At 73.0% G+C, this 56,606-nt stretch carries 47 protein-coding genes and 3 pseudogenes (1 of these 50 running past the window's edge); 28 read left to right on the top strand and 22 right to left on the bottom strand.

Annotated features, from left to right (window positions below):
* From JHAT_RS20870 to JHAT_RS20885, 4 genes and pseudogenes are all read right to left on the bottom strand, one after another.
* On the bottom strand, window positions 1-1,888 hold a 1,888-nt coding region (locus JHAT_RS20870), incomplete at its 3' end, for a DUF5682 family protein (RefSeq protein WP_077799764.1).
* Window positions 1,885-2,981, bottom strand: a pseudogene (locus JHAT_RS20875) (AAA family ATPase). The pseudogene JHAT_RS20875 and the gene JHAT_RS20870, both read right to left, overlap by 4 nt.
* Before the next feature lie 8 nt (window positions 2,982-2,989).
* Window positions 2,990-6,307: a DUF4132 domain-containing protein gene (locus tag JHAT_RS20880; protein ID WP_077799765.1), complete on the bottom strand. Its 3,318-nt coding sequence runs from the start codon at window positions 6,305-6,307 to the stop codon at window positions 2,990-2,992.
* Window positions 6,308-7,058: 751 nt separating this feature from the next.
* Window positions 7,059-7,481 (bottom strand): secondary thiamine-phosphate synthase enzyme YjbQ, encoded by a 423-nt coding sequence (locus tag JHAT_RS20885; protein ID WP_077799766.1) that lies wholly within the window; start codon window positions 7,479-7,481, stop codon window positions 7,059-7,061.
* 131 nt (window positions 7,482-7,612) lie between these two features.
* Here JHAT_RS20885 and JHAT_RS20890 point away from each other — a divergent pair, with 131 nt between their 5' ends.
* On the top strand, window positions 7,613-8,692 hold the full coding sequence (locus JHAT_RS20890; RefSeq protein WP_077799767.1) for an NAD(P)-binding domain-containing protein: 1,080 nt from the start codon (window positions 7,613-7,615) through the stop codon (window positions 8,690-8,692).
* 12 nt (window positions 8,693-8,704) lie between these two features.
* On the opposite strand, the gene mltG is transcribed toward JHAT_RS20890, so the two are convergent.
* Together mltG and JHAT_RS20900 are read right to left on the bottom strand one after the other, a co-directional pair.
* Window positions 8,705-9,523, bottom strand: a complete 819-nt coding sequence (gene mltG, locus JHAT_RS20895) for an endolytic transglycosylase MltG (RefSeq protein WP_253195563.1) — start codon at window positions 9,521-9,523, stop codon at window positions 8,705-8,707.
* A gap of 205 nt (window positions 9,524-9,728) precedes the next feature.
* Window positions 9,729-11,531: an ABC transporter ATP-binding protein gene (locus JHAT_RS20900; RefSeq protein ID WP_077799769.1), complete on the bottom strand. Its 1,803-nt coding sequence runs from the start codon at window positions 11,529-11,531 to the stop codon at window positions 9,729-9,731.
* A gap of 122 nt (window positions 11,532-11,653) precedes the next feature.
* Between JHAT_RS20900 and JHAT_RS20905 the strand changes: the two genes are divergently transcribed.
* Complete coding sequence (locus tag JHAT_RS20905) at window positions 11,654-12,157, top strand: MarR family winged helix-turn-helix transcriptional regulator (protein WP_077799770.1); 504 nt, start codon at window positions 11,654-11,656, stop codon at window positions 12,155-12,157.
* 23 nt (window positions 12,158-12,180) lie between these two features.
* On the opposite strand, the gene JHAT_RS20910 is transcribed toward JHAT_RS20905, so the two are convergent.
* A complete protein-coding gene (locus JHAT_RS20910; RefSeq protein WP_077799771.1) occupies window positions 12,181-12,939 on the bottom strand; it encodes a L,D-transpeptidase family protein in 759 nt (252 codons plus the stop codon).
* A gap of 218 nt (window positions 12,940-13,157) precedes the next feature.
* Here JHAT_RS20910 and JHAT_RS20915 point away from each other — a divergent pair, with 218 nt between their 5' ends.
* The 4 genes from JHAT_RS20915 to JHAT_RS20930 all read left to right on the top strand — a co-directional run bounded on the left by JHAT_RS20915 (window position 13,158) and on the right by JHAT_RS20930 (window position 17,975).
* Window positions 13,158-15,014: an ABC transporter ATP-binding protein gene (locus JHAT_RS20915; RefSeq protein WP_077799772.1), complete on the top strand. Its 1,857-nt coding sequence runs from the start codon at window positions 13,158-13,160 to the stop codon at window positions 15,012-15,014.
* On the top strand, window positions 15,011-16,792 hold the full coding sequence (locus JHAT_RS20920; protein ID WP_077799773.1) for an ABC transporter ATP-binding protein: 1,782 nt from the start codon (window positions 15,011-15,013) through the stop codon (window positions 16,790-16,792). Before JHAT_RS20915 ends, JHAT_RS20920 begins: the two co-directional genes overlap by 4 nt.
* A 373-nt stretch (window positions 16,793-17,165) precedes the next feature.
* Window positions 17,166-17,636 carry a DUF5709 domain-containing protein gene (locus JHAT_RS20925; RefSeq protein ID WP_077799774.1) on the top strand — a complete coding sequence of 157 codons (471 nt, stop codon included), beginning with the start codon at window positions 17,166-17,168 and terminating at the stop codon, window positions 17,634-17,636.
* A gap of 63 nt (window positions 17,637-17,699) precedes the next feature.
* Window positions 17,700-17,975 (top strand): type B 50S ribosomal protein L31, encoded by a 276-nt coding sequence (locus JHAT_RS20930; protein WP_077799775.1) that lies wholly within the window; start codon window positions 17,700-17,702, stop codon window positions 17,973-17,975.
* Window positions 17,976-18,061: 86 nt separating this feature from the next.
* Here the strand turns inward: JHAT_RS20930 and JHAT_RS20935 are convergent, their stop codons facing one another.
* On the bottom strand, window positions 18,062-18,856 hold the full coding sequence (locus JHAT_RS20935) for a metal-dependent hydrolase (RefSeq protein WP_077799776.1): 795 nt from the start codon (window positions 18,854-18,856) through the stop codon (window positions 18,062-18,064).
* A 157-nt stretch (window positions 18,857-19,013) separates the two neighbouring features.
* Between JHAT_RS20935 and JHAT_RS20940 the strand changes: the two genes are divergently transcribed.
* A complete protein-coding gene (locus tag JHAT_RS20940; protein WP_077799777.1) occupies window positions 19,014-21,527 on the top strand; it encodes an RNA helicase in 2,514 nt (837 codons plus the stop codon).
* Window positions 21,528-21,546: 19 nt separating this feature from the next.
* Window positions 21,547-22,413: an acyl-CoA thioesterase II gene (locus tag JHAT_RS20945; RefSeq protein ID WP_077799778.1), complete on the top strand. Its 867-nt coding sequence runs from the start codon at window positions 21,547-21,549 to the stop codon at window positions 22,411-22,413.
* A gap of 1 nt (window position 22,414) precedes the next feature.
* Here JHAT_RS20945 and JHAT_RS20950 read toward each other — a convergent pair whose 3' ends face one another.
* Both JHAT_RS20950 and JHAT_RS20955 read right to left on the bottom strand, forming a co-directional pair.
* Window positions 22,415-23,428, bottom strand: coding sequence for a DUF6397 family protein (locus tag JHAT_RS20950; protein WP_077799779.1), 1,014 nt, complete (start codon window positions 23,426-23,428; stop codon window positions 22,415-22,417).
* 138 nt (window positions 23,429-23,566) lie between these two features.
* Window positions 23,567-23,980: a roadblock/LC7 domain-containing protein gene (locus tag JHAT_RS20955; RefSeq protein WP_077799780.1), complete on the bottom strand. Its 414-nt coding sequence runs from the start codon at window positions 23,978-23,980 to the stop codon at window positions 23,567-23,569.
* A 106-nt stretch (window positions 23,981-24,086) separates the two neighbouring features.
* On the opposite strand from JHAT_RS20955, the gene JHAT_RS20960 reads away from it, so the two are divergent.
* On the top strand, window positions 24,087-24,515 hold the full coding sequence (locus tag JHAT_RS20960; protein ID WP_077799781.1) for a PPOX class F420-dependent oxidoreductase: 429 nt from the start codon (window positions 24,087-24,089) through the stop codon (window positions 24,513-24,515).
* 160 nt (window positions 24,516-24,675) lie between these two features.
* On the opposite strand, the pseudogene JHAT_RS20965 reads toward JHAT_RS20960, so the two are convergent.
* A pseudogene (locus JHAT_RS20965) lies at window positions 24,676-24,828 on the bottom strand (roadblock/LC7 domain-containing protein); the annotation flags it as partial.
* A gap of 658 nt (window positions 24,829-25,486) precedes the next feature.
* On the opposite strand from JHAT_RS20965, the gene JHAT_RS20975 reads away from it, so the two are divergent.
* Window positions 25,487-26,086, top strand: a complete 600-nt coding sequence (locus tag JHAT_RS20975; RefSeq protein WP_077799782.1) for a class I SAM-dependent methyltransferase — start codon at window positions 25,487-25,489, stop codon at window positions 26,084-26,086.
* 20 nt (window positions 26,087-26,106) lie between these two features.
* Here the strand turns inward: JHAT_RS20975 and JHAT_RS20980 are convergent, their stop codons facing one another.
* The gene (locus JHAT_RS20980) at window positions 26,107-26,862 is read right to left on the bottom strand and encodes an alpha/beta fold hydrolase (protein WP_077799783.1); all 756 of its coding nucleotides are present in this window, start codon (window positions 26,860-26,862) and stop codon (window positions 26,107-26,109) included.
* Between the two features lie 175 nt (window positions 26,863-27,037).
* Between JHAT_RS20980 and JHAT_RS20985 the strand changes: the two genes are divergently transcribed.
* Window positions 27,038-27,562, top strand: a complete 525-nt coding sequence (locus JHAT_RS20985; RefSeq protein ID WP_077799784.1) for a PadR family transcriptional regulator — start codon at window positions 27,038-27,040, stop codon at window positions 27,560-27,562.
* Here JHAT_RS20985 and JHAT_RS20990 read toward each other — a convergent pair.
* The gene (locus JHAT_RS20990; RefSeq protein WP_171990994.1) at window positions 27,548-28,444 is read right to left on the bottom strand and encodes an oxygenase MpaB family protein; all 897 of its coding nucleotides are present in this window, start codon (window positions 28,442-28,444) and stop codon (window positions 27,548-27,550) included. The genes JHAT_RS20985 and JHAT_RS20990 overlap by 15 nt on opposite strands.
* Window positions 28,445-28,540: 96 nt before the next feature.
* Here JHAT_RS20990 and JHAT_RS20995 point away from each other — a divergent pair, with 96 nt between their 5' ends.
* The 3 genes from JHAT_RS20995 (at window position 28,541) to JHAT_RS21005 (ending at window position 31,444) form a co-directional block, all read left to right on the top strand.
* Complete coding sequence (locus tag JHAT_RS20995; RefSeq protein WP_077799786.1) at window positions 28,541-28,837, top strand: hypothetical protein; 297 nt, start codon at window positions 28,541-28,543, stop codon at window positions 28,835-28,837.
* 139 nt (window positions 28,838-28,976) lie between these two features.
* Window positions 28,977-29,864: a hypothetical protein gene (locus JHAT_RS21000; RefSeq protein ID WP_077799787.1), complete on the top strand. Its 888-nt coding sequence runs from the start codon at window positions 28,977-28,979 to the stop codon at window positions 29,862-29,864.
* Between the two features lie 191 nt (window positions 29,865-30,055).
* Window positions 30,056-31,444 (top strand): tannase/feruloyl esterase family alpha/beta hydrolase, encoded by a 1,389-nt coding sequence (locus tag JHAT_RS21005; protein WP_077799788.1) that lies wholly within the window; start codon window positions 30,056-30,058, stop codon window positions 31,442-31,444.
* 4 nt (window positions 31,445-31,448) lie between these two features.
* Here JHAT_RS21005 and JHAT_RS21010 read toward each other — a convergent pair whose 3' ends face one another.
* Complete coding sequence (locus tag JHAT_RS21010; protein ID WP_077799789.1) at window positions 31,449-31,631, bottom strand: hypothetical protein; 183 nt, start codon at window positions 31,629-31,631, stop codon at window positions 31,449-31,451.
* Window positions 31,632-31,950: 319 nt separating this feature from the next.
* Between JHAT_RS21010 and JHAT_RS21015 the strand changes: the two genes are divergently transcribed.
* Complete coding sequence (locus tag JHAT_RS21015) at window positions 31,951-34,758, top strand: DEAD/DEAH box helicase (RefSeq protein ID WP_077799790.1); 2,808 nt, start codon at window positions 31,951-31,953, stop codon at window positions 34,756-34,758.
* On the top strand, window positions 34,755-36,059 hold the full coding sequence (locus JHAT_RS21020; protein WP_077799791.1) for an SWF or SNF family helicase: 1,305 nt from the start codon (window positions 34,755-34,757) through the stop codon (window positions 36,057-36,059). Before JHAT_RS21015 ends, JHAT_RS21020 begins: the two co-directional genes overlap by 4 nt.
* A 242-nt stretch (window positions 36,060-36,301) precedes the next feature.
* On the opposite strand, the gene xylA is transcribed toward JHAT_RS21020, so the two are convergent.
* On the bottom strand, window positions 36,302-37,465 hold the full coding sequence (gene xylA, locus JHAT_RS21025; protein WP_077799792.1) for a xylose isomerase: 1,164 nt from the start codon (window positions 37,463-37,465) through the stop codon (window positions 36,302-36,304).
* Window positions 37,466-37,662: 197 nt separating this feature from the next.
* Between xylA and xylB the strand changes: the two genes are divergently transcribed.
* From xylB to JHAT_RS33970, 6 genes are all read left to right on the top strand, one after another.
* On the top strand, window positions 37,663-39,108 hold the full coding sequence (gene xylB / locus JHAT_RS21030; protein ID WP_077799793.1) for a xylulokinase: 1,446 nt from the start codon (window positions 37,663-37,665) through the stop codon (window positions 39,106-39,108).
* 144 nt (window positions 39,109-39,252) lie between these two features.
* Window positions 39,253-40,464, top strand: coding sequence for an ROK family transcriptional regulator (locus JHAT_RS21035; RefSeq protein ID WP_077799794.1), 1,212 nt, complete (start codon window positions 39,253-39,255; stop codon window positions 40,462-40,464).
* Between the two features lie 395 nt (window positions 40,465-40,859).
* The gene (locus JHAT_RS21040) at window positions 40,860-41,468 is read left to right on the top strand and encodes an N-acetylmuramoyl-L-alanine amidase (RefSeq protein WP_077799795.1); all 609 of its coding nucleotides are present in this window, start codon (window positions 40,860-40,862) and stop codon (window positions 41,466-41,468) included.
* Between the two features lie 108 nt (window positions 41,469-41,576).
* Window positions 41,577-42,836, top strand: a complete 1,260-nt coding sequence (locus JHAT_RS21045; protein ID WP_077799796.1) for a helix-turn-helix domain-containing protein — start codon at window positions 41,577-41,579, stop codon at window positions 42,834-42,836.
* A gap of 131 nt (window positions 42,837-42,967) precedes the next feature.
* Window positions 42,968-44,491, top strand: coding sequence for an aldehyde dehydrogenase family protein (locus JHAT_RS21050; RefSeq protein ID WP_077799797.1), 1,524 nt, complete (start codon window positions 42,968-42,970; stop codon window positions 44,489-44,491).
* Between the two features lie 42 nt (window positions 44,492-44,533).
* Complete coding sequence (locus JHAT_RS33970; protein ID WP_107481976.1) at window positions 44,534-44,770, top strand: hypothetical protein; 237 nt, start codon at window positions 44,534-44,536, stop codon at window positions 44,768-44,770.
* Here JHAT_RS33970 and JHAT_RS21060 read toward each other — a convergent pair.
* On the bottom strand, window positions 44,767-45,645 hold the full coding sequence (locus tag JHAT_RS21060) for a GNAT family N-acetyltransferase (protein WP_077799798.1): 879 nt from the start codon (window positions 45,643-45,645) through the stop codon (window positions 44,767-44,769). The two genes, JHAT_RS33970 and JHAT_RS21060, sit on opposite strands and share 4 nt — an antisense overlap.
* A 159-nt stretch (window positions 45,646-45,804) precedes the next feature.
* Window positions 45,805-46,179 (bottom strand): annotated as a pseudogene (locus tag JHAT_RS21065) (transposase); the annotation flags it as partial.
* Between JHAT_RS21065 and JHAT_RS35765 the strand changes: the two are divergent.
* The 3 genes from JHAT_RS35765 to JHAT_RS21075 all read left to right on the top strand — a co-directional run bounded on the left by JHAT_RS35765 (window position 46,157) and on the right by JHAT_RS21075 (window position 48,795).
* Entirely contained in the window at window positions 46,157-46,279 is a 123-nt protein-coding gene (locus JHAT_RS35765) for a hypothetical protein (protein WP_290439809.1), read from the top strand. The pseudogene JHAT_RS21065 and the gene JHAT_RS35765 overlap by 23 nt on opposite strands.
* A 202-nt stretch (window positions 46,280-46,481) precedes the next feature.
* Window positions 46,482-47,288 carry a hypothetical protein gene (locus tag JHAT_RS21070; protein WP_171990992.1) on the top strand — a complete coding sequence of 269 codons (807 nt, stop codon included), beginning with the start codon at window positions 46,482-46,484 and terminating at the stop codon, window positions 47,286-47,288.
* Between the two features lie 286 nt (window positions 47,289-47,574).
* The gene (locus JHAT_RS21075; RefSeq protein WP_077799799.1) at window positions 47,575-48,795 is read left to right on the top strand and encodes a metallophosphoesterase; all 1,221 of its coding nucleotides are present in this window, start codon (window positions 47,575-47,577) and stop codon (window positions 48,793-48,795) included.
* A gap of 199 nt (window positions 48,796-48,994) precedes the next feature.
* Here the strand turns inward: JHAT_RS21075 and JHAT_RS21080 are convergent, their stop codons facing one another.
* Window positions 48,995-50,554, bottom strand: a complete 1,560-nt coding sequence (locus tag JHAT_RS21080) for an APC family permease (RefSeq protein ID WP_077799800.1) — start codon at window positions 50,552-50,554, stop codon at window positions 48,995-48,997.
* A 678-nt stretch (window positions 50,555-51,232) separates the two neighbouring features.
* Between JHAT_RS21080 and JHAT_RS21090 the strand changes: the two genes are divergently transcribed.
* Complete coding sequence (locus JHAT_RS21090) at window positions 51,233-51,736, top strand: MarR family winged helix-turn-helix transcriptional regulator (protein ID WP_077799801.1); 504 nt, start codon at window positions 51,233-51,235, stop codon at window positions 51,734-51,736.
* Between the two features lie 56 nt (window positions 51,737-51,792).
* On the opposite strand, the gene JHAT_RS21095 is transcribed toward JHAT_RS21090, so the two are convergent.
* From JHAT_RS21095 to JHAT_RS21110, 4 genes are all read right to left on the bottom strand, one after another.
* A complete protein-coding gene (locus tag JHAT_RS21095) occupies window positions 51,793-52,236 on the bottom strand; it encodes an ATP-binding protein (protein ID WP_077799802.1) in 444 nt (147 codons plus the stop codon).
* A complete protein-coding gene (locus tag JHAT_RS21100) occupies window positions 52,236-52,655 on the bottom strand; it encodes an STAS domain-containing protein (protein WP_077799803.1) in 420 nt (139 codons plus the stop codon). Before JHAT_RS21100 ends, JHAT_RS21095 begins: the two co-directional genes overlap by 1 nt.
* Complete coding sequence (locus JHAT_RS21105; protein WP_077799804.1) at window positions 52,652-53,548, bottom strand: STAS domain-containing protein; 897 nt, start codon at window positions 53,546-53,548, stop codon at window positions 52,652-52,654. The genes JHAT_RS21100 and JHAT_RS21105 overlap by 4 nt, the downstream gene beginning before the upstream one ends.
* Window positions 53,549-53,676: 128 nt before the next feature.
* The gene (locus tag JHAT_RS21110; RefSeq protein WP_077799805.1) at window positions 53,677-54,849 is read right to left on the bottom strand and encodes a PP2C family protein-serine/threonine phosphatase; all 1,173 of its coding nucleotides are present in this window, start codon (window positions 54,847-54,849) and stop codon (window positions 53,677-53,679) included.
* A 184-nt stretch (window positions 54,850-55,033) separates the two neighbouring features.
* Between JHAT_RS21110 and JHAT_RS21115 the strand changes: the two genes are divergently transcribed.
* Entirely contained in the window at window positions 55,034-55,471 is a 438-nt protein-coding gene (locus JHAT_RS21115; protein WP_077799806.1) for a MarR family winged helix-turn-helix transcriptional regulator, read from the top strand.
* A gap of 343 nt (window positions 55,472-55,814) precedes the next feature.
* A protein-coding gene (locus JHAT_RS21120) for an LppX_LprAFG lipoprotein (protein WP_077799807.1) crosses the window boundary here: on the top strand, window positions 55,815-56,606 show its 5' portion. It continues 72 nt past the right edge of the window; the window shows 792 of its 864 coding nt (coding positions 1-792); its start codon is at window positions 55,815-55,817; its stop codon lies off the right edge, out of view.

The following is a 56,606-nucleotide window of genomic DNA, read 5'->3' on the forward strand; positions in this document are numbered from 1 at the left end:
GGTCGGCGGGGGCGTGCCGGTCGCGGGCGATGCGGGCGGCGGTCGCGGCGGCGGTTTCCGGGGTGAGAGCAAGGGCGGGTGCGGCATGGAGGAGGGCGTCGCGGGCCGCGGTCAGGGCGCGCAGACGGGGGACGTCGACGCCGGGCGGGCCGCCGTGGAGTCCCTCCACCAGGTGGAGGAGCCGGTCGACGGCGTGGGCGAGGACGGTGCCGAGCAGCGGGTCACGGGCGGTACCGAAGACGCGGTCGTGGCGCCAGAGGCCCAGGACCACGGCGAGGGCCCGCCCGAGGGGTCCGGGGTCGGCGGTGGTGCGGATCCGGTGGGCGAGGCCGTCCAGGAGGTCGCGGGAAAGGGTTCCGGCTCCGCAGAGGACGGCGTCGAAGAGGAGGTCGGCGGTGGTCCCGGCGTCGGCGGCCGTACCGGTGTCGCGGAGGCGGCGGGCGAGGAGGGCTGCGGCGGCCTCGTCGGGGCGGGCTCCGTAGGCGCCGGCCTCGGTCAGTGCGGCGTCGCGGCCGGTGCGGGGGCGGGGTTCCCAGGTTTCGTGGTCGCGGGGGTCGGCTCCGTGGTCGGGGCCGGTGAGGCGGGTGTGGCCGGGGATGCCGAGGATGCGCAACTGGTGGAGGAAACGGCTGCGTTCGAGCCCTCGGGGGGTGGTGAGGTCGAGGTCGAGGGTGCGGTCGCCGTCGAGGCCGAGGCGGATCTCCTCGGCAGTCACGTGGTGGACCAGGGGTGGCAGCGGGGTGTCGGGGTGGAGGCGGCCGGTGCGGTCGCCGGTGCAGGCGACGACCGTTTCGACGACGGCGGGGTGGGCGCCGGGCCTCAGGGGGCCGTCGGTGTTCCAGGGGAGCGGCTGGTCGAGGTCGTCGGTGATCAGTGCGGCGGCGAGGCCGTCCAGGACGTCGACGCGGGCGGGGCGGGGGTGTCCGCGGAGGGCGGCGAGGCCCTCGGTGAGGGTGTGGGCGGAGATCAGGGCGGCGGTGGAGGCGGGGAGGCGGCGGGCGCGGAGCCGTTCCACGACGGTGCGCTGGAGGGTTCTCGCGGCCGCGTCGGGGCCTTCGTCCCACAGGTGCTGGTAGTAGCCGGGGGACGGCATGCCGGACTGGTAGCCGGCGAAGGCGTCCATCCGGCGGAAGGAGTAGGGCACCAGGAAGCTGCCGCCCGCGGCCCCGTCGGGTGGGGCGGGCACCGGGGGCCATGCGGCGGGTTCCGCTCCCGGAGACGTGCCGGGGGCGGCGGTGAGGGCGCGCAGGGCGGGCTGGTGGAAGCCGCCGGTCACCACCAGGACCGGCCGGCCGCCGGCGTGTGCGACTGCGGCACGGACCCAGGAGGCCATGTACTGCTCGCGGGCGCGGTCCCCGTCGTCGGCCTCGGTGTCGCCGCGCACCAGGGTGAAGTAGGCGTCCAGGCGGTCCTGCAGGCCGTCCGGATCGGCGATCTCGAAGACGCGGTCCCACAGGGCGTCCACGGTGTCGACCCGGTGACGGGCGCGGAGCCGTTCGGTGGCGCGGCCGTAGCGGGCCTCGGCGTCGGCGTAGCGGTTGGCCGCGCCGTCGGGGCGGTCGGTGAAGGCGCGGTGCCAGGCGGGCAGGTCGATGAACCGGACCTCGGCGCCCGCGGTACGGCCCTCGGTGAGTGCCACCCATTCCGGGGAGTACGCGCACAGCGGGGTCCAGGAGGTGGCGACCCGTTCGGTGTCGCGGTAGTGGCTGAAGACGGCGATGGGCAGTTCGTGTCCGAGGAGCAGTTCGCCGATCCGGTCGTTCATGTCGGCGGGGCCCTCGACCAGGACGTGTGCCGGGCGCAGTTCGCGGATCGTGCGGCGGACGAGGCCGGCGCAGGCCGGTGAGTGGTGGCGCACCCCCAGGAAGGTGACGCGGGCGGTGCTCACCGTTGGTCCAGCAGGTGCCGGGCCTCGTGGAGGGCCTGCCACTGGGGGCCTCGGCGCAGTCGGGCCTGCTGTTCGAGGAAGCGGCGCAGGCGGGCGAGGTCCTCGGGGCTGTCCTTGGCGGCGGTGCCGGCGAGGCAGGAGACGATGTCGGCGGCGTTGCCGGCCTCGCCGCGCAGGAACCAGCCGCGCAGGCCGACGGCGTGGGCCGTGGAGACGGCTTCGGCGGTGCTCATCACCGCGGAGGGCCGGTCGCCCTGGCCGGGTGCGCCGCGCAGTTCGCGGAAGGTACCGACCAGTACCTCGAGGACGTCCCGGTCGGGTGCCCGCTCCACTCCGGACTCGCGGAGCAGGGCGGTGGACTCGGCTTCGACGAGGGCGAGTTCGGTGTCGAGGTCGGGTATCGGGAAGACGGTCTCGAAGTTGAAACGGCGTTTGAGCGCGGCGCTCATCTCGTTGACGCCGCGGTCGCGGGTGTTGGCGGTGGCGATGACGTTGAAGCCTGGCGGGCGAAGACCATGCCGTCGTCGCCGTCGAGTTCGGGGACGGCGACGACGCGTTCGGACAGCAGGGAGAGCAGGCAGTCCTGGACCTCGAGGGGGCAGCGGGTGATCTCCTCGAAGCGGACGATGCGTCCCTCGGCCATGCCGCGGAGCATGGGGGCGGGCACCAGGGAGCGGCGGGAGGGGCCTTCGGAGACCAGCAGGGCATAGTTCCAGGAGTACTTGATCTGGTCCTCGGTGGTGGCCGCGCCGCCCTGCACGGTGAGCGTGGAGGTGCCGCTGACGGCTGCCGCGATGAGCTCGGAGAGCAGTGACTTGGCAGTGCCGGGTTCGCCGACGAGCATCAGGCCCCGGTTGGTGGCCAGGGTCACCAGGGCCCGTTCGACGAGCGAGGGGCTGCCGACGAACTTGCGGCTGATGCCGGCGTCGGGGTCTCCGACCACGAAGCGGAGGGCGGCACGGAGGCTGAGCTGCCAGCCGGGCGGCCGCGGGTCGGTGTCCCCGGCACGCAGCTCGGCGAGTTCGTCGGCGTGGCGCACTTCTGCGGGCGGGCGCTGCAGGCGGGGCGGGTGCGGGTCGCTCACTGTGGTCATGGCGTGGCTCACTCGGCGGTGATGTCGGTCAGGTCGGCGAGAATCTCGGAGGCGACGACGGGGTCGATCTCGCCGAGGCGGTGCGGGTACGTGTGGCTGCCCCAGTAGTCACCGGGGGCGGTGTCGATCCATATGGTCTCGAGGGTCTGCTCGGGAGACGCGTCGACCATGCCGACGGCGATGCCGTCGTCGAGGGCGATGACGAGGTGGCGGTCGCGGGCGATCGGGCGGGAGAACCAGCGTTCCACGCCGTTGTCCTCGGGCGTGCCGCGTTCCCAGCCGCGCTTGGTGAGGCCGAGGAGTTTGCCGACGGGGACGGTGACGCCCTCGAAGCGGGTCAGCCGGTGGCCGGTGGCCTCCGCGTCGGTGAAGGCGTGCACGGGGCGCCCGAGCTGTGGGAAGGGCTGGAGGATCTCGTAGTCGGCGAAGAGGTCGGCCCAGGCCTCGAGTTCGTCTCCCAGGTGGAGGGGGTGGGCGAGGCGCACGGTGGCGTCGGCGGGGAGGGTCCACGCGTCGTCGTGGACGTCGGCGAGGGTGAGGTCCTCGGCGACGCGGAACGCGGTCACCGTGCCGTCGTCGTCGCCGAGCCAGACCAGGCGGCGCGTCAGGTGGCGCAGAAGGGGGTGCTCGACGAGCAGTTCGCGGAACTCGGCGGCGGTCCAGGAGCGGCCGGTGACCATGGCGGCCTCCAGGCGGCGCAGCTGGTCGGAGGCGATGGTCCGGACCTCCTTCTTGAGGGCGGCGAACCGCTTGCGCTCGGCGGGGGCGAGTTCCGGGTCGTCCTTGACGCCCGGGGCCGGCAGGGCCTTGCGGAGCTTGCCGGTCTCGTCGCGGACACAGGGGCGGAGCTGTTCGTCGAAGGTGACGGTGAAGCGGCGCGGGCCGTAGTCGATGACGGTGCTGCCGTCGTCGGCGAGGCCGAGGTCGGGGACCAGCCGGTCGGCGAGCTGGTCGGTGGTGAGGCCGAGTCCTTCGGCGACCTCGTCGATCTTCTCCCGGGCCCGCTTCTTGAGGGCCTTGAACGGCACTCGCTGGGAGATGCCGTGCAGATGGCGCAGGGCGGTGTCGGTGCCGATCGCAGCGAGGACGGTGAGGCCCTCGACGGCCCGGTGGTGGGCGTTCTCGCCGGGCCAGGCACGCACGAGGGGGGTGAGACGGCGGACGGTCTCGTCGTCGCCGAGGAGGCCGAGGGCGTGGAGGGCCCAGCTGTCCTTGGGCGGCATACCGTGGAACCGCCACGTCTCGAAGAGGGCCCAGGCGAACTCGGCGAGGGAGCCGGCGTCGCAGTGGTCGGTGACGGTGGCGAGGCCGGGGTAGACGTCACCGGGCTTGGAGATCTGCAGCATGGTCGTCACGTGGCGGACGGCGTCGGCGGGCAGGGCGCCGCGGCCGCCGGTGAGCCGGATCTGCGGGAACAGGGCGGGGTCGGCCCAGGTGCAGGGGGACGGCATCCTCGCCGGGAGGGCGGCCTCCAGCGGATCGCCGGCGAGGAGGTCGGCGACGATCTCCTCGGCCTCGGCGCCGCAGCCGGCGGCGTTCTCCCGCACGGCCTCGGCGCCCACCTCCGCGGCGAGTTGCCGCAGGGCGTGTTCGGCGTGGGTGCGGGACGTGCCCGCCGGGCCGACGGCGTCGGGAACGAGGAAGGCGGCCGCGGCCCGGCCGTGGCGGCGGAGCCAGGCGAGAACCGTGGGCCTCAGCGACTGGCGGCGCACCAGCCACTCGGCCATCTGCCGGGCCACCTCGACGCTGCGGTAGGGCAGCAGCAGGCCGCAGGCGGTGGCCGGGTAGCGGGCGGCGAGCCGGCTCAGCATCGGCAGGGCGTGCAGGCCGTGGCGGGCGGCGACGGGCCTGAGATAGCTCTCGGTGTCCCAGACGTGCTCGGGGGCGAAGGCGTCGAGCAGTGGGCGTACGACGTCCTCGGGACCGGTGACGAAGAGGCGGGCGGCGCGGATGTCGCCCCGCCACGTCCCTTGCTGCATCCGCTGGATCTCGCGGGACCAGTCGTGCTCGCGCCACCAGGGGGTCTCGGCGACGACGGTGGCCGCCCAGGCCTCCTGCTCCCCGGGCTTCCAGGCCGTCTCGGCCGGCGGCGCCCCGGGGACGTCGCGGGCCACGCGGGCCTTGCGGCTGGTGCGCTTCCGGGTCCACGGCGGGGCGACCAGCAGGGCGGGGAGCGCCTCCGCAGGCGCTTCCGCGTCCCGTTCGCCTCGCTCCAGCAGCGGGGCGACGACGGCTGCGGACGCCTCGGGCAGGGCGGGCAACGTCTCCTTCGTGAGCTCCGGGTGGGTCACCACGTGCAGGGGCAGCAGCAGACGGGAGAGGGACGCCTGTTCGCTGTCGCCCACCTGTTCGTCGTCGCCCGCCGCGGCGGCGGAGAGCAGCCGCAGGGCCCGCCGCGGGTAGCGGTTCATGGCGTCGAGCAGGGCGGGGCGGACGTTGCGGTCGCCGCCCTTCTCCAGCAGCAGGCGGAAGGCGTCGTCGGTGGGCAGTTCGGCGGCCCAGCCCGCGACGTCCCGGTGTCCGTCGGATCCGTAGGCTCCGTCGAACGCGTCCTCCAGCAGGGACCCGACGGCGGGACCGAGCCGGTTCGCGAGGGTGGCGAGCAGCTGGAGGTTCCAGCCGTTCCAGCCGAGTCGTGCTCCTTCGCCGATGCGGGCGATCTGCTCCGGCCGGTACAGGGAGAGAAGGAGCATGCGCCGCAGGACGGAGTCGTTCGGTATCGGGCCGTCGCAGCACTCGTCGACCCAGGCGTGTTCCTCGGGTACCAGGTAGGAGACGACGATGCGGCGCTCGGCGCTGTCCCGGAGGCCGGCGAGGGCCTCGACGGCCCGCCGCCGGGTCTCCTCGTCGGCCGCCGCGAGCAGGTCCCGGACACGGGCGGCGGTCTCCCACACGTGGTAGGTCCGGTAATCGGCCGTTCTCCGCAGCGCCGCGTCGTACCGCCGGGAACCTGCCTGCATGTAATGGGGGTCGACGCATCCCAGCTCCACGACGGCACGAGCGGCGAACGGCAGGCCGTGTTCGGTCACGCAGGCGTCGACGAGCACGTCCACCATCGTGTAGTGCCAGCCGACGGCGATCTCCACGGCGGCTCCGAGCGGAGAGGGACTGCCCTCCCGGTGGGCCCGGCCCTCCTTCACCAACTCCGGGTCGCTGCCGGAGGAGGAGAACATCTCCTCGAACCAGGCCGCCTCCTGCGCGTAGCGGCGAGCGGCCTTCTCCACCGCGTCCCCGGCCGGCTTCGCGTCGGCCCGGAGCGCGGGCAGGGCCCGCAGCCAGGTGGCGGGCATCTCGAACCGGTCCTCGTCGGCGATCTCCTGGTGCATGGCGCTGTTCCTCCCCGTCACCCGTTGCACGGGGACCTCATGAGCAGTTGCCGATCACGTTAGACCTCGGCACTGACAACGGTCGTGCCCGTGCACGCCCGGCGGCGGCGCATCCGCATCGCAGGATCCCTTGCCCCTCACGATCAACTCTCCTGTGCTGCCCGCGCCTTCGACCCGCATCAGGTGTACGGGGCACGGCCTTCCCGCAGATCGCCTCCTGCACCGATCGCCGCACCGGCGAGGTGCTGTGCGACCGGAAGGCCGACGAGGGCTCCGGCGCGGCTGTACGAGGCAGGTCCACGAACCGACGAACGAGTGCCACTGCCCCGCCCGGACCTCGGCGCGACGACGCTCCGGCCACCGATGCGTCTTCATCGGCAAGGACGAAGCCTGTCGACCAGGGGACGGGTCAGGGGCCGGAGTGATCCTTCGATCGGGTCGGCCCGCCGGGTCGCGGCCGTTGTCGTGCCCTGGGAGCGGCGCACGTTCTGCGTACCGATCCGTCCGGCCGGTTCGGCGCGCCCACTGGCACGAACCCCCTGCCGGTCGACAGAGACCGGAGGGGAATTCGCCGGCCCGGTCTGCTCGTCACGCCCGACACGCGGGGCGCGGTTCTGCTCCCGGAGGCGGGTCACGCCCTGGCCGCCGGCACCGCCGCCTTCATGACGGCGGCCTTCGACGCCGCCCACGCGGGCGCACCCGCTCGTTCGACTCGCCCGAAACCACTCGTGCGGTGACGGAAGCCGTGGAACTACCCGAGGAACGACAACCGCACCTGACGCTCGTGGTTCGAGACGTTCGTGTCGACCAGGCACACCGACTGCCAGGTGCCCAGTTCCAGCCGTCCGTCCACCACCGGGAGCGTCGCGTGGGGCGGGACGAGGGCGGGCAGGACGTGGTCGCGGCCGTGACCGGGGCTGCCGTGGCGGTGCTGCCAGCGGTCGTCGGCCGGGAGCAGGGTGTGCAGGGCGGCCAGCAGGTCGTCGTCGCTGCCCGCGCCCGTCTCGATGATCGCGATCCCGGCGGTGGCGTGCGGGACGAAGACGTTGAGGAGGCCGTCGCGGCCGGCCGCCACCTCGCGGAGGAAGGACTCGCAGTCACCGGTGATGTCGGCAACCCGCTCCGCGGAGCCGGTGGTGAGGGAGATGACTCGGGTGGTGAAGGCGTCTGACATGCTCCCATCCTGACGCACGCGGCGCGCGACGGGTGGGAGCGTCGGGCCGGGGACACCGTCACCGGGGAGAACCTCCGCCGGGAAGAAACTCCACCGGGAAGACCGGGAGCGGGCGCACCGTTGGTGGAAACGTGAACAACACACGCGAGGTCGAGGTCGTCGTCGTCGGAGCCGGTCAGGCGGGGCTGGCCGGGGCCTACCACCTGCGGCGCACCGGGTTCGAGCCCGAGCGCGACTTCGTGGTGCTCGACCACTCCCCCGGGCCGGGCGGCGCCTGGCAGTTCCGCTGGCCGTCACTGACGTACGGCAAGGTGCACGGCATGCACGCCCTGCCCGGTATGGAGCTGACCGGCGCCGACCCGGCACGGCCGTCCTCGGCGGTCGTCGCCGAGTACTTCGCGGCGTACGAGCGCGCCTTCGACCTGCGGGTGAGGCGCCCCGTCGACGTCCGCGCGGTGCGCGAGGGCAGCGGCGGGCGGCTGCTCGTGGAGACCTCGGAGGGCACCTGGTCGACGCGGGCGCTGATCAACGCGACCGGCACCTGGGACCGGCCCTTCTGGCCGCGTTACCCGGGTCAGGAGACCTTCCGGGGGCGCCAGCTGCACACCGCCCGGTACGCCGGGCCCGAGGAGTTCGCCGGGCAGCGCGTGATCGTGGTGGGCGGGGGCGCGTCGGGCACGCAGCACCTGCTGGAGATCGCCCCCCACGCCGCGGCCACCACGTGGGTGACCAGGCGGCCCCCCGTGTTCCGCGAGGGGCCCTTCGACGAGGACGCCGGCCGGGCGGCGGTGGCGCTCGTGGAGGAGCGGGTGCGACGGGGGCTGCCGCCGAGGAGTGTGGTCTCGGTGACCGGGCTGCCGCTCAGCGACCCGATCCGCGCGGGCCTGGAGTCCGGCGTGCTGGACCGGCGGCCCGTGTTCGACCGGATCACGCCCGACGGGGCCGAGTGGGGAGACGGCCGGCGGGTGACCGCCGACGTCATCCTGTGGGCCACCGGGTTCCGGGCCGCCCTCGGGCACCTGAGGCCGCTGCGGCTGCGGGAGGCGGGCGGCGGCATCCGTGTCGAGGGGACGCGCGCGGTGGCCGATCCGCGGATCCACCTGGTCGGTTACGGGCCGTCGGCCAGCACCGTCGGAGCCAACCGGGCGGGACGCGCGGCCGTACGGGACATCAGGCGGCTGCTGGCCGAGGAGGAACCGGTCGCCGCGTGACGCCCCGCCGGATCACCGGGTCCCGGTACCGGCCGCGGGCGAGGCGCTGCGCCGGTTGCGGTCGGACTCGGCGACGTTGCGCTCGTGCTCGGCGTAGTCGGCGGTGAAGCGGGTGTCGCCGGGCTCGACCGTGACGAAGTACAGCCAGTCGCCCGGGGTCGGGTCGATCGCGGCGCGCATCGCCTCCTCACCCGGATTGCCGATGGGCGTGGGCGGCAGACCCATCCGCTGGTACGAGTCGTAGGGGCTGTCGATCCGGGTGTCCTCGGTGGTCGTCGTGAGCGTGGAGCGGCCCAGGGCGTAGTTGATGGTGGAGTCCATCTGCAGCGGCATGCCCCGCTCCAGGCGGTTGAAGATCACCCGGGCCACCTTGCCCATGTCGTCCTTGGTCGCGGCCTCCGCCTGGACGATGCTCGCGATGGTGACCGCCTGGTAGACGTTCACCGCGTTGCGCTGGGCGCCGGCGGCGATCGGGGCGCCGTGGAACTTCTTCTTCGCCGTGTCGACCATGGCCGCCAGCAGCTTCTCCGGGGTCGGCTGCTCACCGAGCGGATAGGTCGCCGGGAAGAGGTATCCCTCGGGGTTGCCCCCGGCGTCGTTCGGCAGCTTCAGGTCGGCCCTGGCCAGGGACTTCCTGGTGGTGCCGACGGGCAGATCGAGGGTCTTGTCGACGGCCTCGTAGACCTGGGTCGCGCGCCAGCCCTCCGGAATCACCAGGGATGTGGGCCGCGACTCGCCCTCGTCGTCCGTCGTCAGCAGCGGCACCGCCACGGCCGCTCCGGCCACGAGGGCACCGGCCGCGATCAGGGCGATGCGGCCCCGGCGCGTCAGCCGGACCGCGCCCCTCGGCGGTCCCGGGAACCTCCGAGGTCCCGGGGTTCTCGGTGGTCCCGGGAACCTCCGAGGGGCTGGGGTTCTCGGCGTTCTCGGGAATCTCGGGGTTCTCAGGCTCCTCGGGCTCCTCGTGCTCCGTCGCGGAGTGTTCATGTGCATGCGGGCACGGTAACCCCCATATCACCGCAAACCTGGCATATCTTCAGCTTGTCGGCTCCAGCCGGGCGTCCCGCCGCACCAGGGCCGCATAGCGCCCGTCCCGTGCCAGCAACTCCTCGTGCGTGCCCTGTTCGGCCAGGCGGCCCGCATCGAGGACCACGATCCGGTCGGCGCCCCGGACGGTGGACAGGCGGTGCGCGATCGTGATGGTGGTGCGGTCGGCGGACAGGGCGTCGATGGCGTCCTGCACGGCGGCCTCGGTGCGGGTGTCCAGCGCGCTGGTCGCCTCGTCGAGGACGAGGACGGGCGGGTCGCGCAGGATGGTGCGGGCGATGGCCAGGCGCTGCTTCTCGCCGCCGGAGAAGCGGTGGCCGCGTTCGCCGACGACCGTGTCGTAGCCGTCGGGCAGGGCGGCGATGTGGTCGTGGATCTGGGCCGCCCGCGCCGCCGCCTCCAGCTCCGCGTCGGTGGCGTCCGGCTTGGCGAAGCGCAGGTTCTCGGCGACCGAGGCGTGGAAGAGGTACGTCTCCTGCGAGACGACGCCGACGGACCGGGCGAGGGTGTCGAAGTCCAGGTCGCGCACGTCGACCCCGTCGAGGGTGACCCGGCCGCCCGTCACGTCGTACAGCCGCGGCACCAGGTAGCCGAGGGTGGACTTGCCCGCGCCGGTCGGGCCGACGACGGCGAGGCTGCCGCCCGCGGGGACGGTGATGTCGATGCCGTCGAGGACCGGGCCGCCCTTGCCGTCGTAGCGGAACTCGACGTTTTCGAAGCGGACCTCGCCCTTGACCCGGTCGAGGTGGACGGGCTCGTCCCGTTCGGTGATGTCGATCGGCAGGTCGAGGTACTCGAAGATGCGCTGGAAGAGGGCGAGAGAGGTCTGGATCTGGACGCCGGTCGACAGCAGGCTCACGGTCGGGCGGAACAGTCCCTGCTGGAGCGAGACGAAGGCGACGACGGTGCCGAGGGAGACGTCCGGTCCGCCGAGCTGGAGGGCGATGCCGGCGGTCCAGTAGACGACGGCCGGCATGGCGGCCATGACGATCGTGATGACCGCCATGCGCCAGCGACCCGCCATGTTCGACCTGACCTCCAGGTCGACCAGGCGCTCGGACTCGTCGGAGAAGGCGCGGGTGAGCGAGTCGGAGCGGCCCATGGTGCGGCCGAGCAGGATGCCGCTGACGGAGAGCGACTCGGTGACCGTGGCGGCCATCGCCGCCATCTGCTTCTGGCGCCTGGTGGTGATCTTCCTGCGTTCCCGGCCGACCCGGCGGCTGATCCACACGAAGACCGGCAGGAGGAGGAGCGAGACGACGGTCAGGCGCCAGTCGAGGACGACCATCGCCACGATCGTCGCGACCACGCTGGTGAGGTTGGAGACCAGGGAGGTCGCCGTGGAGGTGACGGTGGCCTGCATGCCCCCGATGTCGTTGGCGATGCGGGACTGGACCTCGCCGGTGCGGGTGCGGGTGAAGAAGGCGAGGGACATGCGCTGGAGCCGGCCGTAGACGGCGGTGCGCAGGTCGTGCATGACGCGCTGGCCGACCGTCGTGGAGATCAGCGTCTGCAGCACGCCGAAGATGCTGGTGAGGACGGCGCCCAGGATCATGCCGAGGGCGAGCAGGCTCAGCAGGCCGGTGCGTCCCTCGGGGATCGCGACGTCGAGGATCTCCCTGAGCAGGAAGGGCGTGGTGACCGAGACCAGCGACGCGGCGCCGACGAGCAGTCCGACGATCGCGAGACGGCCCCGGTAGGGACGGAAGAGCTTCAGGACGCGACGCACCTGCCGGGGTTGTTCCCGGGCGTCGGCGGGCGGCGTCCAGCTGGTTTCACGGTCGGGATGCATGGGCTCCTACGGGGGGACGGGAGGGCCGGTGGGACTGCGTCGATCGCGGGCCCGACGGACGACGGATCACAGCTCATTGTTACCTATGCTCACAATGAACGTAGTCCTGTTATTGTTCCCGCATGACCGCCCCCGATCCCGACGGCCCGCTCGCCGAGCAGTTGCTGCGGCTCACCCGCAGGGTGCACCGCGTCCAGAAACGCCATCTCGAACAGCGCGACCTCGGCATCACACCGGCGCAGTCCCGGCTGCTGCGCACCCTGGCGCACTACGGCTCGCCGCCCCGCATGGCCGATCTCGCCGAGCGGCTGGAGGTCGTGCCGCGGGCGGTCACGACGCTGGTCGACGGGCTGGAGGCGGCCGGGAAGGTGCGCCGGGTCCCTGATCCGGCCAATCGCCGGGTGATCCGGATCGAGCTCACGGACGACGGGCGCGCGGCCCTGCGGGAGGTGCGCAGCGCACGCCGGCTGGCCGCGGAGGAGATCCTCGCCCCGCTCACGGACGAGCAGCGCGTGGTGCTCGGCGGCCTCCTGGACACTCTGGTCGACGGGCCCGGTGCGGAACCCGGGAGCGGATGCGGGCCCGGTGCGGGGCCCCGGAGCGGATGCGGGCCCGGTGCGGCGTAGGCGGTGGGCCGCCCCCGTGCCGGTCAGGCCTCCAGGTCCGCCCGGTCCCCCATCACCACCACGGGGTGCCGGTCCGGGTCCAGCGTGCGCAGCAGGTACTCCATCGCCGCCCTGGGGAGGCTGACGCAGGCTGACGTGCCGCTGCCGTGGTCCATGTGCAGCCAGATCGAACCGCCCTTGGACGTGCCCTCGGGACGGGTCGGGTCGTTCGGCGGGGTGCCCTTGACCCGGTTGTAGTCGATGGCGATGACGTAGTCGAAGTCGTGCCAGTACGACGGGGCCCACGAGCGCGGCGCCGCGAAGGCGGGGGACCGGGTGTAGGGCAGCCCCGCGCCGGGAGCCGGATCCGGGTCGGGGAGCACACCGCCCGCGTCGCTGAGCGTGAAGACGCCCACGGGGCTGCGCCTGTCGTCCTCGTGGTGGTCGGTCGTCCACCCCTTCCGGCCGTTGTGCGCCGCCCAGCTGCGGGCCCGGTGCCAGGCGGAACCCTGCTTCGTGTACAGCACGACCGTGGACGTGGCGGAGTCCTTGCCCTCGCCGTACACCGCGACGACCTGACGGGACCGTGCGGGAATGCGCTGCTGCAACCGGTCGCCGACCCCCGGGATCCGCGTGGGTTCGGCCGGGGCGCCGCTCGTGCCGGCCGCGCCGTCGGCGGACCGGCCCGCACCGGCCTTCGCGCCGTGCCCGGACGGCACGCCGCCACAGGCGGACAGCGCCGCCAGCAGGGATCCGAGCGCCACCACCGCGACCGCCGTACGCCGTACTCGACCGTTTCGCATCGGTCCATCGTCGCACCCGCCGCCCGGAACGCTCCCGGCCGCTGCGGGCGGTGCGCCGGCCCGGCCGCCGGCCCCCCTCCGACGCACCGCAGCCGGATTCGTAGCCCGTCGCGGAAAACCGCTTGATTTCGAGCATGCCGCGACGCGAACCTTTCACGGTTTGCAGCCTCTCGATGCCGTGTTGCGCGGCACCCCCTGACACGAGCCTCTGGGACGTCATGCAGATCCAAGACCTTCCGTATCCCGACCCGGGCGCGCCCGACGCGCGTTCGGGCCCCCGATTTCTGTGGTGGCTGTTCCGGAACCAGCTGGGCGGCCAGCTCAAGTCGCTGGCCTGGGGACTGCTGCACTTCGCCTCCGTCTCGGCGCTGCCCTTCTGCGTCGGCCTCGCCGTGCAGGCCGTCGTCGACCGGTCCGGCGCCCGGCTCGCCGCGGCGGGCGGTCTGATGGCGCTGTGCTGCGTGGGCAACGCGCTCGGCGACACCTTCCTGCACCGTTCCGCGGTCACCAACTGGATCACCGCCGCGGCCCGCGTCCAGCAGCTGCTGGCCCGTAGGACCGCGGTGTTGGGCTCGGCCCTGACCCGTCGCGTCGCGGCCGGCGAGGTCGTCGCCGTCTCCACGGGCGACGTCGAGAAGATCGGCTGGTTCGTGGAGGCCGTGTCCCGGTTCACCGCGGCGGCGGTGACCATCGTGCTGGTCTGCGTCGGCCTGGTCGTCTACGAGCCGTCGCTCGGCATCGTCGTCGCGGCCGGTCTGCCGGTGCTGGCCCTCGCGGTGCTGCCCCTGCTCCCCCGCGCCACCCGGCGGGCCGACGTCCAGCGCGAGAAGGCGGGACGCGCCACCGAGCTGGCCTCGGACACGGTCGCGGGGCTGCGGGTGCTGCGCGGCATCGGCGGCGAGGAACTCTTCCTCGACCGCTACCGCGGCGCCTCCCAGGAGGTGCGCCACGCGGCCGTCCGCAGCGCCCGGATGTGGTCGCTGATCTCCGCGATCCAGGTGCTGTTGCCGGGGCTGCTGCTGATCGCGGTGGTCTGGCACGGCGTGCACCTGGCCCGCGAGGGCCGCATCGGCGTCGGCGAACTCGTCACCGTCTACAGCTCCGTCATGATCCTCACCTACCCTCTGCGGCACTTCGAGGAGATCGCCATGGCGTACTCCTTCTCGCGCCCCTCCGCCCGGCGGGCCGCACGCGTGCTCGCGCTGGAGCGGGCCACGGACACCGCCGGGACGCGTGCCGCCGAGGTGCCGACCGGGGACCTGTACGACCCGTCCACCGGTCTGCTCGCCCCGAAGGGCCTGCTCACCGCCGTGGTGTGCGGCGACCCCGACGCCGCCGGGCGCCTCGCGGAACGTCTCGGCGGGCACCCCTCGGAGGAGGGCGCCTCGGCCCTGCTGGGCGGGGTGCCGCTCGACGAGCTGCCGCTGGACTCCGCGCGCACGGCCGTCCTGGTCCAGGACAAGGACCCGGTGCTGCTCTCCGGCACGCTGCGGGAACTGCTCGACGTCCCCGCGTCCGGCGCCGTCGCCGCCGGGGACGCCCTGGCCGCGGCCCGGTGCGGGGACGTCCTGGCGGCGCTCGCGCAGGGATCGCTCGATACCGACGATCCGATGGACGCCCGCATCACCGAGCGGGGCCGTTCCCTGTCCGGCGGCCAGCGCCAGCGGCTCGCCCTGGCCCGGTCCCTGATCACGGACCCGGAGGTGCTCGTCCTGGACGAGCCGACCTCCGCGGTCGACTCGCACACCGAGGCGCGGATCGCGGAAGGGGTGCGGGATCTGCGCGCGGGGCGCACGACGGTGGTGTTCACCTCGTCACCGCTGCTGCTGGACCGCGCGGAGCGCGTGGTGTTCCTGCACGACGACCGGGTGGCGGCAGTGGGCACCCACCGGGACCTGCTGCACACCGAGCCCCGGTACCGGGCCGTCGTCACCCGCGAGACCGACGAGGAGGCCGCCGAGCGGCACACCGGGAACGGGGCCGGGAACGCGCCGGACCGCGACGGCGGCCGTCCCGACGAGCCGCTGGGCGACGACGTACTGCACCGACTGGAAGAGATCGAGGAGACGGCATGATCGGCGTGGCGCCACCGTCGTACGACCCGGCGGCCCCGACGACGGCGAGCACCCTGCCCGTCGGAGCCCCCGCGACCGTACGCGCCTACGCGGGCGAACTGCTGCGTCGGCACCGCCGTGCGTTCCTCCTGCTCGTCACCGTCAACACCATCGCCGTGATCGCCTCCATGGCGGGCCCCTCTCTGCTGGGCGGGCTCGTGGAACGCGTCTCGGACGACGCCCGTGAGCTGCACCTGGGGCTCACCGCCACGCTGTTCGTGCTGGCGCTGGTCGTCCAGGCCGTGTTCGTACGGGAGGTGCGGCTGCGCGGTGCCGTGCTCGGCGAGCGGATGCTGGCCGACCTGCGCGAGGACTTCCTCGTGCGGTCGGTCGGACTGCCGCCGGGCGTCCTGGAGCGGGCCGGCACCGGCGACCTGCTGTCCCGGATCACGACGGACATCGACCGGCTCGCCAACGCCATGCGCGAGGCCGTCCCCCAGCTGGCCATCGGCGTGGTGTGGGTGGTGCTGCTGCTCGGCGGGCTCGCGGTCACCGCGCCGCCGCTCGCGCCGGTGGTGCTGCTCGCCGTGCCGCTGCTGGTGATCGGCTGCCGCTGGTACTTCCGCCGGGCCCCCTCCGCCTACCGTTCGGAGGCCGCCGGGTACGCCGCCGTGGCCGCCGCGCTCGCGGAGACCGTGGACGCCGGGCGCACCGTCGAGGCCCACCGCCTCGGTGCCCGCCGCATCGAGCTGTCGGAGCGCCGGATCAAGGAGTGGACCGCCTGGGAGCGCTACACGCTCTGGCTGCGGTCGGTGCTCTTCCCGGTCATCAACGTCACCCACGTGACCGTGCTCGCCTCCGTCCTGCTGATCGGCGGGGTGTTCGTCCTGCAGGGGTGGATCGGGGTCGGTCAGCTGACCACGGCCGCTTTGATCGCCCAGATGCTCGTCGACCCGGTCGGGCTGATCCTGCGCTGGTACGACGAGCTCCAGGTGGCCCAGGTGTCGCTGGCCCGGCTGGTGGGCGTGCGGGACATCGAGCCGGACGCCGGTGACGCCTCGCTGGCGCCGGACGGGCGGCACGTGCACGCGGACCGGGTGCACTTCGGCTACCTGGAGGGCGTGGACGTCCTGCGCAAGGTGACACTGGAGGTCGCCCCGGGGACGCGGCTGGCCCTGGTGGGCCCCTCGGGCGCGGGCAAGTCGACGCTCGGCAGGCTGCTCGCTGGCATCTACGGGCCCCGTGCCGGCAGCATCACCCTGGGGGGCGCGGAGCTGTCCAGGATGCCCGCCGAGCGGGTCCGCTCGCACGTCGCGCTGGTCAACCAGGAGCACCACGTCTTCGTGGGCTCCCTGCGCGACAACCTCCGCCTCGCCCGCACCGGTGCCACCGACGCCGAGCTGTGGGCGGCGCTGGGCGCGGTCGACGCGGACGACTGGGCCCGTTCGCTCGACGAGGGCCTGGACACCGAGGTCGGCTCCGGCGGGTACGCGCTCACACCGGCGCAGGCCCAGCAGATCGCGCTCGCCCGGCTGGTGCTGGCCGATCCGCACACCCTGGTGCTGGACGAGGCGACGTCGCTCCTCGACCCGCGGGCCGCGCGCCACCTCGAACGGTCCCTGGCCCGTGTCCTGGACGGCCGCACGGTGGTCGCGATCGCGCACCGCCTGCACACCGCCCACGACGCGGACGTCATCGCCGTCGTCGAGAACGGCAGGATCAGCGAGCTGGGCAGTCACGACGAGCTGGTCGCGGCGGACGGCGCCTACGCGGCGCTCTGGCGGTCGTGGCACGGCTGACCGGCGCCTGCCGCTCGCCGCTCGGCCACGCGGACGGGGCACGCCGGTCCCCGCGGCGCGGGCGGCGCGGAGGATTGCGGGGTCCGGTCGTCGTCGGTGGCTGCGGGTGGTCCGTGGCTCGTCGCGCGGTTCCCCGCGCCCCCGGGGGTGTTGCGGCGTCCGGCACCGGGCGGGCACCGGAGGAGCCGCCCCGGCCGGGCTCCGTGCCGTTGCGCGGTCCCGAACGGGGGTGGAAGGCTGGGAGGAGGCACCGGCTCGGGGAAGGCCCGGGAACCGTGTGGTCCGGCGACGGGTGACGCCTGTGCCCCGTGCCGCGGCGGTCCGCCGCGGTCCACGGTGAGAAGGGGACGGCCCCCACCCCCTGGAGGTACCCGTGAGCAGCGCCGACGAATGGGGAGATGACGTCTATCAGCCCGACGGTTCCGAGCAGCGGGAGGACACCGGGCTGCTCGACGGTGAGGACACCCTCGAGTACGACGGCGTCGACGATCCCCTCGACCGGGGCTGGTCCCCGCCCGAGCGCCCCTGGGCGGTCGAGCACACCGGTGTGACGGCCGCCGAGCGCCAGCGGGGCGAGACGCTGGAGCAGCGGCTCACCGAGGAGCTGCCGGATCCGGCCGCCCCCGACGGCGACGGTCTGGGCGACTCGGAGGGTACCGACGGCGAACTGCTGGACAACGAGGTCGGCGCGGACCGTTCCGGGCGGCTCGTGGCGCCCGACGAGGGGACGCACGAGGACGAGGAGCCGGCGCTGGTCGCCAGGGACGTGGGCATCGACGGTGCGGCGGCGTCCGCCGAGGAGGCCGCGATGCACGTCGTCGACGAGGACTCCCTGCCCGGCTGACGCCCCCCGCCGCGGCGTTCCCGCGCCGCCGCCTTGATGATCCGCGCCGTACGAGGAGCAGCCATGCAGCAGGACAAGCACCCCGACTACCGGCCCGTCGTCTTCCGCGACCGCGCCGCCGGATACGCCTTCCTCACCCGGTCCACCGCGACCAGCGAGGAGACCATCGCGTGGGACGACGGGGAGACCTACCCGGTGGTGGACGTGGAGATCTCCTCGGAGAGCCACCCCTTCTACACGGGCAAGGCGCGGACGGTGGACTCGGAGGGGCGCGTCGCCCGCTTCGAACGGCGCTACGGGGCCGGTGAGGGGCAGGGAGGCACCGGCGGGGCGGGCTGAGCGGCCGATGCGCGGGGCCAGGGACCGCGCGCCCGGGGAGCCCGCGCCCTGTGGGGGCCGGGCACGGCCGGGGCCCGCCGGACGCCTCAGATGAAGTTCAGCGCCGCCGCGCAGCCCACCCCGCCGAGCACCATGAAGGCCGGCATCAGGACCTTCAGCTCCACCCAGCTTCCCGCCCGGAACCGCATGGCCTTCGGCGGGCCGATGGGATACCAGCGCTTGCGGCCCACCGGTATGGGCCACAGGATCGGGCAGCCCGAGACGGTCAGCGCGTCCCCGATGTCGTGCACCAGCGCGCCCAGCACGATCGGCAGTCCCAGCCACAGGTACTCCTGGCCGGGCGCGGTGAACAGCCAGTCCGAGCCGCCCGCCGGCTCGTCCAGTGTTCCGGCGAGGATCCACGCGCTCGTCGCGGCGAGCAGCCAGACCAGCACGTCGGCGCTGGAACCGCGGGTCGCCCGCCACAGCAGGCCCTCGATGGCGAGCACCATGTGCACGAAGAGGATCGCGAGCACCGCCCAGCGGCCACCCGTGACGGCCAGGACCGAGGCGCCCGCGCCGATCAGGACGGCCCACAGCCAGGTGTGCGTCAGTGTGCGGTGCCCGCCGGAGCGGCGCGGATCGCCCCGCTTCTTCGTGGCCTTGTAGACGGCGTACGACAGCTTGTCGACGATCTCGCACAGCCACCGGGAGACGGGTCCGAAGGCCCGGGAGATGGTGGCCGCCTTGTGGTCGAGGTCCGGGGCGAGGGCGGCGCCGGCGCAGATCAGGGCCCCGACGAGCAGCACCGGCCAGGGCATCGGGTGTCCGGCCGCGGCGGTCGCCGCCCCGACACCGAGCCAGGACGCGGCGCCCGACAGTGAGTGTGCTGGTCCCATCATCGCCGTTGCCCGCCCCATTCCTCGTGTGCCGCTGTCCAGTCGTCCGGATGTGTTTCCGGGTCCGCCGGCGCGTCGTCGGCGACCCAGCGTAGCGGTCGTGATCTTCGTTCCGGCATCCGATTCCCCTCCTACGGCCCGGGCCAGGCAAGATGGGGGCGTGACCCTCATCGACCAGCTCCCGCCGACCGCCGATCCCGACGCCCTGTACGAAGCCTTCGAGTCGTGGGCCCAGGAGCGCGGTCTCACGCTCTACCCCCATCAGGAGGAGGCGCTGATCGAGGTGGTCTCCGGCGCCAACGTGATCGTGTCGACGCCCACCGGCTCGGGCAAGAGCATGATCGCGGCCGGCGCCCACTTCGCCGCGCTGGCCCGGGACGAGGTCACCTTCTACACGGCTCCCATCAAGGCGCTGGTGTCCGAGAAGTTCTTCGAGCTGTGCAAGCTCTTCGGCACCGAGAACGTGGGCATGCTCACCGGCGACGCCTCGGTGAACGCCGACGCCCCCGTCATCTGCTGCACCGCCGAGGTGCTGGCCTCGATAGCGCTGCGCGACGGCAAGCACGCGGACATCGGCCAGGTCGTCATGGACGAGTTCCACTTCTACGCGGAGCCGGACCGGGGCTGGGCCTGGCAGATCCCGTTGCTGGAGCTGCCGCAGGCGCAGTTCGTCCTGATGTCGGCCACGCTCGGCGACGTCTCGTTCTTCGAGAAGGACCTCGCGCGCCGCACCGGCCGTCCCACGGCGGTGGTCCGCTCGGCCACCCGCCCGGTGCCGCTGTCCTACGAGTACCGCTACACGCCGCTCACCGAGACGCTCACCGACCTGCTGGAGGCCCGGCAGGCGCCCGTCTACATCGTGCACTTCACGCAGGCGCAGGCCGTGGAGCGGGCGCAGGCGCTGATGAGCATCAACATGTGCACGCGTGAGGAGAAGGAGAAGATCGCCGAGCTGATCGGAGCCTTCCGCTTCACCACGAAGTTCGGCCGCAACCTCTCCCGTTACGTCCGGCACGGCATCGGCGTGCACCACGCCGGCATGCTGCCCAAGTACCGGCGCCTGGTGGAGAAGCTGGCCCAGGCCGGTCTGCTGAAGGTGATCTGCGGGACGGACACGCTCGGCGTGGGCGTCAACGTCCCGATCCGCACGGTGCTCTTCACGGCGCTGACCAAGTACGACGGCACCCGGGTGCGCACACTGCGGGCCCGTGAGTTCCACCAGATCGCCGGCCGGGCCGGACGCGCCGGATTCGACACCGAGGGCTTCGTCGTCGCGCAGGCGCCCGAGCACGTCATCGAGAACGAGAAGGCGCTCGCGAAGGCCGGTGACGACCCGAAGAAGCGGCGCAAGGTCGTCCGCAAGAAGGCGCCCGAGGGTTTCGTGGCCTGGTCGGAGAGCACGTTCGAGAAGCTCATCGCCTCCGAGCCGGAGCCGCTGACCTCCCGTTTCCGGGTCACTCACACGATGCTGCTGTCGGTGATCGCCCGGCCCGGCAACGCCTTCGCGGCGATGCGGCACCTGCTGGAGGACAACCACGAGCCGCGCAAGCAGCAACTGCGGCACATCCGGCGGGCGATCGCCATCTACCGCTCGCTGCTGGACGGCGGCATCGTCGAGAAGCTCGACCAGCCCGACGCCGAAGGCCGCATCGTCCGCCTGACGGTGGACCTCCAGCAGGACTTCGCGCTGAACCAGCCGCTGTCCACCTTCGCGCTCGCGGCGTTCGAGCTGCTGGACCCCGAGTCGCCGTCGTACGCGCTGGACATGGTGTCCGTGGTGGAGTCCACGCTGGACGATCCGCGGCAGATCCTCGCCGCCCAGCAGAACAAGGCGCGCGGTGAGGCCGTGGCCGCGATGAAGGCGGACGGCGTCGAGTACGAGGAGCGCATGGAGCGCCTCCAGGACATCACGTACCCGAAGCCGCTCCAGGAGCTGCTCTTCCACGCCTACGACACGTACCGCAGGAGCCACCCGTGGGTCGGTGACCACCCGTTGTCGCCGAAGTCGGTCATCCGCGACATGTACGAGCGGGCGCTGACCTTCACGGAACTGGTCTCCCACTACGAGCTGGCCCGCACCGAGGGCATCGTGCTGCGTTACCTCGCCAGCGCCTACAAGGCCCTCGACCACACCGTCCCCGACGACCTGAAGTCCGACGACCTCCAGGACCTGATCGAGTGGCTCGGCGAGATGGTGCGCCAGGTCGACTCCAGCCTGCTGGACGAGTGGGAGCAGCTCGCCAACCCCGAGGTGATGACCGCCGAGGAGGCCCAGGAGAAGGCCGACCAGGTGCGGCCGGTCACCGCCAACGCGCGCGCCTTCCGCGTCCTCGTCCGCAACGCCATGTTCCGCCGCGTCGAGCTGGCCGCCCTCGACCAGGTGGAGGAGCTCGGCGAGATGGACGGCGACGCCGGCTGGGACGCCGACGCGTGGGGCGAGGCCATGGACAAGTACTGGGACGAGTACGACGACCTCGGTACCGGTCCCGACGCCCGCGGCCCGAAGCTGCTGGTGATCGAGGAGGAGCCGAAGAACGGCCTGTGGCGCGTGCGGCAGATCTTCGACGACCCGAACGACGACCATGACTGGGGCATCAGCGCCGAGGTCGATCTCGCGGCCTCGGACGCCGAGGGCCGGGCGGTCGTCCGCGTCACCGATGTCGGCCAGCTGTGAGCACAGGAGAGACCCACCGATGACGAATCCGGCCGAGAGCCTCGTCGACCTGCTCGACCTGGAGCAGATCGAAGTCAACATCTTCCGCGGCCGCAGCCCCGAGGAGTCCCTGCAGCGGGTCTTCGGCGGCCAGGTGGCCGGCCAGGCGCTGGTCGCCGCCGGGCGCACCACGGAGGGCGACCGTCCGGTGCACTCGCTGCACGCGTACTTCCTGCGCCCGGGGCGTCCGGGCGTGCCGATCGTGTACCAGGTCGAACGGGACCGTGACGGGCGGTCGTTCACGACCCGCCGGGTCACCGCCGTGCAGCAGGGCCGCACGATCTTCACGCTCACCGCCTCCTTCCACAAGCCTGAACAGGGGAGTTTCGAGCACCAGTTGCCGCCGGCGCGCAAGGTCCCGGACCCGGAGTCCCTGCCGACGGTCACCGAGGAGATCCGGGAGCACCTGGGCGCGCTGCCGGAGCAGCTGGAGCGGATGGCCCGCCGCCAGCCCTTCGACATCCGCTACGTCGACCGGCTGCGCTGGACCCCCGAGGAGGTCGAGGGCGCCGAGCCGCGCAGCGCGGTGTGGATGCGCGCGGTCGGACCGCTCGGCGACGACCCGCTCGTGCACACCTGCGCGCTGACCTACGCCAGCGACATGACCCTCCTGGACGCCGTGCGGATCCCGGTGGAGCCCCTGTGGGGGCCGCGGGGCTTCGACATGGCGTCGCTGGACCACGCCATGTGGTTCCACCGTCCGTTCCGCGCCGACGAGTGGTTCCTGTACGACCAGGAGTCCCCGATCGCGACCGGCGGGCGGGGACTGGCCCGCGGGCGGATCTACGACGTGGAGGGGCGCCTGCTGGTGTCCGTCGTCCAGGAGGGGCTGTTCCGGTCCCTGTAGGTCACGACCCTCTGCGCCGGATCCGGCCGAGCAGGCCGCGGATCCGCCCGGAGCCCTCGGCCCGGTGCCGCGTCGGTGCCGGACCGGGCGGGTCCGGCACCGGCTGCAGGGCGGGGTGCGTGGTCCGATGCCCGTGTGCCGTCGGTGACCGGCGACGTCCGTGCGCCGTCGGCACCGGGCGGTGCCGGTGCTCCCGCGGGACCGGGCGTGGTGCCGGGTGGAGCAGGCGCGCGGCGCGTACGGCGCGCGCCAGGTCGGACCGGAGCCGGTCGATCTCGTCCGGATCGGCCGCCGTCATGAGTTCTTCGGCGATCTGCGCGGCCGGGGAACCCGGTGAGCCGTGGGCCGGCCGGGCCGGGCGGAACCGGCTCAAGTGGGAGCGCTCGTAGGGGTCCTGGACGACCTCCGAGACGTCGACCGGGTCGAGCAGCGAGGCAACGGCGGCCGCCCGGGCCCACGGGTCGTCCGTCCGACGGAGCAGATGCTCCAGGTACCGGCCCCGCCAGTTGCGGGGGCGCAGGTCCAGCCCTTGCGCCAGCTGGTCCCGCAGGCCCTGGGGCGTGCGACCCGTCAGCAGCGCCGCGTTCCGCTCGTCGGCCGCGAACTTCCTCAGGTCGTCGGCGAGATACCTCCAGACCACGGTCCGGTAGCGGTTGAGGGAGAACGCCGTGGGCACCAGCAGTCCCAGCCGGGCGAGACGGGTGAACCGCGCCTTCGTCACCTTCAACAGGGCCGCGCCGTCCGTCGTTCCCACCGTCCGGACGCCGGCCCGCAAGGCGTCCGGAAAGCCCGTCCCCGCCCGGATCCGCCGGATCTCGGCCCGGGGCACGCGCCGTCCGACTCCCCCGGCGTCGGGGACGGTACGGATGTGTCCGAGGTGCACGGCGATGTCGAACTCGCTTCGCCTCAGACCGAGTTCCCGTGCCGCCCGGCTCGGTGCGACCGAGTCCTCCCGGACGGTGGCGATCCGGTCGGCGGTGGTCGCGCTGTCGTTCCCGATGGTCTTCGCGGACATGCTCGTCTCCCCCGTGGAGTGCGCCGGCCGACGCCGTCGTCGGCCGCCTGACACGGAACCGTAGCCGCTTCCGCACCCTCCGTGACGAGCCTGTGGAAAACTCCGCGTCCATCGTTCCACGGGCCTCGAAACGCCTGGTCAGAACTCTATGGAAGGCTTCCATTCCGGCTGCCGCGCGTCGACGTCGAGGTGTTCGCCGACCCGGTTGACGAGCAGCGTCATCTCGTAGGCGATCTGCCCGATGTCGGCCTCCGCCCCGCTGAGCACGCACAGGCAGCTGCCGGAGCCCGCCGCCGTGACGAACAGCACCGCGTCGTCGAACTCGACCATCGTCTGCCGTACTCCGCCGGCCCCGAAGTGGCGGCCCGAGCCCTTGGCCAGGCTGTGGAGTCCGGACGAGACGGCGGCGAGGTGCTCGGCGTCCTCCCGCCGCAGTCCCGTGCTCGCGCCCGTCACCAGTCCGTCGTTGGACAGGACCAGCGCGTGCCGTACGTGTTCCACCCGCTCGGTCAGGTCGTCCAGCAGCCAGCCGAGCCCCTGCTTCTGCACCATGGTCCGCTCTCCCCGTGTTGTCCCCGTATGCCTCGTCTCCCCCTGCCCGGGGGATCTGCCCGTCAGCCTTCCCCACACCCGGGCCGTGGGCAAGGAGAATGGGTGCATGGCACAGAAGATGACCGACGACGAGTGGCGGGCGTTCGTCTCCCACGGCACCCGCACGGCGAAGCTCTCCACCGTTCGCGCGGACGGCAGTCCGCATGTGGCGCCGATCTGGTTCCTGCTGGACGGGGACGAGGTGGTGTTCAACACCGGCGAGGACACCGTGAAGGGACGCAACCTGCTCCGGGACGGCCGGGTGGCCCTGTGCGTGGACGACGACCGGCCGCCCTTCGACTACGTGGTGCTGCAGGGCCGCGCGCGCATCGTGGAGGACTCCGGTGAGCTGAGGCACTGGGCCGCGCGGATCGGGGGCCGGTACATGGGCGAGGACCGCGCCGAGGAGTTCGGGGCCCGCAACGGCGTGCCGGGGGAGCTTCTGGTCCGCGTCACGATCGACAAGGTCGTGGCGCAGAAGGCCGTGGCGGGCTGAGGCCGTTCCCGGACGCGGTGGTGCGCCGGCAGCCGGGGCGAGGGCACTGCGGAGGGGGATGGTGCGCCGGCACGGGAGCGGAGCCGCCACAAGGTCGGTGAGCCGGTCATCGCACGGAGTCGAGCAGCCGGACGGTGTGCATCCGCCCGGCGTACTCGACACGTCCGAGGCCGGTCGACGCGCCCACGGCGAGTCCGTCGTTCGACAGCACGACGGCGTGCCGCACTTCGCTCACGCGCAGGACCAGGTCGTCCAGCAGCCAGTCGAGTTCGCCGGTCCGCCGGTCGGGGGTCGTGCGGGGGTCCCGGATCATGCGGGGTCTCCTTCACTGGTGTCGCGGGTGGCCGTCGCGCCGGACGGGCCTTCCCGGTCGGGTCGTCTGCCGCCCCCGCGCGTCCAGCCGTCGCGGTACGCCGCCATGCGGTCGCGTACGCGCTCGGGGGTGTGCTCGTCGTGGTCGTGCGGTGGGACGGGCTGGGTGGGTTCTTCCGGTCACCCGTTGCGCAGTTGGGGGACGAGGCTGGCCTGGCGTACACGGCGGGGGAGGTCGTCGGGCCCCACGGCTCGATGCTGTCGAGGAGGCTCAGCCAGCGGTGGACGAGGACCTGGCTGCGGCGGGCGAGGTTGACGAGGGCCCCGGAGATTCCGCCGGCGAGCCCGGCGCGCTCGACGGCGGCCCGCAGCGCGGCGCGAGCGCCCGGTGGCGCCGAGGGCACGCACGGTGCAGCGCAGACCGAGGGCGGCGCCGGTGCGGGCCATCGCGTACGACAGCGCGGGTGTCAGCCGGCCCAGGGTGGCGTGGTCCAGGTGTCCCATGGCTCCGGGACGCTAGTGCTGCGGGGGGGGGCGCACAACGGGGGCGCGTTCGAAGGCTGCCGGGATATGACACACAGAGGTGCTGGAACGATCACGTCACGCTCGAGCGTGTGCGCTGCGACTTCCTCGGTGCAGGTTGGGGGATCATGCGGGGCATGAGCGACGACCACACCCACGTCCAGGAGTTCTTCACGGCCCGTGCCGCCGACTGGGACAGCCGGTTCCCCGACGACGGCCCCGCCTACGCGGCCGCCGTCGCCGCACTGGGGCTGCGCGAAGGGGGCCGGGTGCTCGACGCCGGCTGCGGCACCGGACGCGCCCTGCCGCCGCTGCGGGCGGCCGTGGGCCCGTCGGGAGTGGTCGTCGGCGCCGATCTGACCCCGGCCATGCTCGATGCCGCCGCACGGGCCGGGAGGGACCGGGACGGACGACTGCTGTTGGCCGACGTGACCGCGCTGCCGCTGCGCTCGTGCTCCCTCGACGCCGTGTTCGCGGCGGGACTGATCGCCCATCTGCCCGATCCGGCGGGCGGTCTGAGGGAACTGGCACGGGTCGTGCGTCCCGGCGGTGTGCTGGCGCTGTTCCACCCGATCGGCAGGGCGGCGCTCGCGGCACGGCAGGGACGGCGGATCACCCCGGACGACCTGCGTGCCGAGCCCAACCTCAGGCCGCTGCTGGCCGGTTCCGGGTGGCGCATGACGTCGTACACCGACGAGGACGCCCGGTTCCTCGCCCTGGCCGTCCGCGAGGGCTGACCGCTCAGACCCGCCCCGCGTCAGACCCGCCCCGCGACGGCCGCCGCGAACGCGTCCGGGTTGTCGAACATGACGTTGTGCCCCGCGCCCGGCACGGTCACCACACGCACGCCCGTGGCCTCCAGCGCCTGACGGTCTGCCAGTTCACCGCTGAACTCGCCCTGCAGGTACACGCGGTCGATGTCCAGCCCTTCGAGCAGGGTGCGCATCACGGGCTCCGAGCCGCGCCGCAGGCCGACGGCGGAGCGGTGCAGGGCGCGCGGGTCGGCCAGCCTCATCGTCGCGGCCCACTGGGGGCCGACGTTTTCGAGCACACGCGCGTGGGCGCCGCCCACGAAGTCGTCCTCCTCGTGGGCGGCGATGACGCTGCTGCCGGCGGTCGGCGGCGGGAAGGCGTCGAGGTTGGCCTCGACGAGGACGAGGCGGGAGACCAGTCCGGGCCGCCGGTGGGCCAGGACGAGGGCGACCGAGCCGCCCATGCTGTGCGCGACCAGTTCGGCGCCGGTCACGCCCGCCGCGTCCAGCGCCGCGGCGAGTGCCCCCGCGTGGTCCTCGAGGGTGTAACCGAAGTCCTGGGGCCGGTCACTGATGCCGTGGCCGGGCAGGTCGACGAAGAGGCTGCGCCGGCCCGCGAGTTCGGGGCGGGAGGCGATGTGCGCGTGGTACACGGACGACATCGCCCCGAGTCCGTGCACGTACACCCGGGCCGGTTCCGCCCCCGGTGTCTCCGTCCAGCGGATGCGGCTCCCTCCGGCGTCGAACCCGGTCTCCCTCATCCCGTCTTCCCTTCGTCAAGCGGACCGCGGTGTTCCCGCACCGGGAGAGAATACATCGTGACCGATGTATTCATGATCAGCAGTATTCCTGATCAGGGGTAACCATGGTCAGGTGTACTAGTGATCCGAGGTAAGGGGTGACAGATGTACAGCGGACCTGCGCGAGAATGCGGGCATGCTCGAGCTCGCCATCCTCGGTTTCCTGTACGACTCCCCGCTGCACGGCTACGCACTGCGCAAGCGCATCAGCGCGCTGACCGGACACGTGCACCCCGTCGCCGAGAGCACGCTCTATCCCGCGATCAAGCGTCTGGAGAAGGCGGGCCTGCTCGCCCGCACCACGCAGCCCGGCTCGGTCGCCGCCCCGCGTCACGTCCTGACGCTCACCGAGGAGGGCGGGCGTGAACTGCGCCGTCGGCTGGCGGAGCCCGCGCGGCGCGACATCACCGACGAGAACCGCTGGTTCACGGTGCTCGCCTTCCTCCGGCACTTGGACGACGCCGCCGCCCAGGCGGCCGTACTGCGCCGCCGGCTGGCCTTCCTGGAGGAGCCCGCGAGCTTCTTCTACGACGGCGACCGGCCGCTGCGCGCGGAGGAACTGGACGATCCCTTCCGGCGCGGCGTGCTGACCATCGCGCGGGCGACCTCGCGCGCCGAACTCAGCTGGCTGCGGGAGACGATCGGTTCACTCGACGGCTGACGTGTCGGTGCGGCGCACGGGGCAGCCGGCCACGCCGGGGACCGGACGGGTGCCCAGGTCCGCCAGCCGGTAGCCGTTCGGGTAGCCCTTGACCTCCCGGTTCTGCCGGGCGTGGTGCGGGGCGCGCCGCGGCGGCATGAGGCGGACCGCGCGTCCCCGCAGCCGTACCGCGCGGCGCACGATCGCACGGGTGGCGGGCGCCGGCGGGGTGTAGCGGAAGGCCCGCAGGAGGGGCTCGTCGAGCAGGGCGAGGGTGCCGGTCCGCAGGAGGGGCGCGAGGGGACGCGGGTACCAGGAGGTCATGAGAGCGAGCGTGGCGTCGGAGACCCGGCGTGCGCCCTCGTCCCACGCGAAGTGGGCCTCTTCGTAGGCGTCGAGGAAGGCCTCGAACTCCTCGTAGGACTCCGGGATGTCCTTGATGCCCATGTGCCGCCCCAGGGTGCGGTAGTGGACGGCACAGGCGACGGTCTCGTGACCGGACATCCTGCGCCAGCCGTAGGCGTCGATCCAGCGTTTGGGCATCACGACGAAGGTGCACAGGACGTACCGCATGTCGTCGTCGCTGATGTCGTAGCTGCGGTGCATCCGGTTGATGCGGCGGATCGCCGTGCGCCCCTCCTCGCTGCCGAAGCCGTGCTCGACGACGGCGTCGAGGAGCAGCACGGTGTCGTCGTACCGCTTCTGGGGCCGGTCCGTGAGTTCCGCCGTCTCGGCCAGCAGCCGGCCGATGCTCGGCACGGCGTAGGTGCGGTAGAGGGCGAGTTCGAGCGCGCGGCTGAAGTCCCAGGGGAACTCGTAGGCGGAGGAGAGACGGTAGATCTCCGAAGCCTCCCGGTACGGGTCCATCCGCCGGATCTCCTCGAGCCGTTCGAAGCGCTTCACCGTGGCCGTCCCCTTCTGCTGCCGGAGCTTCAACTCTACGTTGAGCGAAAGGAGAGGCACGGTCAGCCATGACATCGGCAGGGAAGGGCGGGCAGCATGCTCGGCAGGACCCGAAAGGTCTGGGACGGATGGTTCGGCACCCGGCGCACGGAGGGGAAGGCGGAGGGGGACACGCGCTCGCACAATCTGTTCGAGGCCGCCGCCGCGTACGTCTCGGCGTGTGCGGACGACGACCAGGAGGGCATCGACGAGGCGGCGGGGTGGGTGTCGCCGGAGGCCCTGTCCTTCGGGGTGAACGAGCTGGCGTGCCGGGCGGTCGTCGCGCTCGCCCGGGAACGCGGTGAGTCGCCGCGGGACGTGGCCCGGGCGCTGCTCGGGCTTCCGGCGGTGTGACGCACGCCGCTCCGGAGCCTGGTCGATTCGCCCCCGTCCACCCGGAAAACTGCAGCTCGGCCGGGTGCGGAGCTCGTGACAAGCTCCTCCTGGTCGCACTAGGGTGCGCGCCGTTGGACGAACCGATGGGGAGGCTGGGATGGCAGGGACGGACGAGGACACCGTCGCCGCCGCGGACGATGCGCTCTACGTGCTCACCGCGGTGCTGCTGACACCGGCGAAGTTCCCGAGTGTGCTGGGCGACGACTACCCGGAGGCGTGCGCCGCCCTGGGGCTCCCGCCGCTGGCCGACGGCTACGGCCTGGTGCTCGGCCAGGACGGGGACGGTGCCCGGTGGACCGTCGTCATCGACGACGTCTCGCTGGTCGCCGTCGCCGTGGCTTCCTGGGACTGCGGAATGGAGTACGACCTGTCGCCGGACGAGCGTACGGTCGTCACCGCCCTGCCCGGCTGGCCCCTGGCGGTCGCCGTGGCGGCCCCGGACGTGCCCGCGCCGCACGACCCCGACCCCGAATCGGCTGGCCTGCCCCCGCTGACGCCGCCGGACACCGCGGTGTGGGGGCCCGCCCAGCGGCGCCTGGGCGCCGACGAGATCGCGTTCCAGTGGGCGCGGTGGCGGGAGCAGGTCGACGACGCCGACTTCCCGGCGCCGGCCGGGGGCTCTGGTCCGGGAGACGGTGCGGAGCAGGAGGGCGGGGCGGACGCGGAGGACTCGGAGGCCGTTCCAGGAGCCAGGGGCGCCGCGACCGGTGTTCCGGGACACGCCGGTGTGCGGCGGGTGCTCGCGGAGGCCCGCTCCTACGTCGACACGCCGCCGCCGCTCGGCCGGGTCCGGTCGTCGTTCGCACCGGGCGACGCTCGGACCCTGCGCGCCGACGGTCCCGGCTGGTCCCTCGTCGCCAGGACCGACGACATCGCCTTCGTCCTGCTCGACGAGGAACCCGGTGAGGTGCTGCCGGTGGGCCGGGGCCCGGAGCTGCCGGGCCTGTTGGACGCTCTCGACAAGATGGCCGTCCGGCCCAGCTGACCGGGGGGCATCCGCCCCGGCCCCCCCTCCCGCCGCCGGAATACCTGATCGGGCTTCGCATCTCCCTGTTCTCGATCTCCATGCGCAGCTCCTCCTCCATGTGGTGCCGACCCATGGAGGAGGGCGGAGAGCGGCCGCACGATGGGGCGGCCATCGGCTCCACTCCCGCGCAGCGCCCAGGAGGTCTTCCCATGCGTCTGTCCCGTGCCGTCCCGTTGCTCGCCGGCGCGATGACGGCGGCGGCGCTCACCGGGCCCTCCCCCGCCGACGCGACGGAGGGCGGTGAGCACTGCGGCCGCCAGGAACGCGTGCGGGTGCCGGGCGCCGCCCTGCAGCGAAGCGCCTGTCTGGCCGACCTGACGACCACCGGCCTGGCGGACACCGTGTACACGGACCTGGCCGACCAGGCCGGCCTGACGGCCGCGGGCACCCGCACGCCCTCCGGCGTCCCGGGGATCCAGGTCGACGGCTACTTCCCGGACTCCTCCCGCTTCAACACCACGCACGGCTGGCGGCACGACGCCCAGTTCGTGATCCGGCTGCCGGACCACTGGAACGGCGGCCTCGTCGTGACGGGCGCGCCGGGCACGCGCAAGCAGTACGCGACGGACAAGGCGATCTCCGACCGGGCCCTGGCACAGGGCTACGCCTACGCCGCGACCGACAAGGGCAACAGCGGGGCGGACTTCTACCGGGACGGCGTGCGGCCGGGGGACGCGGTCGCCGAGTGGAACACGCGGACCACCCAGCTCGCCCGGGCCGCCCGGCGGGTGGTGGCGCAGCGCTACGGGCACGCGCCGCGCCGCACGTACATGGCCGGCATCTCCAACGGCGGCTACCTCACCCGCTGGCAGCTGGAGAACCACCCGGAACTGTACGACGGCGGCGTGGACTGGGAGGGCGCGCTGTGGACGGCGGACGGCCCCAGCCTGCTCACGTCCCTGCCCACGGCGGTGGCCCGCTCCCTCGGTGCGGCTCGGGACGAGGACATGTACGCGGCGGGGTTCGCCCGCGGCTCCGAGTTCCTGTGGCCGTATCACGCGAAGGCCTACTGGGGCCTGACCCAGAAGGTCTACCGCGCCGAGTTCGACCCGGCCTACGATCCCGCCTGCCCCGGTCCGTCGGCCGGGTCCTCGTCGGCGGAGATCCTGGCGCCGTGCCCCGCCGACGCGGCGTACGACTACGCGGCACGTCCCGCCTCCGTCCACCGTGCCGTGGCGCGGGTGGCCCTGACGGGGCGCATCGGGAAGCCGCTGATCACCCTGCACGGCGACCTCGACGCCCTGCTGCCCGAGGCCGCCGACTCCGACGTGTACGCGCGCATGATCGACACGAGCGGGCGGGGCCGGCTGCACCGTCACTACACGATCCAGGGCGGCACCCACGTCGACGGACTCTACGACGCCCATCCCGCGAGGCTGCACCCGATCCTGCCCTGCTTCCGGTCGGCGTTCGACGCCCTGACCGGATGGGTGGAGCGGGGCACCCCGCCGCCCGCCGACCACACGGTAGGCAGGCCGGGGGACGGCGACGTGGTCGGCTCCTGCGACCTGACGGAGAACGCCTCGGCACGGCGTTAGCGCGTCAGCGACCGAGCTCCTTGCGCGTGACGCGGCGCAACCGGCGTCGTTGCGAGGGGTCCAGCGTGAGGTACGCGGCGGCCGGGACTCCGAGGACTATCAGCAAGGCGGCCCACCAGGGCAGCCAGATGAGCAGGACGAGTCCGGCCGCCACACCCCCCGCGGCGATCTTGGCGTTCTTCGACATGGTGCGCCTCCTTCGCGGCCACTGCCGCTCTCTGTCCTGGAAACGGGCCCGTGCTTCCCGCAGTTCCGTACCCCGTCCCTGAGAGACCCCCGAGACCGGACCCCGACACGACCCTGAGAAGCCGTCGGTACCGGCGCCCGCGACACCTCCATCGGACAGTGACCCACGCCACAGCGGAGCGGCCCCCGAGGCGTTGCCGGTCATGTACACTCGGCGACCGCGACCCGAACTAGTCAAATTTGAGGAATAAACCATCGCTGCGCAGACGACTCTTCCGACAACCACTTCTCCCGCGTCGGAACTCGCCCGGTGCTGCGCCGTGTTCGTGCCCGGTGATCCTGCCCGGACCGGCACGGTCGCCTTCTGGCGTCCTGACGGCGCGGACCCCACGCCCGTCCCGTCGGCGTCCGTCGCGGACCTGACGGTCGTGGTGCCGGAGGGCGACGGCGTGGAGCCGGTCCGCGTGCCCGCCGTCCTCCTGCCGGTACGGGAGGCGCTGCCGGTCCTCACACGCGCGCGTGCCTGCGCGTCGGGTCATCGGGCGGCCGTGTTCTGGGGTGCCGTCGCCGTGGAGGCCCTGCACCTGACGGCGCGGGGGCTGCTGCTGCCCGGTCTGTCCGGGACCGACCACGACGCCTGGCGCGCGGGGCCGCTGGACGCGCGGGAGACCGAACGGATCCGTCACCTCGCCGCCGCCATGCCCCCCGAGGCGCACGCGGTCCCGGTGGACGACGCCGAGCCGCCGCGGCTGCCCGACCCGGAACGGCTGGTGCGCGCCTTCCTGGACGCCGTCGCCGACACGCTGCCCCGCTCCCCCGCAGCCACGCTGGTGACGGACGGCCCCGCCTTCGCGGCGGCGGAGCCGAGGAGGCTGCCCGAGCTGCGCGCCTGGGCCGCCGACGTCGCCGCGGGCCACGACACGGGCGTACGGCTGTCGCTGCGCGTCGAGGTACGGGACCTGCCGGCCGCCTCCGGGGACGCGTCACCGACCTTCCGGGCCGTGCCGCAGGTGCACAGCGTGAGCGATCCCGCGCGCGTCGCGGACACCGCCGACGTGTGGTCCGGCGCCGTGGACGACGCGTTCGGCACGCGCGCGCGGATGGACACCCTGCTCGCCCTGCGCCGTGCGGCACGGGCCTGGCCGCCACTGGCCCCGCTGCTGTCGGCCACCGTGCCGGAAGCCGTCGAACTCGCCGACGAGGAGGTCACCGAGCTCCTCGGAGCGGGCACCCGCGCACTCGCCGGCGCAGGCGTCGACGTGCACTGGCCGCGGGAGCTGTCCCGTGACCTGACCACCCGCGTGGAGGTCGGACCGTCCGACGACGAACCGGGGCCGGGCACCGCCTTCGGGGACGGCGGGCCGTCGTTCCTGTCCGCCGACGCGCTGCTCGCCTTCGACTGGTGCCTCGCCCTGGGCGACGAGCGGCTGACGCGCGACGAGCTGGACCGGCTCGCCGAGGCCGACCGGCCCGTGGTGCGGCTGCGCGACCGGTGGGTCCTCGTCGACCCCGAGGAGGTGCGCCGGGCCCGCGCGCGCCAGGACCGCAAGGTCACCCCCGTCGACGCGCTCGCCGCGGCCCTGACGGGCTCGACCGAGGTCGACGGCCGCCGCGTCGAGGTGCGGCCCACCGGATGGCTGGCGGCGCTGCGGGAGCGGATCGCCGATCCCGAGGGGCAGGACGCCGTCGCCCAGCCGGCCGCCCTCGCCGCCACGCTGCGCGACTACCAGCGCCGGGGCCTGAACTGGCTGGTCCGCATGACGTCGCTGGGCCTGGGCTGCTGTCTCGCCGACGACATGGGGCTCGGCAAGACGGTCACGCTGATCGCCCTGCACCTGCACCGGCAGACCGACCCGTCGGCCGCCGGCCCCACCCTGGTCGTCTGTCCGACGTCCCTGATGGGCAACTGGCAGCGCGAGATCGAGCGGTTCGCGCCCGGCACGCCCGTGCGGCGCTTCCACGGCTCCCGGCGCGACCTGGCGGACCTGGCCGACGGCGAGTTCGTGCTCACCACCTACGGCACCATGCGCCTGGACGCGGAACGGTTGTCCGCCGTGGAGTGGGGCATGGTCGTGGCGGACGAGGCCCAGCACGTGAAGAACCCCTACTCGGAGACCGCGCGGCGACTGCGTTCCATCGGCGCGCGGGCGCGCGTGGCACTCACCGGCACCCCGGTGGAGAACAACCTCTCGGAACTGTGGGCCGTCCTGGACTGGGCCACTCCGGGGCTGCTGGGCCGGCTCGGCACCTTCCGCAGGCGTTACGCGCAGGCCGTCGAGAGCGGTCAGGACCCGGCCGCGGCGGAGCGGCTGGCCCGGCTCGTACGGCCGTTCCTGCTCCGGCGCCGCAAGTCGGACCCCGGGATCGCGCCCGAACTGCCGCCGAAGACCGAGACCGACCATCCCGTGTCGCTGACGGTGGAGCAGACGGGCCTGTACGAGGCGGTGGTGCGCGAGGCGCTCGCGGAGATCTCCGGGGCCGACAGCATGGCGCGGCGGGGCCTGATCGTGAAACTGCTGACGAGTCTGAAGCAGATCTGCAACCACCCGGCGCAGTACCTCAAGGAGGACCGTTCCGGCGCCCCGGGGATCGCCGGCCGCTCCGGGAAGCTCGAGCTGCTGGACGAGCTCCTCGACACGATCCTCGCCGAGGACGCGAGTGTGCTCGTGTTCACCCAGTACGTGCAGATGGCACGGCTCCTCGAGCGGCATCTGGCCGCCCGCGGAGTGCCCTCGCTGTTCCTGCACGGCGGCACGTCCGTCGCCGAACGGGAGTCGCTGGTACGGCGGTTCCAGGACGGCGAGGTCCCCGTGTTCCTGCTGTCCTTGAAGGCGGCGGGCACCGGACTGAACCTCACGCGCGCGGAGCACGTCGTGCACTACGACCGCTGGTGGAATCCCGCCGTCGAGGCCCAGGCCACCGACCGTGCCCACCGCATCGGCCAGACCCGGCCGGTGCAGGTGCACCGGCTGATCGCCGAGGGGACCGTCGAGGACCGCATCGCCGCCCTGCTGAGCCGCAAGAGCGCACTGGCCGACTCCGTGCTGGGATCGGGCGAGGCGGCGCTCACGGAACTGACGGACGCGGAACTGGCCGATCTGGTCGACCTGCGCGGAGGTGCGCGATGACTCGGTACGACGGCGACGGCGCATTCGCCGACGGTGACGGCGGCGACGGCGACGAGGCGCGGACGTTCGCCCCGTTGCCTCCCGCGCACGGCAGGGGCTTCGCGCAGACCTGGTGGGGGCGGGCCTGGCTGAAGGCCCTGGAGGACGCGGCCCTGGACGGGGCGCAGGTGAAGGCCGGGCGGCGCCTCGCGCGCGCAGGAGCGGTCGGGGCGGTCTCGGTGCGGCCGGGCCGCATCACGGCGGTGGTCCAGGACCGGGACCGTACGCCACACCGCGCCGACGTCCTGCTGGAGCGGCTCTCCGAAGAGCAGTGGGATCGCTTCGTCGACATGACGGTCGAACGTTCCGGTCATGTGGCGGCCCTGCTGGACGGGGAGATGCCCCCGCATCTCGTCGAGGACGCCGCGTCGGCGGGCATCGAGCTGCTGCCCGGCCTGGGCGACCTGGAACCGGAGTGCGACTGCGGTGCCTGGGACCACTGCGGGCACACCGCGGCGCTCTGCTACCAGGTGGCGCGGCTGCTGGACCAGGACCCATTCGTGCTGCTGCTGATGCGCGGGCGCGGCGAAGGCGCCGTGCTGTCCGCCCTGCAGACGCGCGACGGCGCATCCGGCGAAGCGGCGGCCTTCGGGCCGGAAGGGGTGGACGCCGCCGAGGCGTACGCGGCGGGGCACGTGCTGCCGCCGCTGCCCCCGCCGCCCCTCCTTCCCGACGGGCCGGGTGAACCGCCCGCCCTGGACACCGAGACGGCGCCCCCGCCCGGTGTCGACCCGGCGGCGCTGGCCTTCCTGGCCTCCCGTACCGCGGCGGAGGCGCACCGCCTGCTCGCCGACGCCCTGCGCGCCGGGCACGAAGGGCAGGCGGTCGGCGCGGAACCGACGGCCGCGCAGGACGCCGTCCGCCTCGCCGCGGGCGATCCCGAACCGGCCGTGCGGGACCGTCTCGGCGACGGATCGGGGCGCGACCACGAGGCGCTGGCCCTCGCCGTACGCGCGTGGGGGCTGGGGGGCGCGGCCGCGCTGTCGGTGCTCGAGGAGGAGTGGACGGTGCGGGGCGACACGCTGGCACGCGCGCGTGCGGCGCTGGACTCGGCCTGGGACGGGGACGAGAGGCCGTCCCTGCGGGCGCGCGCCAACCGCTGGACGGTCGTCGGTTCGCCGCACCAGCTCCGTCTGGACCGCGACGGCCGCTGGTGGCCGTTCCGGGAGGAAGGGGGCCGTTGGGTGCCGGTGGGCGGCCCGGCCCAGGACCCGGCGACGGCCCTGGCCTCGGCGACGCTCGCTACCGGGGACGAGCCGTGACGCCGTGACCGCCCCGGCCGGTACGGACGTCGGCAGGTACGCCGGCGTCGTACGGTCGCCGCCGCCACGACGGCGAGCGACTCCCCCTCACCGGAACCCGGGGCGGCCACCGCTCCACGCTCCGGTGCCCTGCCCGTCGTCCTCGCGGGCGCCCGGGAAGCGACGGCAGAGCCGTGACGCCGACCGCTTCGGCGCTCGCCCCGTGAAGCGGGGCGAGCGCCGAAGCGGTCTTCCGGGAGTGCTCAGCGGGCGCCGAGGAGGTGGTCCATGGCGAGCTGGTCGAGCTGCTCGAAGGCCATGCCGCGGGCGGCGGCGGCGTCGACGTCGAAGGTGTCGAAGGCCGTGGCGTCCTCGAGGAGGCCCTTGAGCCCGTCGGGGGCGGTGGGCTGGGCGAGCTCGTCCAGGCGGGCCGCGGCGAGGGCCTCCTGCACGGCCGGGTCGGCGCGGAAGGCGGCGGCCCGGTCCTTGAGGATGAGGTAGTTGCGCATGCAGCCGGCGGCCGACGCCCACACCCCGTCGAAGTCCTCGGTGCGCGGCGGCTTGAAGTCGAAGTGCCGCGGCCCCGCGTACCCGGCCCGCTCCAGCAGGTCGACGAGCCAGAACGCGGCGCGCAGGTCACCGGCGCCGAAACGGAGGTCCTGGTCGTACTTGATGCCGGACTGGCCGTTGAGGTCGATGTGGAACAGCTTGCCCGCCCACAGGGCCTGCGCGATGCCGTGCGGGAAGTTCAGGCCGGCCATCTGCTCGTGCCCGACCTCGGGGTTGACGCCGTACAGCTCGGGGCGCTCCAGCCGCTCGATGAAGGCCAGGGCGTGTCCCACCGTGGGCAGCAGGATGTCGCCGCGCGGCTCGTTCGGCTTCGGCTCGATCGCGAACTTGATGTCGTAGCCCTGCTCGGTGACGTACTCGCCCAGCAGGTCGAAGGCCTCCTTCATCCGGTCGAGCGCGTCCCGCACGTCCTTGGCGGCCCCGGACTCCGCGCCCTCGCGGCCGCCCCAGGCGACGTACACCTGCGCGCCGAGTTCCACCGCGAGGTCGATGTTGCGGATCGTCTTGCGCAGCGCGTACCGGCGCACGTCACGGTCGTTCGCGGTGAAGGCGCCGTCCTTGAACACCGGATGGGTGAACAGGTTCGTCGTCGCCATCGGCACCTTCATACCGGTCGCGTCCAGCGCCTGCCGGAACCGCTTGACCGTGGCCTGCCGCTCCGTGTCGCTCGAGCCGAACGGGATGAGGTCGTCGTCGTGGAACGTGACGCCGTACGCGCCCAGCTCGGCCAGTCGCTGCACCGACTCGACGGGGTCCAGTGCCGGACGGGTGGCCTCCCCGAACGGGTCCCGGCCCTGCCAGCCGACCGTCCACAGACCGAACGTGAACTTGTCCTCGGGAGTGGGCTGGTAGTTCATTTCACGGCTCCTTGCTCGCTGGCGACTATTTCGTCATGGCGATTTACAAATTAGTATGCACACGCGATCCCGGGAAGGGAACACGGTGTCCCCGATCGATCGTGTCGGGCCCCCAGCGGCCCGGCTCCTCCGCAGAACCCCAGCTCAGACCTGTCTGAGCCACAGAGCCGCACAGCCCCGGAAGAGGGAGTAGCCCGATGTCAGCAGCCGAGGGTCCGCTCGTCGTCGGCGTGGACACGTCCACCCAGTCCACCAAGGCGCTGGTCGTCGACACGGCCACCGGCCGGGTCGTCGCAAGCGGCCAGGCACCCCACACGGTGTCCTCCGGCGCCGGCCGCGAGAGCGACCCGCGGCAGTGGTGGGACGCCTTGTGCACGGCCCTGGACCAGTGCGGCGACGCGGCCCGCGAGGCCGCCGCCGTGTCGATCGGCGGGCAGCAGCACGGCCTCGTCACACTGGACGCCGCGGGTGACCCGGTGCGCCCGGCCCTGCTCTGGAACGACGTGCGCTCGGCACCGCAGGCCCGCCGCCTGATCGAGGAACTGGGCGGGGCCAAGGCCTGGGCGGAGCGTACGGGCAGCGTGCCCAGCGCCTCCTTCACCGTCACCAAGTGGGCCTGGCTCGCAGAAAACGAGCCGGAGGCGGTCCGCGCCGTCAAGGCCGTACGCCTCCCCCACGACTACCTCACCGAGCGGCTCACCGGTGAGGGGACCACCGACCGCGGTGACGCGTCCGGCACCGGCTGGTGGGCGTCCGGGACGGAGTCGTACGACGAGGAGACCCTCGCGCGCGTGGGGCTCGATCCGGCGCTGCTGCCCCGGATCGTCCGGCCCGGCGAGCCGGCCGGCACCGTGCGCGGCAGCCACGGCCTGCCGCTCGCCGAGGGCACCCTGGTCGCCGGCGGCACCGGCGACAACGCCGCCGCCGCGCTGGGCCTCGGGGTGCGCCCCGGTGTGCCGGTGATGAGCCTCGGCACCTCCGGCACGGTGTACGCCGTCTCACAGCGGCGGCCCTCCGATCCGACCGGCACCGTGGCGGGCTTCGCCGACGCGCGCGGCGACTGGCTGCCGCTGGCCTGCACGCTGAACTGCACGCTCGCCGTCGACCGCGTGGCAGCCCTGCTCGGCCTGGACCGGGAGGCCGTCGAACCCGGCACGGACGTCACCCTCCTGCCCTACCTGGACGGCGAACGCACCCCGAACCTGCCGCATTCCTCCGGCCTGCTGTACGGGCTGCGCCACGACACGACCGCCGGCCAGCTGCTCCAGGCCGCGTACGACGGCGCCGTCCACTCGCTGCTCGGCGCGCTCGACCTGGTCCTCGACGCGGACGCGGACCCCTCCGCACCGCTGCTGCTGATCGGCGGCGGCGCGCGGGGGACGGCGTGGCAGCAGACCGTGCGCCGCCTCTCGGGGCGTCCCGTCCAGATACCCGAGGCCAGGGAACTGGTGGCGCTCGGCGCCGCGGCGCAGGCGGCCGGCCTGCTCACCGGGGAGGATCCGGCGGCGGTCGCCCGGCGCTGGGACACGGCCGCCGGACCGGTGCTCGATGCCGTGGAGCGGGACGAGGCGACACTGGCCAGGATCGCCAAGGTAGTCTCCGACTCGGCGCCGCTCCTGGAGCGGGACGGGGGCACCCGCTGACGACGTGCTCGCGCGGGCGCTCCGCCGGGCACCGGCCGGGGCGCCCACCGCTCGTCCGCGGACGAGCGCGCGGCCGGGGGCGGTCCGCACCGTCCGAACGACCGACGAGCACCGCATACGTACCGACCGAGGATTGACGGAGGCATGACCGCACCCCCGCACGAAGCGCGTCCGGCCCGGCCCGGGCGTGCGCTGCCGGACACCCAGCAGGGCATGCGCCGTCGCAACCTCTCCCGGGTGATGCACACCGTCAGCGCCGAGGGACCGCTGTCCCGGGCGGCCGTCGCCTCCCGGATCGGGCTGACGCGCGCGGCCGTGTCGTCCCTCGTGGACGAGCTCATCCGCTCGGGCCTGCTGGAGGAGCTGGGGCCCGAACGTCCCGGACGGGTGGGCCGGCCCGGTTCGGCGCTCGCCGTCAGCGCGAAGGGCCCGGCCGGGATCGGCGCGGAGGTCGGCGTCGACCACCTCGCGGTCTGCGCGGTCGACCTGCGCGGCCGGATACGGGCGCGGGCCGTGCGGTACGGCAGCAATCGCGGCCGCTCGCTGGAGCCGGTGACCGAGCAGCTCACCGGCCTGGTGCGGACGGTCGTCGCGGAGGCGGAGGTGGAGGGCCTGTGGCCGGCCGGGCTGGCCGTGGCCGTGCCGGGTCTGGTGGCACGGGACGGACGGACCGTCGTACGCGCCCCGAACCTCGACTGGCACGACGCCGACCTCGGCGCACTGCTGCCCTCCGACGTCCCGTTGGCCGTGGACAACGAGGCCAACTTCGGCGCGCTCGCCGAGCTCTGGCTCGGCGACGGCACCCCCCGGGACTTCCTGCACGTCTCCGCCGAGATCGGCATCGGTGCGGCCGTCGTCGTCGACGGCCGCCTGCTGCGCGGGACCCGGGGCTTCGCGGGCGAGCTGGGACACGTGCCGGTGCATCCGGACGGGCCGGAATGCCCCTGCGGGGGGCGTGGCTGCCTGGAGCAGTACGCCGGTGAGAAGGCGGTGCTGCGCGCGGCCGGTGCGGAACCGGTCGAGGACCGGGTCGGACTGCTCGCGGGGCGCGCCGCCGAGGGCGACGAGGCCGTACGGCGCGCCCTGCGCGAGGCGGGGACCGCACTCGGCATCGCGCTGACCGGGGCGGTCAACCTGCTGGATCCCGAGAGCGTGGTGCTGGGCGGGGCGCTGGCCGGACTCGCGCCCTGGTTGCTGCCGTCCCTGCGGGACGAGCTGGCCCGGCGCACGGCCGGCCCCGCCTGTCCCGTGTCCGTGTCGGAGCTCGGCCCGCAGGGACCGCTGCTCGGCGCGGCGCACTCGGTGATCCGGGGCGTCCTGGACGATCCGGCGTCCGCGGTGGCCGAGCGGGTCTGAGACCGGGCGGGCTGCCGCGGCAGGTGGCGGGGATCGGCAGAAGCCGGAAAGCAGCAGAAGCCGCAGAGCGGCAGGAGCCGGGGAGCAGCACCCGGAGTCCCACGGCGCTCACTCGATCGAGTGAGCGCCGTATCCACAACATCGCGGTCGTCCACCGAACCGCGACGCGTACTTATGCCCAACCCGGGTCGCTCGTACGGTGGTTCACGCGAAGCCCTTCGTGACCGCGGCACAAGGGCACCGCGCCCCCCTGTCCGCTCCTCGGCGTTCGGCCCCGCTCCTCGCAACCAAGCCGTCGCCCCACCGTTGGCCACCGTGCGCGACACGGCACCGCTCCGTGGAACCGCGCACCCCACCCGCGCACCACCCCCCCCACCCACGAAAGGCGGTCCTCCGTGGAAACGGAAAGGGCAACACCTTCTCCGACCAGGCGGCGACTCCTGCAGGGCGCCGCGCTCGCCACCGTCTCCTCCCCACTGCTGTCCGGCACACGAGCCGCCGCGCGGCCCCGTGCCGCCGCCGACTACCCGCCCGTCGAGTGGCAGCCGGCGAACACGTCCAACTACAGCCGGTCGGACCGCCCCCGCACCTACCCCCTCGACCACGTGGTCGTCCACGTCACGCAGGAGACGTACGCCGACACGCTCTCCATCTTCCGCGATCCGGGCAGGCAGGTGTCCGCCCACTACGTCGTCCGCTCCGCCGACGGACACGTCGCGCAGTGCGTCCTCGAGTCCGACATCGCCTGGCACGCCGGCAACTGGGACTACAACACCCGCAGCATCGGCATCGAGCACGAGGGCTGGGTGGACCGGTCGGAGTACTTCACCGACGCCCTGTACGAGCAGTCGGCGCGGCTCACCGCGGCGATCTGCGCCAGGTACGGCATCCCCAGGGACCGCGCGCACATCATCGGGCACCACGAGGTACCGGGCAGCGACCACACGGATCCGGGGCCCCTGTGGGACTGGGTTCGGTACATCAGACTGGTCAACTTCGCCTGACGCGCGGCGGACGGCCACGTTCGGGTGATCGGGCCGGTCGAAGTGGTTGTCCGAGCCCACCCGCGGAGTGACGATGTCCCCGTCGTATCGCTCTCCGGGGAGGCCGAGTTGACCGATTCGTGGCTGGCTCTGGAACCCGGGGCCGATCCCGTCGAGCGCGCGCGGACGTTGCGGCGCGCGCACGAGACGTTCACCGAGGCGGGCACGGTGCCGCGGCCCGTGCGCGCCGTGGTGGCGGAGTCGTGGCGGCGGTCCGTCCGGGCGGGTGTCGGCCCGGACGGCACCGCGAGCGTGGAACTCGTGGACGGTGACCTCGGCGCCTACCGCGCCGAGCATCCGCTGGCACGGGTGATGCCGCTGTTCCGTGAACTCCTGGGCGCGTTCGCGGCCGACGGCGAGCATCTGCTGGCGGTGTGCGACGCGCACGGCAGGCTGCTGTGGGTCGAGGGACATCCGGTCACCCGGCGGCGGGCGGGGCGGATGAACTTCGTGCCCGGCGCCCGGTGGGCGGAGTCCGCGGTGGGGACGAACGCGCCGGGCACGGCGGTGGCCCTCGGCCGACCGGTGCAGGTCTTCGCGGCCGAGCACTTCATCCGGCGGGTCCAGCCGTGGACGTGCGCGGCGGCTCCGGTGCACGATCCGCGTACCGGGCGGGTGCTGGGCGCCGTGGACATCACGGGCGGGGACGGGCTGGCGCATCCGCACAGCCTGGGCTTCGTCCAGGCGGTGGCCCGGGCCGCGGAGTCCCAGCTGGCGCTGCTCACGCCGGAGCGGCCCGCTACCGGCACGGCCGAGCTGACCGCGCTGGGCCGCGACGAGGCACTGCTGAGCCACGGCGGCGGCAGGATCCGGCTCAGCCGGCGGCACAGCGAGATCGTGGTGCTGCTGGCACACCACCCGGAGGGCCTGACCGGTGACGAACTGCTGTGCGCGCTGTACGAGGACGAGACGGTGCCCCCGGTGACCCTGCGAGCCGAACTGGCGCGCCTGCGCGGGGTGCTGGGACCGGACGTGCTGGCCTCCCGCCCGTACCGGCTCACGCTGCCCGTCGAGTCCGACGCCGCCGTGGTCGAGCGTCGCCTGCGGGCGGGTGGCGTGACGGCGGCCGCGGCGGCGTACGCCGGTCCCCTCCTGCCCGGTTCCCGGGCCCCGGCGGTGGCACGGCACCGCCGCCGGCTCGCCGACGACCTGCGCGCCGCGTTGATCGCCGGCCGTGATCCCGACCTCCTGGCCGACTGGGCGCACGCACCGTGGGGCGAGGACGACCTGGACGTCTGGCGTGCGCTGGCCTCCGTCCGGCCCACCGCCGCGGTGCTGTCACGACTCGCCGCGCTGGAGTCCGAGCTCGCGGCGCCACGCGCGTGGTGACGGCCCACCGGTGAGCGGCGGGCACCGGCCCGGGGCCGCCGCCCGCGCAACGTCCCCGCAACCTCGCGCTCCCTAGCCTCCCGGAGAGCTGCCCGACGACGGGCAGCGCACGATGAGGGAGGCAGACCAGGATGACCCGTTACGCGGCGCCCGGCACCGAGGGCGCGATCGTCTCCTACGAGTCGCGCTACGACCACTTCATCGGCGGCGAGTACGTACCACCGGTGCGCGGACAGTACTTCGAGAACCCGTCCCCGGTGAACGGGCAGCCGTTCACGGAGATCGCGCGCGGTACGGCGGAGGATGTCGAGCGGGCGCTCGACGCGGCGCACGGTGCCGCTCCGGTCTGGGGCCGCACATCCGTCACCGAGCGTTCCGGCATCCTGTTGAGGATCGCGGACCGCATGGAGGCGAACCTGGAACGCCTGGCGGTCGCCGAGAGCTGGGAGAACGGCAAGCCGGTGCGCGAGACGCTGGCGGCCGACATCCCGCTCGCCATCGACCACTTCCGTTACTTCGCGGGCGTGATCCGCGCCCAGGAGGGCTCGATCGGCGAGGTCGACGACGACACCGTCGCGTACCACTTCCACGAGCCGCTGGGCGTGGTCGCGCAGATCATCCCGTGGAACTTCCCGATCCTGATGGCGACCTGGAAGCTCGCCCCCGCTCTCGCCGCCGGCAACGCGGTGGTCCTGAAGCCCGCCGAACAGACCCCGGCCTCGATCCACTTCTGGCTGAGCCTGGTCGCGGACCTGCTGCCGCCGGGTGTCGTGAACGTCGTCAACGGCTTCGGGGTGGAGGCGGGCAAGCCGCTCGCGTCGAGCCCGCGGGTGGCGAAGGTGGCGTTCACCGGGGAGACCACCACCGGGCGGCTGATCATGCAGTACGCCTCGGAGAACATCAAACCGGTCACGCTGGAACTCGGCGGCAAGTCGCCGAACATCTTCTTCGACGACGTCTGGGCGCGGGACGACGACTTCCGCGACAAGGCGCTCGAGGGCTTCACGATGTTCGCGCTCAACCAGGGCGAGGTGTGCACCTGTCCGTCCCGGGCGCTGGTCCAGCGCGGCCACTACGCGGAGTTCATGGAAGCCGCGGTCGCCCGCACCGAGCTGATCACCCCGGGCCACCCGCTGGACACCGACACGATGATCGGCGCCCAGGCGTCCAACGACCAGTTGGAGAAGATCCTCTCCTACCTGGACATCGGCCGGCAGGAGGGCGCCAAGGTCCTCACCGGGGGCGGACGCCTCGAGCACGAGGGCGAGCTGAAGGGCGGCTACTACGTCCAGCCCACGATCTTCGAGGGCCACAACCGCATGCGGATCTTCCAGGAGGAGATCTTCGGCCCGGTCGTGTCGGTCACGGCCTTCGACGACTTCGACGACGCGATCAAGACCGCCAACGACACGCTGTACGGCCTCGGCGCCGGGGTGTGGACCCGCGACATGAACACCGCGTACCGCGCGGGCCGCGCGATCCAGGCGGGCCGCGTCTGGACGAACTGCTACCACGCCTACCCGGCGCACGCCGCGTTCGGCGGCTACAAGCAGTCGGGGATCGGCCGGGAGAACCACCGGATGATGCTGGAGCACTACCAGCAGACGAAGAATCTGCTGGTGTCGTACTCGCCGAAGAAGCTGGGCTTCTTCTAGACGCAGGAGGAAGGGCGCCTGACCTGGGCTTTCACCCGTCAGGTGCCCTTCACCCACCTCACCTTGGTCGACGCGCTGCCACTCGCTCGTGGGCTGCTCGACAAGACTCCCGCCGTCGCGGGCCGGGTCGGCCGCCCCCGGCGACGCCCCGACGCACTGCCGGCCGACCGCGGCTACGACCACGACACGTACCGCCGCCTGCTCCGGCAGCGAGGGATCCACCCCGTGATCGCGAAGGGAGGCGAGCCGCACGGCACCGGCCCGTCCGCTCTCTGCTAAAGGTCGAGCTGATGCTGGTGTGTCGTGTGCGTGGGTGTGTAGCCGAGGCTGTCGTTGATCTGTCTCATGTGCGTGTTGCTGTCGGCGGTGTCGGTCAGGAGGCCACCGAGGCCCGGATAGTCCCTATGGGCCTGTCGGATCGACTCGGCCTTCATCCATCGGCCGAGGCCGTGTCCACGGTGCTCGGGCAGCACACCGGTGCCGTAGTGCTGGCCGTCACCTGCGCCGTTGCCGGGGACGACGAGTTCGGTGAACCCGGCGATCGAGCCGTTGGAGGCGTCGATGGCGACGACGGTGTGCAGGTGGTCGCCGCGCTGTTCGACGGCCTTCGCCGCGGCCCGCACACGGTCCACGTCCCAGGTCACGGTGCCGTAGTCGGTGTCGTCCATGGGCATGTCGTCCATGGCGCGGCGTGAGGCGGCGAACGTCTGGGCGAGGTCGTCGGGGACGGTTCCCTGCCATGACATCAGCCGGTAGCCGGGATACGGACGCTCGATGATCTCGGCGAGGGCGGCAGTGTCCACGTCAGCCAGTGGCAAGCGGGTGAACCTCAAGGTGAGGACCTTCCGGAAACCGCGCGCTGTCAGGAAGCGGTCGCCGGGCGATCCGGCTTCTGCCTGCGCGACAACGCAGCGTCGGGCGTTGTCCCGGGCGGTGGCCACGGCGGTGTCGAGGAGCCGGGAGCCGACACCCTTGCGGCGCTCCGCGGGATGAACACGGAGGTCGAGCTCGGCCAGGTGCTCCTGTCCGCCGCCGAACAGGTGCAGAAAGGCCGTCCCGACAGGGATGGAATCCGCGTCCGACGCCAACCAGGCAAGACGCCGGCTGTGCGGCCCGTGAGCGGGGTCGGTCAGTGGGGTGATGCGAAGGGACAAGGTGTCTCCGTCGTGAGGAGGTGTCAAAGGCCAGTACGCGAGCTCGACTCCCGGGCACTCCTGCGCATGTGCTCCACACCTCCTCGTCGACAGCGCCGGCCTGCACCGGGGCAGGCGGCTGGGTGAACCTAGCTGGCCGATCGACTCCTGGGCAACGGGTTAACGAAAAGGCCGTGCGCGTGTGTGGTACAGCCACTCGTTGACGGCCGCGACGAGGACGGTCGCCTCATGGCGGACCGCGAGCTTGTCGTACCTCGTGGCCACAGCGCGACGCCTTTCGAGTCGATTGGTGCCACGTTCGACCGCGTGCCGAGCCTTGTGGTCCTCGGCGTCGAACTTGGGCGGCCGGCCGCCGTGAGCGCCGGCTCTCTTGCGGTTGCGGGCCTGGTCGGCCTTGCCCGGGATGGCGCGGCGGATGCCACGTCGGCGCAGGTAGGCACGGTTTCTGCGGGAGACGTACGCCTCGTCGGCCCGCACGCGATCGGGGCGGACGCGTGGCCGGCCCGGTCCGATGCGCGGCACACGAACCTTCTCCGGACACCGGGACGCGGGTCACGGAGCCGACGAGGACGCCGGTGACTTCATCGGCTGGATCGGCTGGATCGCCGAGACGTCCGGACACAAGGCATCGTGAGCGGCGGTCGGGCCCGGCGTCGAGGAGGCGTACGGCCGGGCGACGGGCCTGAAACCGGCAGGCAGGGCGGTCGGCGCGGTCCGCGCCCGGCCCGCCTGCGGCCGGCCATGCCGCCGCTCCCGGTGGCGCGACCACCCGGACCTGACGTGCACGCGTCGCTTTATAGTCACCTGGGGACACCATCACCAGGGGGAGCACGCACATGCGACGTACAAGAACACTGGTCACCGTCGCCGTGCTGAGCGCCATCGGCATGCTGCTGCTCGGTGCCTGCGGGACCCTGCGGGCCGGTTCCGGCGGGACGACCGCGACACCGACGGAGTCGGCGCGCTGGCAGACGTTCGCGCCGTTCCGGGTGACCGCTGCCCGGCTCGCCGACGACCGGCGCACCCTCAGCGTCGACGCCGAGGTGCCCGGCGACGGGAAGACGTGCGCGCGTGACCTGAAGGCGGTCGTCACGGACGCCTCGGAGCGCACCGTGTGGGTGCAGGTGACGTTCTCCGCCCTGACGGGCGGCGCCCCGCGCGCCGACTGCAGCAGGACCGCGACGGCCACGGCGCAGGTGCGGCTGCCGTCCCCGCTCGGCCACCGCGAACTGGCCATGGGCACCCACACCGTGTTCACCGCGGACGGCGCCCACCTGCCCGACCTGCGCCTGTGCGGCGAACTCGGCTGCCACCCCGCACCCACCGGCTGCACCCCCGCCTCCTACGACCAGGCGGTGATGGCCCTCGACGTACCGGAGCACACCATGCGCGGCGAGGAGCACTGCGACGGGAAGTGGCTGGTGTTCGACGTCTCCTCGCGCATGGGGCCGGCATGCCCCGAGGGCGCGGGTCCCGGCTGCGGGGCGAGCCGCGGTGACCGCTGGTTCTTCCGGGCCGAGAAGTCGGGCTGGGAGCCGGTCGCCCGCAGCACGAAGGGCGGATGCACCGACGTGCACCGCATCGAGCCCGACTTCCCCTCCGCCCTGTGCGCCGGTCTCCCCCCGCTCGAGCGGTCGGAGTAGGGTCTGCGCCGAAGCCGCAGGCAACGGCCGCCACCGGGCACGGTCGCCTCGGAGCGGACGACGGGCCCCGGTTCCGCGGGAGCACCCGGACCCCCGCGAACGGTTCGCAGGACAGTGGCTCGACGCGTACGGCCCTCTCTCACGGCATCCCTGGGCGGCCCGGATCCCGGCGAGCGGCGTGACCGATGTGGCCCCTGCCGTGAGCGCGGCGGACGGTGCCGTCGGGCCGGGGGCGACCGGATACAGTGCGCGAGACGGCAACCCGGCCAGGGAGGGGAACGGTCGCGTGACCGATACCAGCGAGACTCGGCCCGCCGCGGGCGAAACGCAGGCGCCGCGACAGAGCCGACTGCACCGTGTGATGCGCTATGTCCCCCTGATCGCGCCCGTCCTGCTGTGGGCCGTGCCCTGCTGGGTGCTTCTGTACGCCGGTCAGCACTGGCCGTTGCCCGTCACGCTCGCCGGTACCGCCCTGTTCGTCCTCGGCCTCCTCTGCATGCCGCTCGCGATGGTGCGCGGCCACGGCCGGCGCCAGCAGGACCGGGCGGCGATCATCGGTGACACGCTGCTGGGCTCCAGCTGGATCCTGTTCACCTGGTCCGTTCTGCTCGGCGTCCTGCTGCGGCTCGCCCTGACCGTGGCCGGTGCCGGCGACGGTCAGGACCGCGCCCGGACCGTCACCTGGGCCGTCCTCGGCACCACCGCCGTCCTGCTCGCCTGGGGGTACGCCGAGGCCCGCCGGGTGCCCCGTGTGCGCCGGCTCGACGTGCGGCTCCCGCGCCTGGGTGCCGGTCTGGACGGCCTCCGTGTCGTCCTCGTCACCGACACCCACTACGGTCCGCTCGATCGCGCCCGCTGGTCGGAGCGGGTGTGCGAGACGGTGAACACGCTGGAGGCCGACCTGGTCTGTCACACCGGCGACATCGCGGACGGCACGGCCGAGCGCCGCCGTCGTCAGGCCGTGCCCCTCGGTACCGTCCGGGCCACCCGGGCCCGGGTCTACGTCACCGGGAACCACGAGTACTACAGCGAGGCCGAGGGCTGGGTCGACCTGATGGACGAGCTGGGCTGGGAGCCGCTGCGCAACCGGCATCTGCTGCTCGAACGCGGGGGCGACACCCTCGTGGTGGCCGGTGTGGACGACGTCACCGCCGAGTCGTCCGGGCTGGCGGGCCACCGCGCCCACCTCGCCGGGGCCCTGGACGGTGCCGATCCCGACCTGCCCGTCCTGCTCCTGGCACATCAGCCCAAGTTCGTCGACCGCGCGGCGGCGGCCGGCGTCGACCTCCAGCTCTCCGGCCACACCCACGGCGGGCAGATCTGGCCGTTCCACCACCTGGTCCGTCTCGACCAGCCCGCTCTCTCCGGCCTCAGCCGCCACGGCGCCCGCACCCTCCTCTACACCAGCCGCGGCACCGGCTTCTGGGGTCCGCCGTTCCGCGTCTTCGCCCCCAGCGAGATCACCCTGCTCGTGCTCCGCTCCCCGGACCTGCCCACCGCGGCGTGACGGCACGTCAGGAACGGACGGTCCACGGACCGCCCGGCGCCGGGGCGGCGAGCACGGTGAGCGACTGCGGTGACTCGACCCGGTCCGGCAGCGCGTCGAGCTCCGACCATGCGAGCCGGACCCGTGTCCACGACTGTCGTGCCCTCCGGTGCGAGATGCCCGAGAGGGGCACCGTACCGGCCGCGACCGTGGCTCCGGCTCAGTCCTCGGCGACCAGGGCGGGCGTCGACTTCGTGAGCACCTCACCGCGGAAGAACGCGGGGCTCCGCCGGCGCATCACACTCATGATCACCACGCCGAGGACGAGCAGGCCCACGCCGATCACGAACACCGAGCCGACGCCGAACACGGACGACCCGCTCCCGTAGGCGGGGTCCCACATGTCGGCGAGCGTCTTGGCGAAGACCGCCGAGAGCAGCACTCCACCGAGGACGGGGAAGACTCCCTTGAACACGAGATCGCGTCCGGACCTCAGGAGATCGGCACGGAAGTACCAGGCGCAGGCGAAGGCCGTCAGCGCGTAGTAGAAGCAGATCATCAGGCCCAGCGCGTAGATCGTGTCGACCAGCACGTGCTCGCTGACCAGCGTCATCACCGTGTAGAAGACGCCGGTCGCGACGCCCGCGGTGACCGTGGCCCGGCCCGGGGTGCGATAGCGCGGGTGGACCTCGGCGTAGGAGACGGGCAGCGCCTCGTAGGTCGCCATGGCGAGGACCGTGCGGGCCACGGGGATGAACGTCGTCTGGAGGCTGGCCGCGGCCGACGCGAGGACCGCGACGAACAGCGCGACGCCCAGCACGGAACCCATGACGGGGCCGGCGAGGGCGGCGAAGACGTTGTCCGAGGTGTCGGGGTTCGCGAGGCCCAGGCCCCGGTCGCCGGAGCCCACGATCATCTGCGCCGCGACGCCCGTGGCCAGGTAGGAGCCGACGAGCACGACCATGGCGACGAGCGCCGCACGGCCCGGCGTGCTGCTGCTGCCGCTGGTCTCCTCGTTGGCGGTGAGACACGCGTCCCAGCCCCAGTACATGAAGATCGACAGTGACAGACCGGCCGTGAACGCGGCGAACGACTGGACGGCGAAGGGGTTCAGCCACGACCAGGAGAATTCGGCCGAGGTCGGGAAGTCGGCGCTTCCGGCCTTGGCGAAGGCCATGATCACGAAGACGGCCAGGACCAGCAGTTGCAGCGCCACCAGGGTGTACTGCAAGCCCTTGGTCGCCGTCATGCCGCGGTAGCTGATCACGGTGGCGACGGCGATGAGCGCCAGGCAGGTCACGATGTGCACGGCCTTGTTCCCGTCGAGCGCCGCCACCGGGTCGCTGCCGGTGATCTCGCCGGCGAGCAGCCAGAAGTAGGAGGTGGCGACGCCGGCCAGGTTCGACAGCACGATGATCGTGGCGATGACCAGGCCCCAGCCGCACATCCACCCCACGCGCGGACCGAACGCCTTGACCGTCCAGGTGAACGAGGTGCCGCAGTCGGGCATGGCCTTGTTCAGCTCGCGGTAGGCGAAGGCGACGAGCAGCATCGGCAGGAAGCCGGCGAGGAACACGGCGGGCATCTGCACGCCGACCTCGCCGGCGGTGGAGCCGAGCGTCGAGGTGAGGCAGTACACCGGGGCCACGGTGGAGACTCCGATGACCGCGCTGCCCAACAGGCCCACGGAATCGCCGCCCAGTCCCTTGCTGCGCATGCCGTCGGCAGGGGCCCCGTCGTCTTTGGCGGTGGCCGGAGAACGCGTGTCCAGCTGAGTCATGAACAAGACGTTAAATCCTGCGCATTTCGTGGTGCGGTCGCTCGAAGTGAGGTAACAGGCACACGAAGAGCCAGGGATTCACATAGAGAAACGATCAACTTCCCTCATTTTCGAAGGCTCATCCGACACCCAGAACACCCGTTCCAAAGAGTGAGTGGCAGGTGTCCGATATTCGGTAACCGCACCACTGTCCGATTTACGCCCCTCGAAGTCTTCCGTGCGATTCACGTCACACTCCGAGGCGGAGCACTCCTTCCGGGCCGGCCGCCGACCGCGGTGTCCGCCGACAGCGCCCCGGCGAGGTGGATCGGCGCCGCCGGCATCGGCACCCCGCCGCGGTCCGCGCGGCCCCCGGCCGGCCCGACCGGGCTCGGCGCCCCGGTCACGGGCGGGCCCGCCCACGGGAGTGCGGCCGCGCATCGTGCCGCTCGTGCTCGGCGCCGGCACGCGGCTGTTCGCGGGCGTCCCGCCGCCGGAACCGGAGCAGGCGGCGTCGCGACCGGCGAGCCTGGTCACTCGTGCGGCCCGCCGCGTACCGTGCTGAGCCGGAGGGCGCCGTCGTCCGGCCGCGTCACGCACTCGGCGGGGCCCGTGGTGCGTGCCCGGGGACTCTTCGGGTACCGCGTGGGGGTGAGGACGGTGTTCGTACCGGCAGGTGGTTGTTGAAGTGATGCGCTCGTGACGCGCCTCGGTGGCTCCGGGGAGGACTCGGCGATCGGACCGGCCGACGATCCCATGGCTCGCGCGCTGGAGATCGCCGATGCGGTGGAGTTCCTGACGCACCTGTGGACCGTGGCCGCTCAGGGAACGAGTCTGCGCCTGTCCGCGCACCAGCTGCGGGCCCTGCGCGTCCTGGAGGAGGAACCGGGGCTCAACCTCACCGCTCTGGCGGAGCGCATGGAGATGGGACCGCCGACCGCCAGCCGGCTGTGCGACAGGGTCGAGGCGGCCGGTCTCATGGAGCGGGTACTGCATCCACGCAAGCGGCGTGAGGTGCAACTGCGTCTCACCGGACACGGCCGGCAGATGCTGGACGAGGTCGCATCGCGCCGCGCACACGCGCTGGCCGCCGTGCTCACGGCCATGGACCCGCGCGCCCGTGAGTCGCTGCACCGCGGCATGCTCGGCCTCCTGGCCGCACGCGACCGCGGCGCTCCGGACGCGGACGCCTCCGGGCCCTGAGCGGCCCCGAGCGCGAAGAGGCCCTGACGCCCCTCACCGGGGTGTCCGGGACCCGCTCACGGTGTCTCCGTGCGGGCCGAGGGGAAGCCGGTGACCCAGTCGGTGATGGTGACGGTGGTGCCCCGGCCGGGGCGGCTGTCGAGGGTGAACTCCTGGACGAGTCGCCTGGCCCCGCTCAGCCCCAGTCCCAAGCCGCCGCCGGAGGTGTAGCCCTCGGTCATGGCCTGCTCGACGTCGCGGATGCCGGGGCCGGCGTCGACGAAGGACAGCCGCAGTCCGCGTCCGGCACCGTCCTCCAGCCGTGTCACCTCCAGGTGTCCGCCGCCGCCGTGCACGAGGGTGTTCCGGGCGAGCTCGCTGACCGCGGTCACCAGCTTCGTCTGCTGCACCAGGCCGTAACCGAGGCTCGCGGCGGCCTGGCGCACGTACTGACGCACCCGGCCCAGGTCCACGTCGGAGCCGATGGGCAGTCGGGTCGTCGAGGCGAGTGGGGCACGCATCACGCACCCTCTTCCGGGTGAGCGGGCGGGGCCGGCGAAGGGGACCGGTCCAGCAGGAACAGGGCCCTGTCGACGTCCAGGGCCGTCTCCAGGCCGGGGAGGACGAGGCCCAGCTCGACGAGGGTGACGGCCACGGCGGGGCGCATGCCGGCCAGGACGGTGCGCGTGGCCAGCAGGCCGGCGCTCGCCGCGATCTCGGCCAGGACACGGGCGAGGAAGGAGTCGACGATGTCCACTCCGGAGATGTCGATCACGACGCCGCCCACCGGCGCCGGGCCGGAGGCGATGCGCCGGGCGATGTCGTGCTGCAGCTGTTCGGCCGCGCTGTCGTGCGGTTCCCTCTGGAGCGTGACCAGCAGCACGTCTCCCAGGGTGAGCACCGGGACGGACGCCGAAGGCACGGCGAAGAGGTCGGTCACCGCGGGTCCGCTCCGGAAACCGGGCGCGAGGGGACGACGATGCCCTGCCGGTTGAGCGCGTAGGCCAGGGCGTCGGCCAGGGTGGCCCGCGTGACGACGGTGCCGAGGTCGATGCCGAGGTGGACGATGGTCTGGGCGATGGCGGGCCGGATCCCGGAGACGATGCACTCCGCGCCCATCAGACCGGCCGCGGCGACCGTCTTCATCAGGTGCTGGGCGACGAGCGAGTCGACGGTCGGCACACCGGTGATGTCGAGGATGGCGTACCGGGAGCGCTCGGCGACGATCGCTTCCAGCAGGTTCTCCATGACGACCTGGCTGCGGGCGCTGTCCAGCGTGCCGATCAGCGGCACGGCGACGATGCCCTCCCACAGCTTGATGACCGGGGTGGCGACCTCCAGCAGCTGCTCTCGCTGACGGGCGATCAGTTCCTCGCCCGCGCTGACCGTCGTCTGCACGACCACCAGGCGGAGCGTGCCCATCAGGACCGTCAGCGCCAGCATGCCCGCGTGCGCCCGCTCGCTCGACGGGTCCTCGTACTCGGCCCGCAGCAGCGCGCCGACCGGCTCGCGCAGGCCGGCGACCTCGTCGGCGATCTGTGACCGGCCGGCTCCGGCCCGGCTGCGGGATGCGGACATCCGGCCGAGTTGGTCCCGCACGGCGCCGAACCCGGGCGCCCCGGCGTCCTCCAGGCGCCCGGAGCGGGCCACGTCGGCCAGGGCGTCCACCACGGCCTTGCACGCCTCGACCGCTTCGTCCCTCGAGACGGTGAACACCGTGCGGAACAGCGCGGCGTCGGCCCATCGCTGGGCAATCTGTTCCCGGCGCCGTTCGAGAAAACCGGCCACGTCCCGCGCCACGTCGAGAGCCTTGTCGTGCTCCGCCATCTGCATCGTCTCCCTGCTGGGTCCCACGGCCGGCCGTACGGCGGGCCGTGCGGCAATTATTGCCTCATGGCAAATAACGGCGTGCCGGAGTGTGGCGGCCTACACGCGATCGTCACGTCCCGGCGACCCGGCCGTCAGCCGGCCGGCGGCCGTCCGTGCCAGTCCAGGCACACGACCAGCGCGTCGTCGTCCGGTACGGCCTCGCCGCGGTGGCCGGTCAGCTCCCGCAGGATCGCGCGCGGCACCTCCGCGGCGGGCAGCAGACGGGTCGAGTGGATGGCCCGCGCGAGGGCCGCGTCCCCGTACTCCTCCCCCTTGGGGGACGCCACCGCGTGCACGCCGTCACTGACGAAGACGAGCCGGTCACCGGGCTCGACGTCGAAGTCCTGCGCCACGTAGTCGGTCTCCTCGAACATGCCCAGCGGCAGCTGGGCGTCGAAGGAGACGCGCTCCACGGTGCCGCCCCGCAGTCGCAGCAGCTGCGGGGAGCCCGCGTCCACGACGCTCGCCCGGCCGGCGGCCAGGTCGAAGTCGAACATGAGGACCGACAGGTAGCAGCGTCCCCGGTAGTGGGCGTAGACGGCCTGATCGGCCAGGGCCGCCTGATCGGCGATGGAGATGCCGGCGCGCCGGGCGTTGCGCAGGGCGTTGATGGCCAGGTTCGTCAGCAGGGACGCCTCTATGCCCTCGCCCATGCCGTTGGTCACATACAGCATCAGGTGGTCGGCGGTGGCGGACCAGTCGAAGTTGTCGCCGAAGATGGCGTAGGCGGGCTCCAGCTGGGCCGCCAGCTCGTACTCGGGGCGGGAACAGGAGCGTCCGGGCAGCAGCTGCCACTGCATCTCTGCGGCCAGGGTCAGCCGGTCCTTGCGGCGCGCCTGCAGGTACAGGTCCGTGTCGCGTTCCGCCACCGCCACCTCGTGCCCCAGCACCTCGGCGATCTCGGCGAGTTCGGACTCCCACCGCCGCGCGGCACCGGCCTCGGGCAGGGTGAGGGACAGCACGCCCAACCGGTCGCCGCGCACGCTGACCGGCAGGTGCAGGCGTGCCCGACCGTCCCGGGTCTCCTCGCAGTACGGCTCCTGCGAGCCGAAGGCCCGGCCCGCCGGGCTGTTGTGCACCGACACCGGCTCCAGGATGTGCGGCAGTACGGAGACCGGCTGCAGCACGGTCAGGCCGTAGTCGGCCATGAAGAGCTCGACGTCCTCCGCGCCGTACTGGTCGACCAGTACGGCACGGATGGCGTCGAGCAACTCGTGGGGAGCCGCTGTGCGCAGAGCACGTTCAGCGGCCACAAATCTGTTCATGACGGTAGATACACCAATCTTTCGCCGGACGACGGACGCGCTCCGCTCACGGAGCCACGTCGGTCGCTCCGAGTCATCTGTGACCAGCGCGTGCGCCTAGTACGCTGGCAGGCACCCCAGTGCCTGCGAGAGTGTGATCGTGACTGCCTTCCGCCGCCGCCCGGAGTCCGACGAGGTCGCTCGTGTGACCACCACGGCCGCCGAGCTGCTGGAAGTCGTGTGGGGCCGGGCTTCCACGGCGCCCACCTCCGCGTCCCAGCTGCGCGTGCTGCATATCCTCGAGCACCACGACGGCATCAACCTGCGCACCCTCGCCGAGTCCCTCGCCTCCACGCCACCGTCCACCAGCAGGCTGTGCGACCGGCTGCACGCGGCGGGACTCGTCGAGCGGGTGGCGAGCCCGGAGGACCGGCGCGAGGTGCGGCTGCACCTCAGCGGCCGGGGCCGCGCGTTCCTCGCCGACCTGCGCGCCCGCAGGGAGAGGGAGTTGCGCAAGGTGCTGGCGGACATGCCCGCCGGCAAGCGGGTCGCCCTGCTGGAGGGGCTGGAGGCGTTCTGCGCCGCCGCGGCCGCGCAGACACACGAGGACGGCGTCTCGGACTCCGGCAGCCGGACCGCCTGAACCGCCGTTCGCGGCACCGGGGTCACCGCCACCCTCGGGCGATCGTGACCAGCACACGGAGCGGTCTCCGTCCACCGGAGCATTCCTGATCCTTCCCCGCGGTCCGACACGGCCACTCTGTTGCCTTACGGCCACTGTTGTCAAACGGCAACTATGCTGCTCGGCAACCCTTTCCGTGGCTCGATTACCCCCTGAAGCGGTTTTTCTGCACCGATTGTGCGGAGATATCGAAAACGAGCCAACCTCTGTCCCCCGGGCGTGTTCGTGATCGCGGCGGGCACTCGCGGCGGCAGCCGACGACATTTCCGGCACGGTCGGCCACCGTGAGGAGAGAGGAACACGCATGGGCAGCAAGGGGATGAAGGCGGGCGCGATCGCGACGGCCGTCGTCATGGGGGGCGTCGCCTTGACGGGCTGCGGGGGCGACAGCGAACCGGAGGCCGGCGGGACCACCGCCGCGGCGAGCGCGAGCAGCTCCGCCGGAGCCAGGGAGCAGGGCACCACGGCCGTCCGCGACGCCTACGACAGGACGGCCGAGGCCGAGACGGCGAAGCTGACGATCAAGGTGAAGGCCGACGCGAACGGCAGGTCGGTCACCGCCGACGGCCGGGGCGCCCTCGACCTGGCCGAGGGCGACAGCACCATGACCATCACCGCCGAGGGCCGGAGCGTCGAGCAGCGCGTGGTCGACCAGGTCCTCTACCAGAAGGTCCCCGGCCAGGAAGCCGGCGGCAAGCCCTGGACCAGGATCGACCTGAAGCGGGTGGCCGGTCAGCAGGGCGTGGACCCGCAGCAGATCGGCGACCCCGCCCAGTCCGCCGCCTACGCCAGGGCGATCACCGACAAGGACGTCTCCGAGGTCGGCACCGAGAAGATCGACGGCGTCGACACCACCCACTACAAGGTCTCGATCGACGTCGCGAAGCTTCCCGGCGGCGCCCGGCTCGGCAAGCAGATCGGCCCGACGCTGCCCATGCGGATCTGGCTCGACGACGAGGGCCGCATCCGTCGTCAGCAGATCGACATGACGCTCGAGGCGCCCGCCTCCGCCCGGCCGGAGGGCGGTGCCGCGCCCCAGCGGGTGAAGGTCAGCACGCTGATGGAGTTCTCCGACTTCGGCACGGAGGTCGACGCC

It is taken from the genome of Streptomyces sp. JHA26 (assembly GCF_002005565.1).
GTDB lineage: Bacteria > Actinomycetota > Actinomycetes > Streptomycetales > Streptomycetaceae > Streptomyces.

What these genes read in the sequence shown, in the direction of transcription:
- JHAT_RS21010 (WP_077799789.1), bottom strand. Translation starts at nt 31,631, where the DNA reads ATGTCGAAGAACGCCAAGATCGCCGCGGGGGGTGTGGCGGCCGGACTC.
- JHAT_RS20880 (WP_077799765.1), bottom strand. Translation starts at nt 6,307, where the DNA reads ATGCACCAGGAGATCGCCGACGAGGACCGGTTCGAGATGCCCGCCACC.
- JHAT_RS20980 (WP_077799783.1), bottom strand. Translation starts at nt 26,862, where the DNA reads ATGAGGGAGACCGGGTTCGACGCCGGAGGGAGCCGCATCCGCTGGACG.
- JHAT_RS20905 (WP_077799770.1), top strand. Translation starts at nt 11,654, where the DNA reads ATGACCGCCCCCGATCCCGACGGCCCGCTCGCCGAGCAGTTGCTGCGG.
- JHAT_RS20950 (WP_077799779.1), bottom strand. Translation starts at nt 23,428, where the DNA reads ATGTCCGCGAAGACCATCGGGAACGACAGCGCGACCACCGCCGACCGG.
- xylA (WP_077799792.1), bottom strand. Translation starts at nt 37,465, where the DNA reads ATGAACTACCAGCCCACTCCCGAGGACAAGTTCACGTTCGGTCTGTGG.
- JHAT_RS20945 (WP_077799778.1), top strand. Translation starts at nt 21,547, where the DNA reads ATGACGAATCCGGCCGAGAGCCTCGTCGACCTGCTCGACCTGGAGCAG.
- JHAT_RS20910 (WP_077799771.1), bottom strand. Translation starts at nt 12,939, where the DNA reads ATGCGAAACGGTCGAGTACGGCGTACGGCGGTCGCGGTGGTGGCGCTC.
- JHAT_RS20935 (WP_077799776.1), bottom strand. Translation starts at nt 18,856, where the DNA reads ATGATGGGACCAGCACACTCACTGTCGGGCGCCGCGTCCTGGCTCGGT.
- JHAT_RS20930 (WP_077799775.1), top strand. Translation starts at nt 17,700, where the DNA reads ATGCAGCAGGACAAGCACCCCGACTACCGGCCCGTCGTCTTCCGCGAC.
- JHAT_RS21095 (WP_077799802.1), bottom strand. Translation starts at nt 52,236, where the DNA reads ATGCGTGCCCCACTCGCCTCGACGACCCGACTGCCCATCGGCTCCGAC.
- JHAT_RS35765 (WP_290439809.1), top strand. Translation starts at nt 46,157, where the DNA reads ATGCGCGGCACACGAACCTTCTCCGGACACCGGGACGCGGGTCACGGA.
- JHAT_RS21050 (WP_077799797.1), top strand. Translation starts at nt 42,968, where the DNA reads ATGACCCGTTACGCGGCGCCCGGCACCGAGGGCGCGATCGTCTCCTAC.
- JHAT_RS21105 (WP_077799804.1), bottom strand. Translation starts at nt 53,548, where the DNA reads ATGCAGATGGCGGAGCACGACAAGGCTCTCGACGTGGCGCGGGACGTG.
- JHAT_RS20975 (WP_077799782.1), top strand. Translation starts at nt 25,487, where the DNA reads ATGAGCGACGACCACACCCACGTCCAGGAGTTCTTCACGGCCCGTGCC.
- JHAT_RS21110 (WP_077799805.1), bottom strand. Translation starts at nt 54,849, where the DNA reads ATGAACAGATTTGTGGCCGCTGAACGTGCTCTGCGCACAGCGGCTCCC.
- JHAT_RS21000 (WP_077799787.1), top strand. Translation starts at nt 28,977, where the DNA reads ATGGCAGGGACGGACGAGGACACCGTCGCCGCCGCGGACGATGCGCTC.
- JHAT_RS21020 (WP_077799791.1), top strand. Translation starts at nt 34,755, where the DNA reads ATGACTCGGTACGACGGCGACGGCGCATTCGCCGACGGTGACGGCGGC.
- JHAT_RS21005 (WP_077799788.1), top strand. Translation starts at nt 30,056, where the DNA reads ATGCGTCTGTCCCGTGCCGTCCCGTTGCTCGCCGGCGCGATGACGGCG.
- JHAT_RS20885 (WP_077799766.1), bottom strand. Translation starts at nt 7,481, where the DNA reads ATGTCAGACGCCTTCACCACCCGAGTCATCTCCCTCACCACCGGCTCC.
- JHAT_RS20920 (WP_077799773.1), top strand. Translation starts at nt 15,011, where the DNA reads ATGATCGGCGTGGCGCCACCGTCGTACGACCCGGCGGCCCCGACGACG.
- JHAT_RS20985 (WP_077799784.1), top strand. Translation starts at nt 27,038, where the DNA reads ATGCTCGAGCTCGCCATCCTCGGTTTCCTGTACGACTCCCCGCTGCAC.
- JHAT_RS20960 (WP_077799781.1), top strand. Translation starts at nt 24,087, where the DNA reads ATGGCACAGAAGATGACCGACGACGAGTGGCGGGCGTTCGTCTCCCAC.
- JHAT_RS20955 (WP_077799780.1), bottom strand. Translation starts at nt 23,980, where the DNA reads ATGGTGCAGAAGCAGGGGCTCGGCTGGCTGCTGGACGACCTGACCGAG.
- JHAT_RS20995 (WP_077799786.1), top strand. Translation starts at nt 28,541, where the DNA reads ATGCTCGGCAGGACCCGAAAGGTCTGGGACGGATGGTTCGGCACCCGG.
- JHAT_RS20915 (WP_077799772.1), top strand. Translation starts at nt 13,158, where the DNA reads ATGCAGATCCAAGACCTTCCGTATCCCGACCCGGGCGCGCCCGACGCG.
- xylB (WP_077799793.1), top strand. Translation starts at nt 37,663, where the DNA reads ATGTCAGCAGCCGAGGGTCCGCTCGTCGTCGGCGTGGACACGTCCACC.
- JHAT_RS20900 (WP_077799769.1), bottom strand. Translation starts at nt 11,531, where the DNA reads ATGCATCCCGACCGTGAAACCAGCTGGACGCCGCCCGCCGACGCCCGG.
- JHAT_RS21035 (WP_077799794.1), top strand. Translation starts at nt 39,253, where the DNA reads ATGACCGCACCCCCGCACGAAGCGCGTCCGGCCCGGCCCGGGCGTGCG.
- JHAT_RS21070 (WP_171990992.1), top strand. Translation starts at nt 46,482, where the DNA reads ATGCGACGTACAAGAACACTGGTCACCGTCGCCGTGCTGAGCGCCATC.
- JHAT_RS21080 (WP_077799800.1), bottom strand. Translation starts at nt 50,554, where the DNA reads ATGACTCAGCTGGACACGCGTTCTCCGGCCACCGCCAAAGACGACGGG.